This window comes from Cyanobium sp. Morenito 9A2 (assembly GCF_024345575.1).
Lineage (GTDB): Bacteria > Cyanobacteriota > Cyanobacteriia > PCC-6307 > Cyanobiaceae > ATX-6F1.
In genome coordinates, this window is sequence record NZ_JAGQBJ010000001.1 from 601,841 (window position 1) to 646,672 (window position 44,832).

A 44,832-nucleotide genomic window follows, 5' to 3' on the forward strand; every position below is an offset into this window, starting at 1 on the left:
TGAAGCTGCGACCGTCTTCGAGGGTGATCGTGAACGAAGCCATGGCGACGCAGGCGAGCGGCTGACCACGTTCTAGCCCTGTGAAGCGGCAGCGGTTCACCCCATTGGATCTACTTAAGGTGAAAGAACCTCGGGACCAGGCCGTGAGCGATGCCGAGACCGAAGCCAGCACCGAGACTTTCGCGGAACTGGAGCCTTGCCTGCGCGACCGCAACGGCCAGGCTTCGGCCCTGATTGAACTGCTCAACCGCGCCCAGGAGCTCTACGGCCACCTGAGCAAACCACTGTTGGCTCACCTGGCGTCAGAACTGGTCTTGCCCCTGAGCAGCGTCTACGGCACCGCTAGTTTTTACCACCTGTTTCGCTTCCAGGCGCCGGCCGCCCATCAGCTGGTGGTCTGCACGGGTACCGCCTGCCATGTGAAGGGCGCCGATCGCCTGCTGGCCGTGCTGGAAGGCGATGGTGGGGCGGGGTTGGAGCTGAGCCGCGTGCGCTGTCTGGGCACCTGCGGCGGCGCCCCCCTGGTGGTGGTGGACGGTGTCGTCTGGACCCACCAGAACGCGGCCTCCCTCCAGCAGGGACTGGGGGGGCTGCCGCGATGAGCGGGCCTGGGGCGACGGCCGTCCCAGCGCAGGCGCGGCTCTGCTCGGCGGCGGGCTGCCGCGCCTGCGGCAGCGAAGCGATCCGCTCGCACCTGGAGACGTCCCTGGCCGAACGGGGCCTGGCCGGGCGGCTGCGCCTGCGCCGGGTGGGCTGCCTGGGGCCCTGCGGTGCCGGTCCCTTGCTGGCCCTTGATCCCGGTGGTGCGCGGCAGGGAAGTGTGATCTTTGGCGGCGTGACGCGCGCTGATGCCGACAGCCTGGTCGAGGCCCTCGCGGCGGTCCGCCTGGACAGCTGGGAGCCGCAGGCCGCCCAACGATTCGATCAGCTCCATCCCTTCTTCCGGCTTCAGCGGCGCATCGTCCTGGAGAACTGTGGCCGGATCGACCCCGAATCCATCGATGAGGCGATCGCGGCGGGCGCCTACGTGCAACTCAAGCGGGCCGTTGCCAGCTCAAGTCCCGAGGCCGTGATCGAGCGGATCCGCCGCAGCGGCCTGCGCGGACGCGGAGGCGCCGGCTACCCCACCGGCCTGAAGTGGCAGAGCGTGGCCGGGAGGCCAGGCCCCGAGAAAGTGGTGGTCTGCAACGCCGACGAGGGGGACCCCGGCGCCTTCATGGACCGCACCGTGCTGGAAGGCGATCCCCACCGGGTGCTGGAGGGGATGGCGATCGCCGCCTACGCCGTCGGCGCCCGTCTGGGCTTCATCTACATCCGCGCCGAGTACGAGCTGGCGATCGCCCACCTGCGCCGGGCGATCGAGCAGGCCAGCGGGCGCGATCTGCTCGGCGATGTCGCCATCGAGCTGCGGGTGGGCGCCGGGGCTTACGTGTGCGGCGAGGAGACGGCGCTGCTCCATTCGATCGAGGGCGGCCGGGGCACGCCGCGGCCACGCCCCCCCTACCCAGCGGAGCATGGCCTCTGGGGCCGCCCCACCTTGATCAACAACGTCGAGACCTTCGCCAACGTGGTGCCGATCCTGCGGGAAGGCGCCGACTGGTTCGCCGCCATCGGCACCCCCACCAGCGCCGGCACCAAGGTGTTCTCGCTCACCGGCCACGTGCGCCTGGCCGGGGTGCTGGAGGTGCCCATGGGCACCCCCCTGGCGACGGTGGTCGAGCAGATGGGCGGCGGCGCCCCCGGCGGCGTTCCCATCAAGGCCGTCCAGACCGGCGGCCCGTCGGGCGGCTGCGTACCGGCGAAGCATCTGGACACGCCGGTGGACTACGAATCGCTCAAGGAACTGGGCACGATCATGGGCTCCGGCGGCATGGTGGTGCTCGATGCGACCACCGACATGGTGGACCTGGCGGCCTTCTTCATGGGCTTCTGCCGGGAGGAATCCTGCGGCAAGTGCGTGCCCTGCCGCGCCGGCACGGTGCAGCTGCACGATCTGCTGCGCAAACACCTGGAGCGGCGCGCCACCGCCGCTGATCTCGAGCAGCTCGAATCGCTCTGCCACATGGTCGCCGACACCAGCCTCTGCGGCCTGGGCCAGAGCGCCCCGAGGCCGGTGCTCAGCGCCCTGCGCCATTTCCGCGGCGACTTCCTCGCCCTGCTGCAGCCCAAGGCGAGCGCTGTCCCATGACGGTGATCACGCTCACGATCGATGGCCGCAGCGTCGCCACGGCCAGCGGCGCCACCCTGCTGGAGGCGGCCCGCGCCGGGGGCAGCGCCATCCCCACCCTCTGCCACCTGGAGGGGCTGAGCCCGGTGGCCGCCTGCCGCCTCTGCCTGGTGGAGATCGACGGCGATTCGCGGTTGCAGCCCGCCTGCGTCACGGCCGCGGCCGAAGGCATGGTGGTCCGCACCACCAGCCCCCGCCTGGCGGAGCTGCGCCGCACCGTGATCGAACTGCTGTTCACCGAGGGCAACCACGTCTGCGCCATCTGCGTGGCCAACGGCCACTGCGAACTGCAGGATCTGGCCGTGGCCGTGGGCATGGACCACTCCCGCCTGCCCTACCGCTTCCCATCGCGATCGGTGGATCTCTCCCACCCGCTGTTCGGCCTCGATCACAACCGCTGCATCCTCTGCACCCGTTGCGTGCGCGTCTGCGCTGAGGTGGAGGGGGCCCACGTCTGGGATGTGGGCTGGCGCGGCGAGCACTGCCGGATCATCTCCGGCCTCGATCAGCCCTGGGGGGCGGTGGACGCCTGCACCGACTGCGGCAAGTGCGTGCAGGTCTGCCCCACCGGTGCCCTGTTCCACAAGGGCGACGGGACTGAGGAAAAGGAGGGGCACCCCGAACAGCTCCAGGTCCTGGTGCGCGCTCGCCAGCAGGGGGGGGCGCCATGAGCCGCCTCAACGTCGCCACCGTCTGGCTGGCCGGTTGCTCCGGCTGCCACATGTCGTTCCTCGATCTCGACGAATGGCTGCTGGAGTTCGCCGAGCTGGCGAACGTCGTCTACAGCCCCGTGGCCTCCGACACCAAGGTCTACCCTGAGGGCGTCGACATCGCGTTGGTGGAAGGGGGCGTCGCCAACCGCGACAACCTTGAGCTGATCCTGAAGGTGCGCGCGCGCACGCGCATCCTGGTGTCGTTCGGCGACTGCGCCATCACCGCCAACATCCCCGGCATGCGCAACATGCTCGGGGGCAGCGAACCGGTGCTGCGCCGGGCCTACCTGGAGCTGGCCGATGGCAGCGGCGCCCTGCCCCAGGCCCCGGGCCTGGTGCCTGAGCTGCTGGAGCAGGTGCTGCCCGTGCATCAAGTGGTGCCAGTGGATGTCTACCTGCCCGGCTGCCCCCCCTCGGCCGATCGCATCCGCGCCTGCCTGGAGCCCCTGCTCCATGGCGAGTGGCCTGTGATGGAAGGGGCGGAACTGATCCGCTTCGGCTGATGGAGATCCCCAACCCCGAGACCAACCAGCCGCGCACGGTCCTGATCGATCCGGTCACGCGCATCGAAGGCCACGCCAAGATCTCGATTCACCTGGATGCCGATGGCCAGGTGGAGACGGCCCGTTTCCACGTGGTGGAGTACCGCGGCTTCGAGACGTTCTGCGAGGGACGGCCGTTCACCGAGATGGCGGCGATCACCGCGCGCATCTGCGGCATCTGCCCGGTGAGCCATCTGCTGGCGGCCGCCAAAACCGGCGACAAGCTCCTGGCGGTGACGATCCCGCCGGCGGCCGAGAAGCTGCGGCGGCTGATGAACCTGGCCCAGATCTGCCAGTCCCATGCCCTCTCGTTCTTTCACCTCAGCAGCCCCGATTTCCTGCTCGGCTGGGACTCCGATCCCGCCAAGCGCAATGTCTTCGGGCTGATCGCCGCCGACCCCGAACTGGCCCGCTCCGGCATCCGCCTGCGCCAGTTCGGCCAGGCCCTGATCGAAGCCCTCGGGGGCCGCAAGATCCATGCCGCCTGGGCGGTGCCCGGCGGGGTGCGCGCGCCCCTGGCCGAGGGGCTCAAGGAGCGCGTCCTGGGCCAGTTGCCGGAGATGTTCGCCATCGCCGAAAGGGCCCTCGCCCTCTTCAAGCAACTGATGGACACGAAGCTCGGCGAAGAGCGGGAGGTGTTCGGCTCCTTCCCGTCGCTATTCATGGGCCTGGTGGGCAGCGATGGGCGCTGGGAGCACTACGGCGGCGGCCTGCGGATCATCAACGCCGAGGGCAGCGTGCTCGTCGATGGCCTGAGCGAAGACGCCTACGCCAGCGTGATCGCCGAGGCGGTGGAGCCCTGGAGCTACCTGAAGTTCCCCTACTACAAGCCCCTGGGCCCCGAGGCCGGCAGTTACCGGGTGGGCCCCCTGGCCCGCCTCAACCTCTGCGAGCGCATCGGCACCCCCCGGGCCGACCGGGAGCTGATCGAATTGCGCCAGCGGGGCGGCCGGGTGGTGAGCGGCTCGCTGTACTACCACCTGGCCCGCCTGATCGAGATCGTCGCCTGCCTGGAAGGGATCGAAGCCCTGCTGAACGACCCCGGCATCGAGGGGCGCCACGTGCGCGCCCGGGCCAGCGTCAATGCCCTCGAGGCCGTGGGGGTGAGCGAGGCGCCCCGGGGCACGCTCTTCCACCACTACCGGGTGGATGCCAACGGCCTGATCGAGAAGGTGAACCTGATCATCGCCACGGGCCAGAACAACCGTGCCATGAACCGCACGGTCACCCAGATCGCCCGCCATTACCTCGATGGCGCCCATCTCAGTGAGGCCCTGCTCAACCGCGTCGAGGCGGGCATCCGCTGTTACGACCCCTGCCTCTCCTGCTCCACCCACGCCGCCGGCTCCATGCCCCTGCAGGTGCGGCTCTATGGCGCCGATGGAGCGCTCGTGGAGGAGCGGATCCGTGGTTGAGCTGGTGATTGGCATCGGCAACAGGCTGCGCAGCGACGACGGGGTGGGCCCGCGCCTGGCCGAGGAGGTGGAGGCCTGGGGGCTCTCGGGCGTCGAGTCGATGGCCGTGCCACAGCTCACCCCCGAGCTGGCCCCGCGCCTGGCCGCCTGCGCGCGGGTGCTGTTCATCGACGCCTGGTTGGTCGATGGGGTTGATGCCTCTGCGGCCGCCGCCCCGCTCCTGGAGTCCCTGGAAGCCCTGGAGCTCTCCGCGGCTCCGCCGTCCCGTTTCAGTCACCACAGCACCCCCCAGGCCCTGTTGCAGCTGGCCGAGGGCCTCTACGGCCAGCGGCCAGAGGCCTGGTGGCTACGGGTCCCCGCCCACGGCCTGGAGCTCGGGGAGCAGCTGTCGCCGGCCACCGCCGCCCAGCTGGTGCCGGCCCGCCGGGCGTTGCGCTGCTGGCTCGATCGCGATGCATGAACTGGCGCTGATGGAGGAGGTGCGCCGCCTGGCGGAAGAGCAGGCGGCGGCCCAGGGGGCGCTGCGCATCCACCAGCTGCACCTGCGCATCGGCAGCCTCTCTGGGGTGGACCCCGACGCACTGGCCTTCGCCTTCGAGGTGGTGATGCAGGGGGGGGCGGCCCAGGGCGCAACGTTGCGTCTCGAAGTGATCCCCACGGTGTGCTTCTGCGGCCAGTGTGAACGGGAGTTCACGCCGGTGGATGTGATCTACGCCTGCCCCAGCTGCGGCGCTTTGAGCCAGCGGATCCTCAGCGGCCGTGAGCTGGAGCTCACCTCCCTGGAGGTGTCCTGAGATGTGCCGCGACTGTTCCTGCGGCGAACTGCCCACACCCGCCCCCACCGAAGCCAAAGTCTCAGCCCCAGCCCCGCCCCGACGCACCCTCGTGCTGGAGGCGGGGCTGCTGGCCAAAAACGACCACCAGGCGGCCCACAACCGAGCGCGCTTCGCGGATCTGGGGCTCACGGTGGTGAACGTGCTCTCGGCGCCGGGCTCCGGCAAGACCGCCCTGCTGGAGCAGGTGAGCCAGCGCTGGACGGGCGGGCCCGTGGGCGTGATCGTGGGCGATCTGGCCACCGACAACGACGCCCGGCGCTTGCGCCGGGCCGGCGCCGAGGCCGTGCAGATCACCACCGGCCAGGGCTGCCACCTTGAGGCCACGATGGTGGCGCGGGCCCTGGAGCAGCTGGATCCGGCGGCCCTGGATCTGCTGCTGATCGAGAACGTGGGCAATCTGGTCTGCCCCACCGCCTTCGACCTGGGCGAGGGCCTGCGGCTGGCGCTCACGGCCGTGGGCGAGGGCGAGGACAAGCCGCTCAAGTACCCGGGCCTGTTCAAGTCAGCCGATGCCATCGTGATCAACAAGATCGACCTGGCGGAGGCCGTGGGCTTCCATCGCGAGGAGGCCCTCGCCAACCTCTCCCAGGTGGCGCCCCAGGCGCGGATCTTCGAAGTTTCCGCCCGCACCGGCGAGGGGCTGGAGCCGTTGCTGGCCTGGTTGGCGGCCAAGGGCCAGTGACAGCTCCCATTGGCTGGACATGAGCCGGCGCCGGCTGCGGTTGGAGATCAGCGGGCTGGTGCAGGGGGTGGGCTTTCGGCCCCACTGCCACCGCCTCGCCACGGCGCTGGAGCTGGGGGGCTGGGTGAGCAACGGCCCCGGCGGCGTGACGGTGGAAGTGGAGGGGGAGCGCGAGGCTCTGGAGCGGTTCCTGGCCCAGCTGCAACGGGCCCCGCCAGCCCACAGCCGCCTGGAGGCGGTGCAGCGCCGCTGGCAGGAGCCCATCGAGGAGACGGTCTTCTCGATCCGCCCCAGCGCCCCCGCCATGGGCAGCGGCAACCCGGTGCCCCCGGATCGGGCCCCCTGCCAGGACTGTCTGGCGGAACTGTCTGATCCCACCAACCGGCGCCATGGCGATCCGTTCATCAGCTGCTGCAGCTGCGGGCCGCGCTCCAGCCTGCTGCTCGGCCTGCCGTTCGAGCGGGAGCGCACCACCCTGGCGGGCTTTCCCCCCTGCGCCGCCTGCCGCGCCGAGTACACAGACCCCACCAGCCGCCGCTTCCACGCCCAGACCATCGGCTGCCCGGCCTGCGGGCCACAGCTGAGTTGGCGGGGAGGTGCCCCCTTGCCCCCCGATCTGGAGGGCGCTGGCCCCCTGGCCCAGGCGGTGGCGGCCTTGCGCTCCGGCCGGATTGTCGCCCTCAAGGGCCTCGGGGGCTACCAGCTGCTGGTGGAGGCCGGCAACGAGGCGGCGGTGCAGGAGCTTCGGCGGCGCAAGGGCCGGCCCACCAAGCCCCTGGCTCTGCTGGTGGCGGATCTCAAGGGCGCCCGCGCCCTGGCGGCGATCAATCCCGCCGTGGAAGCCCTGCTCAGCTCGGCGGCGGCGCCGATCGTGCTGCTGCGGCGCCCGCCATCAACCAGCCAGCTGGCCCCATTGGTCGCTCCATCCGTGGCCCCCGGCCTGGACAGCCTCGGGGTGATGCTGCCGGCCACGCCCCTGCACCACCTGCTCGCCAGAGCCTGCGGTGCCCCCTTGGTGGCCACCAGCGGCAACCGTTCCGGCGAACCGCTCTGCTTCGACGACGACGACGCCCTCGAACGGCTCGCTCCCCTCGCCGATGGCTTCCTGGTTCACAACCGGCCGATCGCCCTGCCCTTCGATGACAGCGTCGTGCAGGTGGTGGCAGGGCGACCGCTGGTGCTGCGCCTGGCCCGGGGACTGGCCCCCCTGGCGATCGATCTCTCTGCGCTGCTGGACGAAGACGTTGATCTGCATGGGGCCCTGGCCCTGGGGGCGCAGCTCAAGAGCAGCCTCGCCCTCGGCCTCGGTCGCCTGGCGCTGCTCACCCCCCACCTGGGGGAGCTGGAGAGCGAGGCGGGGGAGAGGCGGCTGCGCTGGAGCCTGGGGCGCTGGACGGAACTGCATGGCGTCCAACCCTCCCGGCTGGCCTGCGATCAGCACCGGGGCTACGTCTCCAGCCAGCTCGCCCGGGAGCTGGCCGAGGCGGACGCCGAGGCTGGCAGACATCTGCCACTGCTGGCGGTGCAGCACCACCACGCCCACCTGCTGGCCGTCATGGCCGAGCACGGCCTGGCTCCTCCACGGCTGGGGGTCGCCTGGGATGGGGCCGGCCAGGGAGCCGACGGCAGCCTCTGGGGCGGGGAGCTGCTGCGGGTGACAAGGGATGGCTTCGAGCATCTGGCCCGGCTGCGGCCCTTCCCCCTGCCCGGGGGCGAACGGGCCCTGAGGGAACCGCGCCGCGCCGCCCTCGGGCTGCTGCTGGCGGCCTACGGCCCAGCGGGCCTGGAGCGGCTGGGGCCCAGCGGGCCCTGGGGCTTCAGCACCGAAGAACTGAACGTGCTCGCCCGGGCCATGGGCCAGGGGCTCAACAGTCCGCGCTGCAGCAGCATCGGGCGCCTGTTCGATGCCCTCTCGGCCCTGCTGGGGCTCTGCCCGATCAACCGCCATGAAGGCGAAGCGGCGATGGCCCTGGAGGCGGCCGCCTGGCGCTGGCACGACGTCCAACCAGACCAGGACAGCGGCTTCGCGCTGCGGGCCGGCGCCCCGGGTGAACCACTGGAGATCGACTGGCGACCGCTGCTCGCTGGCCTGCTGGGGGAGCGCGATCGGGGCACGTCCGCCGAGGCCCTGGCCCACCGCTTCCACATCGCCCTGGCGAGCTTGCTGGTGGAGCTGGCTCAGCGGCTGGGGGCCAGGGAGCTGCTGCTGGCGGGCGGTTGCTTCCAGAACCGGCTGCTGCTGGAGTTGGCCAGCACCGCCCTGGAGCGGGCGGGCATCGCCCCGATCCGGCCCGAGCGGCTCCCCTGCAACGACGGTGCCCTGGCGGTGGGTCAGCTGCTGGCGCTCGCGTTGCAACGGGGCGCAACAGTTCCTGCGCAGGCGCCTGGCGTGCCTAGAAAGGAACCAGCCCCTTCCGGGGCCCTTGATGGCCGTGGGGAGGCGCCCGATGTGTCTGGCGGTGCCCGGTGAACTGATCGGGATCGAGGAGCACGACGATCCGCTTTGGCGGGTGGGGCAGGTGAGTTTCGCTGGCGTGCTGCGGGAGGTGAGCCTGGCCTGCGTGCCGGAGGCCCGCCTGGGGGATTTGGTGCTGGTGCATGTGGGCTTCGCCCTGGGGATCTGGCAACCAGGCGACGACGACGCCTCGGGTTTTGTGCTGCCGACAGAGCCACCAGCGGAGCTGCCATGACCACCACCGCCCTCGCCACCACCGCCCTTGCCACCATCGACGCCAACGAGGCGGTGGCGCGGGTCGCTTACCGGCTCAGCGAGGTGATGGCGATCTACCCGATCACCCCGGCCACGCCGATGGGCGAATCGGCCGATGCCTGGGCGGCGGCGGGCCGCCCCAACCTCTGGGGCACCGTACCGGTGGTGGAGGAGATGCAGAGCGAGGCCGGAGCCGCCGGGGTGGTCCACGGGGCCCTGCAGAGCGGCGCCCTCACCACCACCTTCACGGCCTCCCAGGGGTTGCTGTTGATGATCCCCAACCTCTACAAGATCGCCGGGGAACTCACCGCCGCCGTGATCCATGTGGCCTCAAGGGCCCTGGCCACCTCCGCCCTCTCGATCTTCGGTGACCACAGCGATGTGATGGCGACCCGCGGCACGGGCTGTGCCCTGATCTCTTCGGCCTCGGTGCAGGAGGCGGGCGACTTCGCCGCCATCGCCACCGCCGCCACCTTGCAGTGCCGCCTGCCGTTCCTGCATTGGTTCGATGGCTTCCGCACCTCCCATGAGATCCAGCGGGTGGCCTTGCTGGACGATGGCGACCTGCGCCAGCTGATCCCCCAGCCCCTGGTGGAGGCCCACCGCGCCCGCGGCCTCTCGCCCGATCGACCCGTGCTGCGGGGCACCAGCCAGAACCCCGATCTGGCCTTCCAGGCCCGCGAAGCGGTCAACCCCACCACCGAGGCGGCTCCGGCGGCGGTGCAGGCCGCCATGGACCACTTCGCGGCACTCACCGGGCGGGCCTACCGCCTGTTCGACTACCACGGCGCCGCCGATGCCGAACGGGTGCTGGTGCTGATGGGCTCGGGCTGTGAAACCGCCCAGGAAACCGTCGATGCGCTGATGGCCCGGGGGGAGCGGGTGGGGGTGCTGAAGGTGCGCCTGTTCCGCCCCTGGAGCAGCGAGGCGCTGGTGGCGGCGTTGCCCAACAGCGTGCGCGCCCTGGCGGTGCTGGACCGCTGCAAGGAACCCGGCAGCGGCGGTGAACCCCTCTACCTCGATGTGCTCAATGCCCTGCACGAGGCCTGGCCCGGCGAGCGGCCGACGCTGGTGGGCGGCCGCTACGGCCTGGCCTCGAAGGAATTCACCCCCGCCATGGTCAAGGCGGTGCTCGACCACCTCAAGCAAGACGCTCCGCTCAACCACTTCACGGTCGGCATCGACGATGACCTCACCCATCACTCCCTGCCGGTCGACGGTCGCTTCGACACCGAAGCCGACACGGTGTTCCGCGCCATCGTCTACGGCCTGGGCTCCGATGGCACCGTGGGCGCCAACAAGAACGCGATCAAGATCATCGGAGATGCCACCGGCTTGGAGGTTCAGGGCTACTTCGTCTACGACTCCAAGAAATCAGGCTCGGTCACGGTCTCGCACCTGCGCTTCGGGCCTCAGCCGATCCACTCCACATACCTGATCCGCCGCGCCCAGCTGATCGCCTGCCACCACTGGGATTTCCTCGACTCCTTCGAGCTGCTCGACGCGGCCCTGCCCGGGGGCACCCTTCTGCTCAACAGCCCCTGGGGGGCCGAGGGCACCTGGGAGCGACTCCCCGAGCGCGTGCAGCGACAAATCATCGCCAAGGATCTCGCGGTGCAGGCGATCGACGCCAGCCGCCTGGCGCGGGAGCTGGGACTCGGACCGGCGATCAACACCCTGATGCAGACCTGCTTCTTTGCCCTCGCCGGGGTGATGCCGCTGGAGCAGGGGCTGGAGGCGATCCGCGCTGCCATCCGCCACAGCTACGGCCGCAAGGGGGAGCGGATCGTGGCGGCCAACCTGGCGGCCGTCGACGCGGCCCTACGCGAACTCAAGCCCGTGCCCCGGGGGCCGATCCAGGCGGCCGATCGCCCCCCGGTTGGGCCGCTGGCGGGGGCAGCGTCCTGGGTGCGGGAGCTGATCCAGCCCCAGCTGGAACGCCAGGGCGACCGTCTGAGCGTCAGCGCCCTGCCGGCCGATGGCAGCTTCCCCTGCGGCACCGCCCGCTGGGAGAAACGCAACATCGCTGAATCGATCCCGGTCTGGGATCCCGAGGTCTGTGTGCAGTGCGCCAAGTGTGTGCTCGTCTGCCCCCATGCGGTGATCCGCGCCAAGGCCTACGACCCCGCTCTGCTGGCCGCGGCGCCGGCCAGCTTCCGCAGCACCAATGCCCGTGATCACCATCTGGCCGGCCAGGCCTTCAGCCTGCAGGTGGCCGCCGAAGACTGCACGGGCTGTGGGCTCTGTGTGGAGGTCTGCCCGGCCCGCAACCGCACTGAGCCGCGCCTCAAGGCGATCAACATGGCCCCCCAAAGGCCCCTGCGCGAGCAGGAGCGCTCCAACTGGGACTTCTTCCTGCAACTGCCGGAGGCCGACCGCCAGGCGCTGGACCTGCGCCACATCAACCAGCAGCAGCTGCAGCAACCGCTGTTCGAGTTCTCCGGCGCCTGCGCCGGCTGCGGCGAGACCCCCTACATCAAGCTGGCCACCCAGCTGTTCGGCGACCGCATGGTGGTGGCCAACGCCACCGGTTGCTCCTCGATCTATGGCGGCAGCCTGCCCACCACCCCCTGGAGCGCCAACGGCGAGGGCCGTGGCCCCGCCTGGTCGAACTCGCTGTTTGAAGACAACGCCGAATTCGGCCTCGGTTTCCGCCTCGGCTTCGACCAGCGCAAGGCCACCGCCGAGCGGCTGCTGAGGGAGCTGTCCGCCCCCGGCGGCAACGGCGAGGCGAGCGCGCCTCCGCCCGCCGTGCCGCCCGCCTTGGCCGAGGGGTTGCTGACGGCCGACCAGAGCGATGAGGCCGGGATCTTCGAGCAGCGCCAGCGGGTGGAGGCCCTCAAGCGGCAGCTGAACGCCCATTCACAGGCGGACACCGACCCCCGACTCGCCACCCTGTTGAACCTGGCGGACGATCTGGTCAAGCGCAGCGTCTGGATGATCGGCGGTGATGGCTGGGCCTACGACATCGGCTTTGGCGGGCTCGATCACGTCTTCGCCAGCGACCACGACGTCAACATCCTGGTGCTCGACACCGAGGTCTACTCCAACACCGGCGGCCAGATGTCGAAGGCGACGCCGATGGGAGCCGTGGCCAAGTTCGCCAGCGGCGGCAAGCCCGCCGCCAAGAAGGATCTGGGCCTGATCGCGATGACCTACGGCAACGTCTACGTGGCCAGCGTCGCCATGGGCGCCAAGGATGAGCACACCCTGCGCGCCTTTCTGGAAGCGGAGTCGTACCCCGGCCCCTCCCTGATCCTGGCCTACTCCCACTGCATCGCCCACGGCATCGACATGGCCAAGGGGCTCCAGCAGCAGCGTCTGGCGGTGGACTCTGGCCGCTGGCTGCTCTACCGCCACGACCCGCGCCGCCTCGAACGCGGAGAATCGCCCCTTGTGGTGGATTCCCGTGCCCCCACCGTGCCCCTGGCCGAGGCCATGGCCACGGAGAACCGCTTCCGGATGCTGGGTATGAGCCAGCCAGAACGCAGTCGTGAGCTCACCCGCGCGGCCCAGGAGAACGTGGCTCGGCGCTGGGATCTCTACCAGCGCCTGGCGGAGCAGGAGCCATGAGCCGCATCGATTTGCGCACCTCCTGGCTCGGGCTGCCCCTGGCCTCCCCCCTGGTGGTCGGGGCCTGCGCGCCCCTGAGCGCCGATCCCGAGCGACTCCCGCTGCTGGCCGAGCATGGCGCCGCCGCCGTGGTGCTCCATTCGCTGTTCCTTGAGCAGGTCGAGCGCGACTGGCTGGAGTGGGAGCACCACCAGCAGCACGGCTCCCAGAGCCATCCGGAATCCCTCAGCTACCAGCCCAGCGTCGATCCGGCCCACCTGGGCCTGGACGGCTACCTGCAGGAGATTGAAACGGCCCGGCGTCGGGTCGACATCCCGATCCTCGCCAGCCTCAACGGTCTGCGGCCGGGCCATTGGGCCGAGGCGGCCAGGGCCATCGAGCAGGCCGGCGCCAGCGCTCTGGAACTCAACCTCTACAGCGTGCCCACCGACCCAAGGCTGCCGGGCGCTGAGATCGAAGCGCAGCATGTGGCGATCGTGCACGCCGTCGGCGCCGCGGTGGCCCTGCCGCTGGCGATCAAACCCAGCTCCAGCTACACCAACCTGGCCCACATGGCCGCCCAGTTCCAGGCGGCGGGGGCCCGGGGATTGGTGCTGTTCAACCGTTTTTACCAACCCGACATCGACATCGAAACCCTGGAGATCCGCCCCAACCCGCTGCTGAGCACGGCCGCCGACCTGCGGGCGCCCCTGCGCTGGATCGCCCTGCTGGAGGGCCGCCTCGAGCTGGAGCTGGCCGCCAGCGGTGGCGTCGAGAGCGGCACCGATGTGGTGCGGCTGTTGATGGTGGGGGCACGGATCACCCAGGTGGTCAGCTCCCTGCTGCGCCACGGCCCGGGCCACCTGCGCCAACTGGAGAACGAACTGCGCGCCTGGCTCGAGGCGCACGGCCACAGCTCCCTGAAGGAGTTGCGCGGCTGCATGAGCCAGCGGCGCAGCCCCGACCCGGAGGAGTTCGAGCGGGCCCAGTACATGCGCGCCCTGGGCAGCTATGCCCAGCAGGGGCCCTGGTGAGCCAACGACTCGATCCGCCCCAGGTGGCCCAGGTTCAGGCGTTGCTGGCGTCGATCCGCGCCCGCCTCACCCGGCCCTGGACCCTGATGGAGGTCTGCGGCGGTCAGACCCACGCGATCCTGCGCCATGGCCTCGACCAGCTGCTGCCCCCGGAGCTGGAGCTGATCCACGGCCCGGGCTGCCCGGTCTGCGTCACCGACGCCGCCGTGATCGATCGGGCCCAGGCCCTGGCCGCCACCCCCGGCGTGCTTCTGTGCACCTACGGCGACATGCTGCGGGTGCCGGGCTCCAGCGGCATCGATCTGCTCACGGTGCGCTCAGGCGGCGGCCGGGTGCGGATCGTCTACGCCCCCCTCGACGTGCTGGCCATCGCCCGCGCCCACCCCGAGCTCACGGTGGTGTTTCTGGCGGTGGGCTTCGAAACCACCGCGCCCGCCACCGCCCTGCTGGCCCACCGCGCCTGGAGCGAGGGGCTCACCAACCTGAAGCTGCTGGTGTCCTTGGTGCGGGTGCCGCCGGCCCTGGAGGCGATCCTGGCCGAGCCCGAGGCGCGGGTGCAGGGGTTCCTCGCCGCCGGCCACGTGGCGGCGGTGATGGGCCTGGCCGAATACGAGCCGATCGCCCAGCGCCACCGGGTGCCGATCGTGGTCACCGGCTTCGGGGCACTCGAGCTGCTCGAAGGGGTGCTGCGCTGCGTGAGCCAACTGGAGCAGGGCGAGCACCGTGTGGAGAACGCCTACCTCCAGGGAGCCCCTGACAGTGGCAACGGCGCCGCCCAGGCGCTGATCGAACGGGTGTTCGCCCCCTGCGACCGCCTCTGGCGGGGCCTCGGGGTGCTCAGATTGAGCGGCCTGTGCCTGCGCGCCCCCTACGTCGCCCTGGCTGCCGATGGGCCGCACCAAAGCGCCGCGAGCACCGAAGCGACACCGTTAGCGCCGGAGGAGCCCGTCTGTCTCAGCGGCCGGGTGCTGCAGGGGCTGGCCAGGCCCACGGATTGCCCCAGCTTCGGCACGCATTGCAGCCCCGATCGGCCCCTGGGGGCGCCGATGGTGTCGTCGGAGGGGGCCTGTGCCGCCTACCACCGCTACCGCCCCTGAGCCATGACCTCAGGCTGCCCGTTGCCAACAGAACCCTCCGGCACCATCCAGCTGGGCCACGGTGGCGGCGGCCGCCTCTGCCGCCAGCTGCTCGAAACCCTGATCCTGCCCATCCTGGGCACGCCCGCAGGGGGCGCCCAGGATGCGGCGCTGCTGCCGGCCCAGGCAGGCCCGCTGGCCTTCACCACCGACAGCTATGTGGTGCGGCCGCTGGAGTTCCCCGGGGGCGACATCGGTTCCCTGGCGGTGTACGGCACCGTGAATGATCTGGCAATGGTGGGGGCCCAGCCCCTGGCCCTCAGTCTCGGTCTGATCCTGGAGGAGGGCCTGCCCCTGGCCACCCTGGAAAGGGTGCTCCGATCGGTGCGGGCGGCGGCCGAGCGCTGCGGCGTGGCGGTGGTCACCGGGGACACCAAGGTGGTGGAACGGGGCAAGGCCGACGGGATGTTCCTCAACACCGCCGGCATCGGCCGCCTCGCGCACAACCTGGCGATCGGCCCGGCGGCGATCCGCCCCGGCGACGCCCTGCTGGTGAGCGGCGACCTGGGCCGCCACGGGGTGGCGATCCTGGCCGCCCGCCATGAGCTGGGCTTCAGCAGCCCCCTGCCCAGTGACCTGGCACCCCTGCACGAAGACGTGCAGGCCCTGCTGGCCGCGGGCCTGGACCTCCACGGCCTGCGGGACCTCACCCGCGGCGGCCTGGCGGCGGCCCTTGATGAACTGGCGGCGGCGGCCGGCCTCGACATGCTGGTGCTGGAGGAAGCCGTGCCGGTGGCCGCCGCCGTGCGCGGCGCCTGCGACCTGCTGGGGCTTGAACCCCTGGCCATGGCCAACGAGGGTCGCTTCCTGGTGACGCTGCCGGACTCCCAGGCGGAGGCCGCCCTCGCCCTGCTCAGGCGGCTGCAGCCGACCGCCAAGCGAATTGGCCAGGTGGAGGGTCCAGGACGGGGCCAGGTGCGACTGGAAAACGCCCTGGGGGTAAGGCGCCGGCTGGATCCTGGCCGGGGCGAGCAACTGCCGCGCATCTGCTGACCCCTGCTCCGGGTGGGGAACAAACCATGGGCGGCCGCCGATGGGAGGCGCAGGCCAGATCTCTAGGAACCGCCGAACATCTGCTCATCCCCCTGGTAGGGGTTGAACTCGTCCCAACCGGGACTGGCGTCATCGAAAAGTCCGAAGCGGGCCGCCTCGTCGTTCAAGAGGGTGTTTCCCTCTGGTCGTGTGTCACAGGTGATGCCGCCGCCGGCCGCTGGCTGGCAGTCCTGGAAGCGCACATCAGCGCGTGTCCCCAGCGGGGTGACCAGGACGACGCTCAGGGCCAGGACAATTGAGCCCTGCGCCCGAAAGGGGTGAAACCCTGAACCCATGGCTGACGTCACCCCTTTGGGGGGATGATGGCAGAACTTCTCCCTAGCGCCGCGATGTACACAGACTGGACCGCCGTGATCCTGCTGCTGTTGACTGCGGCACCGTTGGCGGTGGTGGTGGGCACCGCGGTCTTCTTCATCGCGAAGAAACCGAAACAACCGCTGCGTTGACGAAGGTGGGTTCGGCCGTGTGTTGGGGCTTGATCCGGCCCCCATGGGCCTGTTGCTCAAGCAAACGGCTGAGGGCGGGATGGCTGTCGTAGACCGGCAGCACCCCCAGTCCCAGGCAATCAAGGCAGGTGCGAAAGCGGTGGTGGTTGATACGCAGCACACCGTTTCCGCCGCACACCTTGCAAACGGGACGCTTGCCTGGGGAGAACGGGTCGCTCATCAGATCGAAATGGTTCTTTGTCTCAGTCTGACGGGAACTGAGGCCCCTGATCCCGAAACCTTTGTTAAGCCTTGGGGGGATCAGGGGCCGGCCGGCCCTCCTCAGGCGCTGCGCTGGCGCAACACCCACTCGAAGCGCTCCAGGCTCAGGGACTGCGCCAGCTCCTCGGCCGTAAGCGCCGCGGGCCCAGGCACCAACCCCAGGCTGAGCGCCAGTCGGCCGATCACCTCGGGAGCGCTCAGCCCCTCGTTCCTCCAGGCCTCCAAGCCCTCGGCTCCATCCCGCTTGGCCAGGCGCTCCCCGGAAGCCTGCCGCCACAGGGGCACGTGGGCATAGGAGGGAGCCGTTCCCCCCAGCACGTCGATCACCGCCACCTGCGGACCCGTGGCGGCCCACAGATCCGCCCCCCGCACCACGCTGGTGATGCCGAGGGCGAGCTCGTCCACCGCCGTCACCAGGTGGTAGGCCAGCACCCCATCGGCGCGGCGCAGCACCGGATCGCCCACCTGCTGGGCTGCCTGCAGCAAACCAGGGGCCGCGATCCGCTCCTGCCACTGGATGGGCCCATCCGGCAGCCGCAGGCGCCAGCTGGGCAGACGCCCCGCCTCCAGGCCCCAATGGGGCGGTCGGCCCCGGCAGGTGCCCGGATAGACCGGTGCCTCGCCATGGGGCGCTGAGGGGTCGGCCAGCATCCGTCGGCTGCAGCGGCAGGGGTAGAGCAGACCAGCGCGCCGCAGGGCCGAGAGCACCGTGGCGTAGAGGCCCTGGCGTTCGCTCTGGCGGATCAGGGGACCATCCCATCCCAGCCCCAGCCACTCCAGATCCTTGAGCACGGACCTTTGCGCGCCGGGGCGGTTGCGGGGACGATCGAGATCGTCGATCCGCAGGAACCACTGGCCCCCGTGCAGCCGAGCATCTAGCCAGCTGATCAGGGCCGTGCGCAGGTTGCCCCGGTGCATCGCCCCGGTGGGAGAGGGGGCAAAGCGACCGCGGTAGACCCACCGATCCTGGACCGCGGCCGGGACCGGGATGGCAGCGGGGCGCAGCACACCCTCGAGATGGGCCGGCAGGGTTCCGGGATGATCAGCAAAAAGGCGGCCCCTCGGACCGCCCAGCTCAAGCGCCAAAGAACGGTTTCACTTCTTCTTCTTGGTTTTCTTCGATTCGGTCTGCACCCGGTCCTTGAACAACTTGCCGGCGGTGAAGGCAGGCACATGCTTGGCAGGAATGGCGATCTTCTCGCCGGTCTTCGGGTTGAGGCCCTGGCGGGCGGAACGCTCGCGGGCTTCAAAGGAACCGAAACCAAGAATGGACACCTTCTCTCCTCCCACCACCGAATCAATGATGGTTTCGATGGCGGCATCGACCACCAGAGAGACGTCGGTCTTGGTGAGTTCGGTGCGGAGGGCAACGAGGTTGACGAGATCAGCTTTGTTGGTCATCGGAAACGGAATCCTCCGGGTCAGCGGGAGCCGTGCGGGTCGGAGAGTCCCTTGCGGCCATGGGTGTGAGCGCGCCAATCGTATGGGCCTTCGCGAGCTGAGGCAACCGGAAAAGCAATCTCAGACAACGCTTTCGGCCCTTTCAGCGACCCGTGACGCGCCATTGGGTGCCCCAGGGCACAGATTCAGGGTTCCCCCTTGGACCCTTCGCCACCGGTCAGGGAGGCGGCAGCGGCGGCTGCAACGGCGGGCCGATCGACCAGGTCCTCAAGGAGCCGCCGGCCTCCTGTGATCAGCTTTTCGCCCCGCAGGGCCCCCAGGGCGGCCCCGCTGGCGATCCAATCGGGGGCCCCGGGGGGGAGCCACTGGCGCAGGCGCGCCAGGCTGCGCCACTGCCGCGGCCAATGGAAGGTGCGGGCCGAGCGCAGGGGCGCCCCGCGGTTCACGCCGGTGGGCACCAGGAGTCGACCGCAGAACAACCCCCCCGCCTCCACCGCCAGCACGACGCTGGCCCCCGGGGTGGGCCCCGGCGTCCAGAGCAGCCGCAGCCCACCCCGGGGCTCGGCCTCCTCGGCGAAGGTTTCCAGCCGCTCCACCCCCGGCAGCAGGTAGGCCTCCTGCTCCTGTACCAGCACTGGCCAGCCCAGGGCTTCCTGGAAGCGCCGGCAACGGCCATGGCCCTCACGGCTGGTGAGCAGGATCTGCCCCGCTGGGCGCTCGCGCAGGAAGGCCAGATTGGCTTCGCTCCAGCCCGGGCAGTCGATCAGCACACCGCCGTCCGGCAGGGCAAGCCACCAGGCGGTGCCCCCCTGGCTGTCCCGGTTCGGGGCGAAAACCCAGAGATCGTCCCGCACCGGCTGGGGGGGACGCCCGGCTTCGCTGGGGCTGGCGAAGGCCATGGAGTTATCGCAGCGGATCACCGGCCTAGCTTGTGGCAGCCACCCGCGCGGCCCCTTGGCGTCAATCCAACTGGGACACCCCTGGCCCCTCGGGTCGAGTCTCACTGCCGCTGGTGTGAACTTTTCGGTGGTCGCCCCCAGGGCCACCCGGGTGGAATTGCTGCTCTTCGATGGTGGAGACGCCCTGGAGCCCTCCCGGGTGATCGCCCTGGACGGGCGCCACCGCTCTGGCGACCACTGGCACGTGGAGGTGCCGGGGATCGGCGTGGGGACGCGCTACGGCTACCGGGTTTTCGGGCCCTTGCTGCCCGGCCAGCATTGCTTCGATCCCTCCAAAGTGCTGCTCGATCCCTGCGCCCGGGCGATCGACGGCTGGCAGGTCTACCGGCGCGCCGATGCCGCCGGCCTCGCCCCCAACACCGCCAGCTGCCTCAAGGGGGTGGTGACCGAGCGCGATCGCTTCGATTTCGTGGCCGCTCCACGGCCCCGCCACAGCTGGCAGCGCACGGTGATCTACGAGCTGCACGTGGGCGGTTTCACCAGGGGAGCCGGTTGCCCCGTGAGCCGCGCCCTGCAGGGCACCTTCCTGGGTCTGATCGAAGTGCTGGGCGAACTCAAGGCCCTGGGGGTCACCGCCCTGGAGCTTCTGCCGGTCATGGCCTTCGACCCCCACGATGCGCCCCCCGGCCGACTGAACCACTGGGGCTACAGCCCCTTGAGTTGGCTGGCGCCCCACCATGCCTATGTGGCCGGCGGCGACCCGCTCACGGCCCGCGACCAGGTGCGGAGGCTGGTGAACGCCTGCCACCAGCTGGGCCTCGAGGTGCTGGTCGATGTGGTCTACAACCACACCACCGAAGGCAGCCCCGTGGGGCCAACGCTCAGTTGGCGCGGCTTCGACGATCGCCTCTACTACCACCAGACCCCCCTGGGGGAGTACATGGATGTGAGTGGTTGCGGCAACACCGTGGCGGCCAACCGTCCCCTGGTGCGGCGGCTGATCCTCGAATCGATGCGTTGCTGGGCCCTGGAGCTGGGGGTGGATGGGTTTCGCTTCGACCTCGGCATCGCCCTGTCCCGAGGGGAGGGTCTCGCCCCCCTGGACGCGCCGCCCCTGTTTGAGGAGATCGAGGCCGATCCGGAACTGAGTGAGCTCAAGCTCGTGAGCGAGCCCTGGGACTGTGGCGGCCTCTACCGGCTGAGCGATTTCCCGGCCCGGCGGGTGGCCGCCTGGAACGGACGCTTCCGCGATGACCTGCGCAGCTTCTGGAAAGGCGATGAAAAGACCAGCTGGTCGATGGCCCAGCGGCTCAACGGCAGCCCGGATCTGTTTGGCGGACAGCCGGCGGAGGCCGGCCGCTGCATCACTTTCGTCACTGCCCATGACGGCTTCACCCTGGCGGATCTGGTCAGCTACGACCGCAAGCACAACCTCGCCAACGGCGAGGACGACCGGGACGGCGATAACCACAACAACAGCTGGAACCACGGGGTGGAAGGCCCCAGCAACGACCGTGCGGTGATGGCCCTGCGGGAGCGGCAGCTGCGCAACCTGCTGGCCTCCCTGCTGTTGGCGCCAGGGGTGCCGATGCTTCTGATGGGCGATGAGGTGCGCCGCAGTCAGGGGGGCAACAACAACGCCTGGTGCCAGAACAACCCGATCGGCTGGATGCACTGGCAGACCAATGGCGAGGACCAGGCCCTGCGTCAGTTCTGCCGTCGGCTTCTGCGGCTTCGCGAGCGGCTGGCGCCGCTGCTGAACCCGGCCCACGGGCCCCTTGAGAGGCGGCCGGTGCAGCGCCACTGGCACGGGGTGGAACTGAATGCCCCCGACTGGGCCAGCTGGTCCCATTCCCTGGCCTGGAGCCTGGAGACAGCCCACCAGGGGGCGCTGCTCTGGTGCGGCATGAACGCCTACTTCAAGGCGATGCACTTCGATCTGCCCCCTAGCCGCGGCGGCTGGTTGCGCGTGATCGACACCGCCCTGCCCGCCGGCCAGGATCTGCCCGAGCGGCCCGAACCCTGGATCCCGCCCGGGGCACCGCTGGAGAGCCGCAGCCTGATGCTGCTGGTGGCGGCGCCACTGCTGGAGGGGTTCAGGCTCTGAGGCAGGTGGGCCCCAACCCGCCCAGGCCAGCAGCTTCCAGTCCATCGACGTCCCGCTCCCCACAGGGCGTCGCCAGGATGGGGGGAACGCGCCCTCCCCATGCTGCTGCCTTCCCCCTTCGTCCCCCTCGCCGCCGCAGCCCTCATGGCGAAGATCGCCGGGTTGCAGGCCACGGTGCTGCTGCTGCTCACCCTGCTGCTCAAGGCCAGGATTCAGATCAAGGCGGCGTCGGCCTTGGGGTTGACCCTGTTGGCGCTGCAGACTCTGGTTTTCCTCGTCGCCGGCGGCACCCTCGCTCTGGGGTCCCTCGCCGCTGGGGGCGTGGCCCTCAGCCGCCGACCCGCCCCGACCCGCTGACGCCGTGATCGCGACCCTGCCCCCCTGGCGGCCGTTGCTGCGCGCGGCCCGGGAACAGGAAGGTTGCTCGCCCGCTGCCCGCTGGCTGCAATTGGCCAGCGTTGCCTGCGATCGGACGCCGCGGGTGCGCACCCTGGTCTTCCGGGGCTGGGCCGAGGGCGCCGCCCTCGACCTGCTTACCGATGGCCGCAGCGCCAATGCTGCCGAACTCCAGCCGCCGCCCGCCATTGAGCTCTGCTGGTTGCTGCCCAGGGCCCGCGCTCAGTTCTCCTTGCGCGGAACTGTCTTGACGTTGGGCGATGGCGTCGCACGGCAGGAACGGCAGCGGCACTGGGACGGCCTCTCCCCCGCGGCTTGAGCCCTCTGGGGCTGGCCTGAACCCGGTGCGCCCCTGGATCCTGCAGCCGCTTTCCCCGAGGAGCTGGAGTGGGGCACCACAGCCTGCCCCATTCCAGCTGCTGCACATCGGGATCGAGCAGGTGGAGCTGCTGGAGCTCAGCGCCCATCCGCACAGGCGCCGCTGCTGGCAGAACCGGGGGGGGCGGAGCGGCTGAACCCCTGAGCGGGCTTGCGGACCCCTGGCGCGCGGCGTTGCCCAACGAGGCTCATTCCCTCCCGCCAGCGCCGATGGGACAGGGATACCCGCAGTCGCCCAATGAACGCTGCTGCGCTGCTGCCCATGGCGGCCCGATCGACCATCTCCTTGAGCCAGTGACCTGCTGGGGCAGGGGGCCTCAACGACGACCAGGCTCCGATGCCGAGGAGATCCTTGCTCGACACCCCGGTCGCGCTGACGGAGGTGGTCGCCCCGCCACCGTGAGCCTCGGCCATCGCTAACGCGGCGTCCATCTGATCCTGCCCCCGCTCGCCCTGCCCCTGACGTGACTCCCTTTGCTGCTCCAGTCCGTGTGAGAGCTGACGGGGTGATCTGGCCGCCTTCCATTGCTGGATGACGTCCAGGGGGACGTACGCCCCTGGAGATCAGCGTGCGGTCTGTAGGCGTTGAACTCGATTCGGTGCTGCTCTGCCAACACCCTTACCTCAGACAAAGATGAAACGTGCTCAATCGTCAGGAATTCATCCCTGAGTCTGCCGTTGAATGACTCTACGAATGGGTTCTCCCAGGGTGAGCTCGGCGGTATGCATGTCGTATCCGAACCACTGCCCGTGCATCACTCCCATAGCGCATGGGCAATGAACTCAGGGCCATTGTCCATCCTCAGATGGGTGGGTACTGGATTATGCCTTGGCAACTCCATGATCCTATCGATCACATCCACAGACTTGTAGTGCCGGCCCACCCGAATGGCCAGGCAGACACGGCTCATGTCATCCACCATGTTCGGGATCTTGAACGTCTGGCCATTCATTGTCTGGTCGAACTGGAGGTCGATTGCCCACACATGGTGCGGGTACTCGGCTCTCATCAACCCCCTGGAACTGTCTGTGGGCCCTGAGCGCTTTCGCTTGCGTGGCAGGGGGCGCTGGAGCCCCTTCTCGGGCCAGATCCGTTCCACCCGCTTGTGATTGACCCTCCAGCCGTCGAGCCGCAGCCGCCGGTAAGCCAGCCGCCGGCCCGAGCGGCCATGGCACCGGGCCAGCTCACGAATCCGCAGGCACCTCGCGGCGAATTGTGGCAGCGATCCTGCCGAACCGCGACGGCTCTGCGGCGACGCTCCGGGCTTAGACGTTTCCCTCGGCAAGCTCCTGCTGCTGGGCAGAAGCCTTCGTCTAGAGCCTGGTGATCTCCTGTTCCAGCTCCTTGAGGCGCTTGGCCTCTGTCGCCTTCATCCCCCCGTACAGCTGCTGCCAGCCGTGGTTAGTGGGTGCGGAGACCTCCAGGGCCCGGCAGATGTCCGCGACGGTCTGGCCCTGATTGAGCAGCTGCTCAGCAGTGCACAGCTTGCGGATGATCTGCTCGGGGTTGTGGCGCTTGCGTTTCGGGGGCTTCTCCTGGCCACCTCTGCGCGGTAGGGAAGCTCTCATAGGGCCTGGTTCAGTGTTTGGGGTCGACGTCACGATCTCTCCAGGGGTTACACCGCCGAACGGCCGGCCCCTACGAACACATCCGCCCCGGTCGGGCCAGCGCCCTTCCCCGGCACCGGCCAAAACGCGGAGCCGAACAGCTCTGTCCTCACCGGCATTGGGAACGCCATCGGCAGTCCGCTGAACGACTGGATTCGCGCCGGCTCCGGCTCGATCATTGAGGGCGCTGCGGGAACCGACGACCACCCTGTCGAGGCGGAGGACGGCGTCACCCTCAGCTACCAGGGTACGAGCGTTGGTGTGTCCCCGTCGATCTTCGTCGATGGCGCGATCAGCAGCGGCGGCGACGCCGAAGGCGATGTCGTGGGGATCCTCACGATCCCAGGTGGAGCTCCTTTCTTCCCGTTGTCGTTCGCATCCACAAACTCCGGTGGCCTGGTGGGATCGGCGCAGTGCGACTCGCTCGGTGGAGACATCTCCGCCAGCGGCTTGTTCAGCGATCCCTTCATCTTCACCGGCAACGGCGGCGATGACGTGTTTCAGATCACCGGAGTCGCTGGCGGAGGAGCCGTCATGATCACTGACTTTGACAACGACAGTGGGAGCGAGGATCAGATTGACCTCCGACCACTCGGCGCAACTGCTTCCGATCTCGACTCCCTCGTAGAGGCCGTCGTGGTGAACAATGCCAATGGCTCACCCATTCTCAGCGTCCAAATTCAATCAACTGTCCCCTCTCTTTCGCTGGCAGATTTCCTCTCTGCGCCTCTGTCTCCGGTGTCGTCAAACTGATTGGGGGGCGATGTTCTGGCAGATGGCTCCGGTTCGGACCGACTGATCGGCAGCACCAGCCAGGACGTTCTGTGTGGCAATCGTGGCCGTGCCGTGCTCATCGGTCACGCTGGAGGGGATTGGCTGGATCGCGGTGCGGGGCGGCGAAGGGGATGACAGGGCTTCTGGTGGGGTGGGCTCGGACCGGTTGTATGGAAAGGGGGGCAGGGATGTTCTGCGCTGTGACAACGGAGACGACACGCTGGATGGCGGTGCCGGGGCCGACAAGATGCGCGGTGGGCGGGTGCCGACACCTTCCTGTTGCGCTTTGGCGAAATTCAAGGTGACCGGATTGCGGATTTCAGTCGCCTGAAGGGCGACCGGTTGGTGCTCGCCGGCAGCATCCCGCTGTCAGTCGTCGGGCTGGGCGGGGGCATCTTCTCCATCTCCGATGGCGTGACCCCCGAGACAATCACAGTGTTCAATGTGGTCCAATCGGATTTCGGCATGGTTTGAATGCGGCTGCGGCGTGGCTGCCACTGACGGAATGCAGATAACCACGGCCACCTGTTCGACAGCGGAAATCACTTCCTCAAGATCGAGAGCATTGTTGCCTCGATCAGAAGCTCGTGCCACTGAGGCGGCATCACGTTGTGCTGCGGCGGAGAGTGGATCCCTCGTGGGTTGCATGGAGCTCCTGGGTTGAGCAGCAAACTCCGCACTCCGGCATGGATGTTCCGGACATGCCGTGCCGTTGCAGATCGTTGAGATGGCCAGGTTGGATCAGCACTTGCCACTGGAGCCGTCAGCTGCACAAGAAATTGAAGTGGCTCAGGCAACGATTAGGATATTTGGTCATTCACAAGGCATGAATCATGCCTAGATAGCTGAATGTGTTGGCTGTTGAGTGACCTGTTGATCCGGTATGTTTATGTGGAACTCCCTGCCTTTTCAAGTCAAGGGATGATGGTCAACAAGATGCTGCGTTGCGGTGCGAGCGTTGCCGAGTGGATCCCGTGTGGTCATCAGCACTGGTTTTGGACCTGCTCCTCGCCTGCCAGCTGAAGGATAGGCAGATTCGCAGATGTGATTCTTGCCACGTCCAGAAGGATGCCACGAATCACCAAGTCGCTGGCACGAGCTGTGATGGCGCATAGCCCTCAAGCCCAAACATCTGATTGACAGCTTTGTGATGATGGCGGCCATGATACGGGTCTCGACGATTGGCGCCTCGCGCTTCATTCTGGCGGGAATCATCGAGAGGAAGGTAGACGAGGCTTTCATGGGCAGTGGTCGTATTGCTCTTCTTCGTGCCGGCTGTACGGTATTTCTGCACTCTGTGATCCAGGACCATGTGGCCGGTCGGATAGCTTCTGCAAAGGTGAGATGTTCGCGGTTGATGATCACGCGTGTCTCGTGCAGAGCCACTGGACGATGACCACCAGCCGCCCCGGGGCCATGGCCGCAGGTGTGGCGATCAGCAGGCCTGTGTGAAGCCCGTTGCGCATCGATCACATCCAGCCTGCTCCACGGGCGCCCTTCAATCTGCCCCGATTCCAGTGAATGCAATCGATTTGGCCCCGAGGACGGTGGATGGAGAAGCCGACGTCCTTCCGTGCCTGGCGACCTGAGCAGAGCACCCTGTTACAACCATCGTCGGGTGATGGGTTTTCGGATGATCACCAGGTGTTTTTCTGCTGGATCTGGTGGATGGGCTCGAGTTCGCCGCAATTCTGATCCCCGCTCAGGCCATGGGACCATCTGCCGAGAGGGGCTTTGACCGGCGGATGAGGATGGAGTTTTCCGCCATGTGATTGACCTGCCTGCTGCTCAACGCCGGCTGCGGGGGTCACGCATTCTCTTCCAGGTCGAGCGGGCCTGCCACGAGGACCTGACCTCCCGGTCGCTCACGGGTAACCGGTCGGTTGACCACAGCCGCTGCTGCTTCGTAGAACCATGCGTATTCAGCGAATGCCGCCGCCGCAACTTCACAGCCCTCAGAGGGCTGTTCATGCAGACCCTGCGGCATGGCCAGAAGGACGAGATGGTGGGTCTCGGCCATGGGCCCCGTGCGAGGGCGCAAGCCTCAGGCTTCATCGAAGGAGCAGGCGATCGCGGAGCCGGTGAGCGGGCCGAGCAGAGAAGCCCGGGGCCTACGCCGCTGCCTGTTGCGGGGCCTGAAGACGCTGATCGGAGAGGCGCACCTGATCGCGGCCAACCATCCGCATGCTCAGAGTGTTCAGGTTCAGCGGATCACACCATCCGGCACTGGTGGCGGCAGTGGGGTGAGCGGCAGGGACAGCGGGGGCCAGAAGAACTGAGCCACCGCCATTCAGCTGAGGGAAGCGTAGGGTTGGATCAGGAGCGGCAGGCTGCTGAGCCAAGGGCCACTGACGCCTGGCCGACCAGGGACGGGCCCCTGTTGGGGGGGCTTGGCTTCGTGGGTGGCGGGCTGATAGCGGAGGCAGGCTGGGGAGCGTCTGGAAGGGACGCGCCTGTTTCAGGTGCCTGCCCCCGACCGCGTCGCGGCGATCATCACGGAGGCGCCCGTCGTTGGCCCCTGGATTGCCGCCAGCGGCCAACCCATCGCGTCCAGGGATTGACCAGGCCTGGGACCCTGCCCAGAGGTAGCCGACCGTGTCGACGTGGGTGTCATCACTGGCCGCAAGGGAACCCACCGGAGTTCAGGGGCACAACCGACCTTCGCGATGCTGACGATCGGACATCCGTCCTTCTGAACGAGCACCATGAAGCTGAACGAGAGGGCGACCAGGAACCCTTGTCCTGGGCCCGCGTCAAAGGGGTCCGCGTCCCCAACCCCCCTGGGCCCAACGGCTCGTCACTGAGCTCCGACAGGTACGCCTACAGGCTGTGCTGGTTGGGTTGCCTCCGGCGTCACCTGGCGGCCCAAGAACAGGAAGGCGATCCCCTTTGCATGGTGGGAGATTGCAACATTGCCCTCGAAGACCGCGACCTCCATGACCCGAAGCGGCTCACAGGCGGAATCATGCTCAGCGAGGTCGAGCGCTCAGCCCGCTCAGGCGACCGTTCAGGGCGCCTGAGCGACGTGTTCCGGATGTTCGAAGCTGGCAGCTACCAAGCTGGTGGGACTACCGCAGCGGCGCCTGGGATCCGGACCGGGGCTGGCGCATCGATCACATCTATCTCTCGGAGGACTTGCAGGTGTGGGCCACGGGCTGCGAGATCCACAAGGCCCTCCGCGCCAACGAGAAGCCCAGCGACCATGCCCCGATTGTGGTGCGTCTGCAGATGCCGGAGGAGGAGGAACACGAGGAGAGTGCCGACGAAGGCTTCTGAGCGCCACAGGCCATAAGGTGCACTCTCATCCACGCCAAAGATCGGTGACAGGGACAACGAAACGCGCCTGGATTGACCGCACGGCGTTGGCAGCCCTGGCGGGGATGGCCGTCCTGGGCACCGCCTTGCCGGCCCGCGCCCAGGCCAACTGCACGTTCCTCAAGCCCCTGGGTGGCAGCGGTGATCCGGTGGTCTCCAAGCAGGTGGGCCCCGGCCGTCTGCTGGGCCGCACCAACTGGAACACCGATTTCGTCGTTGATCGGCCCTTCAGCAGCTACCGCTTCTTCTTCACGGCCACCTCGACGGACAAGGCCACCTATCCCGTGCAGGGTTTCATGATCTTCACCGACCGGGACAGCCTGAGGCTGTTCAACGTCAACCTGACACCCCCGCAGGGCACCGGGCGGATGTTCGGGCCCTTTCCCTCGATCCCCGGCCGGCGCACGAGCCTGATGAACTTCAAGATCGGCGCCAGCTCCCAACCCGGGGCCCTCGGCTTCAGCTACCGGATCTCCGTGCAGGGATGCCCATGAGGGCCAGGCGTTGACCTAGGAAGCGCCGCGCAGGCTCAGGGTTTTGCGCCAGCGCAGGTAAGGCACCGACAGCAGCACCGTCAACAGCAGGTAGGACAGGATCGCGAGCTTGAGGCCTGCCATCCCACTGGCGTAGGTGCTGGCCAGCAGCAGGGCCAGTCCAGGGTTGCGCATGGAGGTCACCAGGGCGGTGGTGGTGCGCTCCTCCGGGTCGTTGCCGGCGAGCAGGTGGCCGATCGCCAGGGAAGCCACCACCATCACCGCCATGAACCCCAGGGCCAGCGCACTGCGGGACAGGAAGGGAACCAGCTGGTGGCCGGTCTTGACCAGCACCGCCACGATCAGCAGCAGCAGGAGACCATTGGCCAGCTTGTCGAACAACCCTTCCCAGCGCTGGGCCCAGCCTGGCCACCAGCGGCGCAGCAGCATGCCGCAGGCCAGGGGCAGGAGCTGGGCCTTGCCGATCTGCAGGGCCACTTCCTTCGGACCGATGTCCCATCCGGAGATTCCGTAGGTCTGGGTGAAGACGTCAGCCAGCAGCGGGATCGACAGGATCGCCAGCACCGCCGCCGACACCTGCAGCTGGGACGCCAGTTGACGGCTGCCCGTGGCCTTTCCGGCCTTGCGCAGGGCGAGGGGAGCGCTGGGGCAGACCGCCATCAGGGCGATGGCGAACCGCGCCGATGGCGTCAGGGCCGCGCTGAGCGGCAGCTTCAGCAGCAGCAGCGCCAGCAGGGGCACCAGCACGCAGGTGCCCAGCAACACCCGGGCGAACAGGGCAGGGCGCTCGCGCACCAGGTTCAACCTGTCGCCGGCCAGGCTCAGCCCCAGCGCGAACATGATCGCGAACAGGGTGGCGCTCACCAGCAGGGCAGCAGCTTGGGCCATGGCGGGAAAGGAGAAAGGGGGAAGCGAAAAGGGAGCAGCGAAAAGGGAGCAGTCAGTTCTTGAACGCGCCGATCGCCAGCATCAGCAGGGCGAACACGCCGATCACCGTCAGGGCCACGGCCGTGGCCGTGGCGAGGGAGCGCTCCTGGCAGTAGGTGAAGTCGTCGCGCAGGAGGCGCCTGAGATCGCGGTGGTGCTGGCGGGTGGCGGCCCCCATCGCCAGGATGCCCGTGATCACAAAGCCCATGGCCACCAGGCGCACGCTCCATTCGGCGTGGCCCCCACGGAGTCCACCACCACTGCTTCTGATGGCGCCGACGATCTTGTCAAGGCCGAAGCCGAAGCTGATCAGCGAGAGACAGGTGCGGATCCAGGCCATCAAGGTGCGCTCCGCCGCCGCCCGGTTGCGCTCCTTGGCCAGTTCGTTGGTGAGGTTGGCGGTCATGGCAGGGGCGGCAGGGCTGTTTCGGGATGGGAGCGTTCCTCCAGGCGTTGCTGCTGCTCCATCTCCCTGGCCAGGAAGATGTTCAGGAAGGTTCGGATCGCCGCCACCACCGCCAGCCGGATCAGATTGGAATCACTGGGGGCGGTGGTGGTGGCGACGATGTCGGCCCCCAGCTGGAACTCCAGCGCCAGCGAGAGCCAGGAGCCGAACCGCAGCCGCACCCGGGCAAAGGGGAAGTCCGCGCCCCGGCTTCGGCGCCGTTGGCTGAACGCGAGCCGCAGGGTCTGCACCAGCCCCACCAGCACGCAGACCACCGAGAGGGTTTCCAGGCTGAACTGCAGAGCCCCCACGGCCTGCGCCAACACCAGCTCCACAGCTTCGTTCCACGCCATGAATCAGGGGTCCCCCGCTTGGTTGGGCCGACAGAGGATGTAGGCCACCCAGCCCGGCAGCACCAGGGAGGCCACCAGCACCGTGAGCGAGGTGCTCAGGCGGCTGGAGAGGGTGCGGGCCGGATCGAGACCCGCCTGGAGGAACTTGAGCGTCACGAACAGGGCGAAGACGCCGGTGGTCAGGGCGCTGGCGGCCTTGATCAGATCGCTGGGCGGACGCAGGGAGGGCCGGTGCAGGCTTCCCCCCAGGAGGGCTCCAGACACACTCCCCGCTAGGGCCAGGCTGCCCACGATCAGGGCCCGCTGGGGGGCCAGCTCCGAGAACCCCTCCTGGGCGACCAGATCGGCGGCCACGGTGCCGGCGCCCACCAGGGACCCCACCAGGGCGCCCAACAGGGCCGACCAAAGGGGGAGCGCCGGCCGCTGGACGCTGGCGAAGGTGGCCAGGGCGATGGTGAGTGAGCAGGCGAAGGCCGACCCCATCGGCGAGAGCGCTTCGGTGACCTTGAAGGCCACGGTGGCGCTGGCTGCCGCGCACAGCATCGGCAGGAGCTTCATGGACGCACGAGGCAGCGGAAGCCCAGGTGGCAGGTGGAGGTGTCGATGCCCTGGGCCAGGCGCGCCGCCGGCCGGTAGCGGCGGCAGTAGCTGGGGGCGCACAGGAAGGAGCCCCCCTTCATCACCTTGCGGGGAATCGCCCCGTGCTGGGAGGCACGGTCGATGCTCGCTTCTCGGGCCTCCGAGCCAGAGGCGCAACAGCCCTCCGCCCCGGCGGCCCTGGCGCCATGGTCCAGGTACCAGCTGTCGGTCCACTCCCAGACATTGCCGATGGTGTCGAACAGGCCGTAGCCGTTCGCTGGAAAGGCGCCCACGGGTGAGCTGCCGGCGTAGCCGTCCAGCAGGCTGTTGTGGTGCGGGAAATCTCCCTGGAAGGTGTTCGCCAGTGGGCGCCCGCCGGGGTGAAGTTCGTCACCCCAGGCGAATTCGACCCCTTCACGGCCTCCCCAGGCGGCCCGTTCCCACTCCGCTTCACTCGGCAGGCTTTTGCCGATCCAGATGGCGTAGGCCGCCGCGTCGGCATGGGCCACGTGCACCACGGGATGCTGCTCCCGCTCCCGGATCGAGCTGCCGGGGCCTTCCGGGTGGCGCCAGTTCGCGCCGGCCACGTACTGCCACCAGCGGTAGGGATCGCCGGTGCCGATCGGCCCGGGCGGCGGCACGAACACGATTGAGGAAGGAGCCAGCAACTCCGGCAGAGCGCCGGGGTAATCGGCCGGATCGGCGGGCTGCTCGGCCAGGGTGATGTGGCCCGTGGCCTTCACAAACCTCAGGAACTGGGCGTTGGTGACCAGATGGCGATCGATCCAGAAGCCCTCCACAGCCACCCGGTGGGCCGGGGCCTCCTCCGGGTAGTGGTGGTCGGAGCCCATCACAAAGGATCCCGCTGGTATCCAGGCCATGTCCCGGGCCGGGGGGCGACCCGGTCTGGGGCGGCTGGTGCCGGGGGCCACGGTCATCGGGAGCTCAGCTCGCGCCGCCGGCAGAGATCATCTTCTCGAGCACATCGCCGACGGTGAAGCTGGCGGCCTTCTGGCGGGGTGGGTAGTCCTTGAATGAGGCCAGGAAGTCGGCCACGAAGGCCTGGGCCGGCACCAGCATGAAGGCGTGGTCGAGCATCCAGTCCCAGTAGGTGTTGGAGGTGATGTCGGCCCGCTCGTAGGGATCGGTGAGCAGGTTGAAGATCTTCGGTAGCCGCAGGACGGTGAAGGGCTCGGCCCACACCTGCAGCGAGCCGGCCACGCGCTGCTCCATGAACACGAACTTCCAGTTGTCGAAGCGCAGGCCGGTGAGGTCCCCGTCGTCGGAGAAGTAGAAGAACTCCACCCGCGGGCTCTTATCAGTTTTGCCCGTCCAGTAATCGAGCATGTTGTAGCCATCGAGGTGGATGTGGAAGGTCTTGCTTCCCACCTGATGGCCGTCGAGCAGCTTCTGCTTGATCTCGGGCTCGCCGGCGGCGGCCAGCAGGGTGGGCAGCCAGTCGAGATGGCTGACGACACCAGTGAACAGGGTGCCGGGTTCGATCTGGCCCGGCCAGCGCACCATGGCAGGCACCCGGTAGGCCCCCTCCCAGTTTGAGTTCTTCTCGTTGCGGAAAGGCGTCATGCCGGCATCGGGCCAGCTGTTCATGTGCGGGCCGTTGTCGGTGCTATACATCACGATCGTGTCGCCCGCGATGCCCAGCTCATCCACCAGATCCAGCATCTGGCCGATGCAGTTGTCGTGATAGATCATCACGTCGTGGTATTCCGATTGCCAACGCCCTGACTGGCCCACATCCTGGGGCCGCGCGTGGGTGCGGAAGTGCATGTGGGTGGTGTTGAACCACACGAAGAAGGGCTCGCCCGAGGCCACCGCATCGCGGATGAAGCGCTTGGCCTCGGCCATGAACTCCTCGTCGGCGGTTTCCATCCGCTTCTTGGTGAGCGGGCCGGTGTTCTCGATCCGCTGGGTGCCGTCGCCGTTGGCCCAGCAGTGCAGCACGCCGCGGGGGGCGAAGCGCTTGCGGAAATTCGGAAACTCCGGATCATCCTCCTTGGGATAATCCCGCAGTTCGGGTTCTTCCTCGGCGTTGAGGTGATAGAGGTTGCCGAAGAACTCATCGAAGCCGTGCATCGTCGGCAGATGCTCGTCGCGGTCGCCGAAGTGGTTCTTGCCGAACTGGCCAGTGCGGTAGCCCAGGGGCTGGAGCAGCTCGGCGATGGTGGGATCCTCGGCCTGGAAGCCCACCGCGGCGCCCGGCAGGCCCACCTTGCTGAGGCCGGTGCGGAACACGCTCTGACCGGTGATGAAGGCGGCCCGGCCGGCGGTGCAGCTCTGCTCGGCGTAGTAGTGGATGAAGCGACCGCCCTCCTTGGCGACCCGATCGATGTTGGGGGTCTGGTACCCCATCAGGCCGTCGCTGTAGCAGCTCAGGTTGCTCTGGCCGATGTCGTCGCCCCAGAGGATGAGGATGTTGGGTTGGCCGTTGGGCATGGGAAGGGTCGGGCGAAGGGATCGCGATGGAGCCCACTGATGGGCTGGCTTCGACGGGCTGGCTTGGAACGACGGCCCCTCTGCGGCAATGCCTTGGTGGGGCGCGGCACCATGCCCCAATCTTGATGTGCGTGGGAGACTTTGGCCACTCAAATCGTGCATTTCTTCCGGTGCGCTCACGCCTTCCGTTCGGCTGCATCGAGCAGATGGCCGAACGCCTGGGGGAAGCCGGACTGCCGATGCAGTTCACCCAGCTGGCGACCGGCGCCCTCAGTGGCGATCTCGTCTTGGGGGCCATCGGGCCCGTTCAGGTTCTGCGGGTCCGGGCCCGGGGGGCGTTGCACGCCTCTGGAGCCAAGCCGGCCGGTCGTCAGCTGATCTGCCTGGATCTCACGCCCGGCCGTCGCGATGACCTGCTCTGCTCCCATGGCCAGTGGTTGCCGTGCGACTCCCTGTTCGGCCTGCGACCCCACGCTGAGATTCACCTCAGCACCGCCGCCGGCTGCGACCTGGCGATCCTGAGCCTCGATGAGAGTCGCTTCCATCGCTGGGCTGAGGCCCTGGGTTCTCCCGGCCTTGATCGGGGGTTGTTCGAGGCCAACTGGGCCCGGATCGAGTCCCGCCGCTTCGACGGACTGCGCACCAGCCTGCGGCGCCTGGTTAACCTGGCCGAACGACATCCCCAGACCCTGTGCCAGGGCCCCTGGTCCCGCCTGGCGGCGGAGGACCTCGTGCCCCTGATCATCGAGGCCCTGGCCCATGGCTCCGACCACCACGGCGGACTGATGCGTCCGCCGGCCCGGATCGATCTGGTCAAGCTGGTTCAGCGCTGGATGGACGAGCATCCCCGCGAACCGATCACCCTCGATGCCCTCTGCCGGCAGGTGCATGCCAGCCGTCGCACCCTCATCCAGGGCTTTCGCGAGCACCTCGGCATGGGGCCGATGGCCTACCTCAAGCTGCTCCGGCTGCACGGAATCAGGCGCCAGTTGCTGGCCGCCGATCCCAGCGAGATCCTGATCTCGGCGCTGGCCCTGGAGTGGGGTTTCCTGAACCACGGCCACTTTTCCCGTGATTACCGCCGCCTCTTCGGGGAACGGCCCAGCGCCACCCTCAGCGGGGGCAGGGGTTCGCGCTGAGGGGATACACCCGGGTCCAGTCGTTGCGCATGCTCACCACCGTCCAGCCCCGCTGCGGCGCGGCGGCCAGGGCCCGATCCAGGCGACCAAAAGGGGATTTCCGGTCGTAGGCGAACTCCCGTTCGCTGTCGTCATGGTGAAGGATCAGCCCCAGGCGAGCCCCCGGGCCTGCGGTGGTCCACTCGAGCATCTCGAAGTCGCCATCGGAGTTGCCGAAGGCGGCGATGGGCCGCCGGCCCAGGGCGGTGTGGATGCCCACCGGTTTCCCGGGCCCATCGTCGATGAAGGCCACCTCGGGGCGCCGCAGCAGCACGGGCACCCCCCCCTGGACGGCATAGGTGGTGCGCAAGGTGGAGCCGATTACCTGCTCCGGTGGCACGCCGTAGAGCTCCGCGGCGACCACCCGCAGAAAATCAGTGCCGCCGCCGGTGACGATCACGGTGCGGAACCCCCGGGAGCGCAGGAGCTCCATCAGTTCAGCCATCGGCGCGAAGGTGAGGCTTGTGAACAGCCGGTGCAGGCTGGGGTGGCAGGCGCTGCGGAACCAGTCGCGCACGATCCGGGCGAAGGTCTCGGTGTCCATGCCGCCGTGGGTGAGGGCCACCAGGTCGAGCACCCCCCGGGTGCCCTGGGCCATCACCGCCCTGGCATCGCCGGCCGCCGCCGCGGCGATCAAGGGGTTGCCCGCCAGCTCGGGCTGCTGGGCCACAAGGGTTCGGGCCCGATCGAGGGCGAAGGCGAGCTGCACGTACATCGGCTGCTCGCTCCAGAGGGTGCCGTCGTTGTCGAACACCGCCAGGCGCTCCGGCACGGGCACGTAGTCGGGGCTGCCCTTGGTGCTCACGGCCGCCACGAAGGCCAGCAACCGCTGCTTCACCGGACCCTCCCGCCAGGAGGGCAGGGGGTCGCCCGCTGCCTGGGGTGAGGCGGCGGCAATGGGCCGTCCCATGGCGACCAGAGAAAGGACCGCCAGGAACGACGCCGTGATCCCCAGGGTGCCGCGCAGGCGAAGAAACAAGCTACCCAAGGGCGAAGCGATACTCAGAGATCTGGAGAAGATAGGTTCCGTGCATCCCGTCGACGCGCCTGCGTGAGCCACTCCCGTCGCTTTGGTTGGGGGCGAAGGCTGCCCCAACTCCTGGCTGCGCTGCTGGCGATGGCCCTGGCCGTGGCCGTTGTGGTGCCGACAGCGCTCGCGGGCGCCGCCCCCAAGGATCCGACCGCAGCGGTGGCACCGCCGGCGGGTTTCGTCGAGCTCGAAGGCCGGCGGGTGCTGGAGATCAGGATCGCCCCCGGCGCCCAGAGTCCTGCGGGGATGGCGCGGCGGGGTAGCCGCCGACTGGCGGCCCTGGCCTCCGACTACAGCGTCGATCCTGATCAGTTCGTGGTCCGCGAGGATCCCCCCTACACCAGCGTCGGACTGTTGCGGGATGGGGTGTTTGAGCCCCAGATCGCGGTCGACGACCGCAACGCGGCCCGCTTCGGCATCAGCCGCCAGCAGTTGGCTGAGCGCTACCGCCAGCAGATCCAGGCGGCGATCCGCCGCTATCGGAACAGTCACCGTCTCTCGGACTGGATCCGGGGCACGGCCCTGGCCCTGCTCGCCCTGGGCTTCTACATCCTCTGGTTAAGGGGCCAGATGGCTCTGAACAGGAGGATCAAGCGCTGGATCGCCGATCCGGCGAACCGTCGTCTCCAGGGGCTGCAGGTGGGCGGCAATCAATGGCTCACCGCCGACCAGCTCCGTGGCGTGCTTGATCCCCTGCGCCGGGTCGTCCATGGCGCTGTGCTGCTGCTGGTCAGCTACCTCTCGATCCCCCTGTTCCTGGGGCTCTTCCCTCCCACCCTGGCCCTCTCCGAGACCCTGAGCGGCCAGATCCGGGGCCTGGTGGTGGGCGGTTTCCAGGCGTTGGTCAAGGCGATCCCCGACCTGATCTCCGTGGCGGTGATCCTGGGGCTCAGTGTTCTGTTGATGCGGGCGAGCAATGCCTGGTTCAAGGCGGTGGAACACGGGAACCTGCGCCTCAGCTGGTTCTATCCCGAGTGGGCGCGTCCCACGGCCCGGCTGGTGGGCATCGGGATCCTGTTGATGGGGGTGGTGCTGGCCTACCCCTACATCCCTGGGGCCAACAGCAAGGCCTTCCAGGGGGCGGGCCTGTTCGTGGGCGTGCTGGCGGCCCTCGGCTCCAGCGCCGTGGCCGCCAACCTGATCGGTGGGCTGATGTTGACCTACACCCGGGCCTACCAGGAGGGGGACCGGGTCAGCATCAACAGCACCATCGGCATCGTCCACGACTGCGCCCTGCTGGTCACCCGCCTGCGCACACCCCACAACGAGGTGGTGAGCATTCCCAACGCCACCGTGTTGGGGGCCTCGATCATCAATTACAGCCTGGCGCGCCGGGAGATCAACGAGCCGGTGCTCATCTCCACCACGGTCACCATCGGCTACGACGTGCCCTGGCGCCAGGTGCACCGGCTGATGCTCGACGCGGCGGCCGCCACTGCCGGGATCAGCCAGGAGCTGCCGCCGTTCGTGCTGCAGACCTCCCTCAATGATTTCCACATCAGCTACGAACTCAACGCCTATGTGGCCGATGTGGACACCTACCGCCGCACGCTCTCCGACCTGCTGGGTGCCATCCAGGACCAGTTCTCCAGGGCTGGGGTCGAGATCCTCTCCCCCGGCTACCACGCGATTCGCAACGGCAACGGCAGCACCGTGCCCCCCTGGCCTGCGAAACCGTTCGACGAATCGTCCCCTGGCTGAGCGCAGCAGGCGAGGGGCCATCTGCGGCTCTCTCGGCCTTCAGCATCGGGCGTTCCGGCGCAACGCTCTCGATCCCAGCCCCTTGAAGCCGGATGTCAAGATGACACGCGCCAGTGTGCGGTCCAGGGTCACCCAGCGGATGATCTCGCTGGAGGTGAATACCCGAGGGCCGATGGGATTGTCCAGATGCCCGATCACCAACGGGATGAACATCAGCGGGGCGGCGATCGCGCCGAGAAAAGCGAAAACGTCACCCCATTGTCCATGGGGGTGATGAGCACCAGGCCCGCCCGCCACAGGGGGGTATCGCCGGCTGGAGACAGGTCTCCCTCACACCGTGGGAACGACGGGAAGCGAAGGGAGTGGCTCCAGGTCCAGTGGCCGGCCCTGCTGCGACGAACCTCCCGGCAGCGACCGTGTCTTGCCGGCAGAGTCACAGCTTCTGCGCCGCTGAGTGAGGTCAGCGCTCAATCGATCCACCACAGCGAGTTGGTCTCTGGGGCGGTTGCTGTGCTGGAACCAACCCAGGACCCCCGCTCGCCGCTGGTCCGTCGCTGGCCCTGAGCTCAGCCGGTTCGGTCTGTGGCCGCTCCCAGCCCACCGCCTGCGGCTCAGCGGCAAGGCTCAACAAGAGACGGGCGAACTGGGCGGGGCGGGTGTCACGTTCCGTAGCGACGGCGAGCATCCCGTTGAACGGCAAGCCGACCAGAGAAGCAATGGACGTGAACAAGCCGCCCAGGGTGAAGTTGGGGGGGACGTCGCTGTTGGTGCGTCCCTTGCGGACGTCAGACAGGACAACGCCTCAGACGAGCAAACACCTGATCGGCTCCACTGGATTCAACGCCTGTGGTCCACGGCAATGATGACATTGCCTCTTTTTCGTCCAGTGTCGACGTAGCTGTGAGCCTCGGCGATCTGTTCAAGCCGATAGCAGCGATCAATAACCGGTTTGAAGTCTCCCGCCTCAGCCAGTTCTGCGAGGAAGCGCAAATCTTCTGAACGCTCCTCTGCTGGACCGGCTATGACTTTCTTGGAGCTCGTGATCGAGACCCACGGGATGGCAAGCATTTCCGGCAGGCCTGCCAATACCAGCAACAGGCGCCCTTTCTCTTTCAGCGAGTTTTTGCAGCGTGAGAAGGGTGCAGTCCCGACGGTGTCAACAATCAGATCATAGGTTTCACCGTTCCGTGTAAAATCCTCCTGGGTGTAGTCGATGACATGCCTGGCCCCCAGCGACTTGACCAAGTCCATGTTCGTGGCGCTGCATACTCCTGTAACGTCTGCCCCGAAATGCCTAGCGAGTTGCACAGCCGCGCTGCCTACACTGCCGGAAGCACCATTGATCAGGAGCTTTTCCCCGCGCTGAAGCTTGCTTCTTCTGAAGAAATCCAATGCTGTCGTTCCGCCAAACGACAGTGCAGCGGCTTCATCGAAGGACAGGCCGGTTGGTATCAACGCTATGGCGCCATCTTCTGGCATGCATTTGAACTCAGCGTGAGCCGCCATGCCGAACCCGCTGATGGCAAAAACCGGATCACCAACCTTGAATTTTGTGACGCCTGTGCCAATCGATTCGATCTCGCCAGCGAGTTCTGATCCCAGAATGGGCTGCCTTGGTTTCGTGATGCCAAAGATCAAACGCGAAATGAGACCGAATCCGCGAGGAAGATTGAGACCGCGCAATCGGCAATCCGCTGAAGTAATCGTTGTTGCGTGTATTTTTATGAGGACTTCGTTCTTCCTCGGAACGGGCTTAAGGACCTCCTTTGATTGAAGAACATCTGGCGAGCCATATTCTTGATACACCATTGCCTTCATGCGTTGTCACCTTCAAGGGTTAGGTCGGTGTGCAGTCGCACGTGCTGTCAGACATCGGCCTGATCGGCAGATCGCAGCCCAGTTTACGCTTCAGGCATCTTTGGCCGCGACAGCTGAAACTTGATCTTGCAATGTTGTTGGGTAGATCATAGAGAGGCTTGCAATCCAGTCCTTGACGGCTTGATATCATAGTGGACATTGGCCAAGGTTTCAGTCGAGTCACCGGGATCAGCCGTTCGTTCGTCCAGGATCTTCAGGTCATGATGGCAATTTTTAATGCCGATTTCTTGAAGACCAATTTCCTATAGAAATGATGGGATCTTCCTTGAAACAGTAGATTATCTCCTCATATTTCCTGTGTCACTCGCTTGACTCCTGCAAAGACAGGTAACTCAGAGTCACTCCTTGCAGCGTGATGACAAAGCTCACCAGCTTCCTTGATTCGCTCCTGCCGATGATCAAGCGCTATGGCTTGAGAAAGGGAACGGGCAGAGCAGGACGTTGGCGAGGAAGAACTTTTCACAATTTATCTCAACTGCAACATCAAGCATTATTGGACAGTAAGTTTAGTTCATTCAGTCACTGTGCATGCCTCGTCGTGGACTGGTACAGGGGCCTTGCTTACTGGTCGGTTCAACAAGAGGTTCATCGGCCTTGAGCAGCGCTGAGCGCTGTAACGCTGGCCATCACCTGCCCGCAGAGAGCCTCAGCAGAAGCATCTCCTTGGGCCTTAGTGATTTCAAGGGGGCGGGTCAGGTGGATGACCGTGTTAGAGAGTGGCAGCACTGTCAGGAACAAGCAAAGTAAGCAGCCTTGATGTAACCATTGCTAGAACCTGAGAAGATGCGCGCTCAATCAGTTTCGCTTTCCTCGCACGCCAGTCAAGGCTCTTGAGCTGATCTGCAAGACACCGATCACATCGCTACCCACTGGCAAGGCCACCTCAAAGGGATAGCCCTTTACACGAGACGTCACTGGACAGAACAAGGCCTAGCCAACCTTTGCGTTGTAGGCCTTCGGTGAAATCGCCAAGGCAGGTCGCCTCCCAGCCTGCTCACTGCCTGTCTGCGGTGTGAATTCAAGCCACACCAAATCCCCGCGATCAGGCACATACGCAGGAGACACTAGAAGATCTCCGCTCCGACAGCCGATCCCGTATCAACATACGAATGGAGATTGCTGCCTGAGATCCCAGCCAACAGATCATCAAGACTGAGGCGAGTTGGAAGCGCCGGCTTCACCACCAGCTCACCGTCCTTGGCGCTCAAGCTCACTTCAGTACCAGCACCAAGACCACTCTGCTCAGCCAGACCACGCGGGATCCGCACACCGAGGCTGTTTCCCCATTTTTGACCCGCGTCTGCATGGCAACCAAACGGCTATACGCAGAATATACCGGCTTTGGGCCGCAGCTGCTTCGCCCCCATCTCTCTAACGCTCAAGATCAGCGGCGGGCAAATGTCATATCAACTCACTAGGAATTTCTGGCCCCGGCCGCTAGATTTTGATGTTAGCCATCATCGCGTTTAATCCGGAGCATTTCGCGTGCGCCTCGCTGGAACTCATAGCTCACCCGTTCAATCGACACTAGGTGGCCAGCTGCACGCAGCATCTCGACACTCCCTTCAAGATGGGGCGAAATCGCACCGCCCAATGCAAGCACTGGAAACACCCTGACTTCCTTGGCAACTCGGCAAAGCTCAAGCAGCGAGGCATGGTGAAAAGTCTCGTCCAGCTGCTGACTATACAAGAAGAGAAGATGCGAGCAGAGCCCTAAGTCGAAAGCGCCATCATGAAAGGGAAGTGCTGGCAATTCAGAGTTCAAGTAACGACCCTCAACCAAGCCAGCTGGATAGTCATCCAAGAAAGCTCGCATTGCGGCCATGCGGACCTTGCCGAGTTCCTCGACCGATGTGATTTCTTTCCAAATGAACTCAGTCTGGTTCTTCCTAGTCTGATCAATCACTTGCTCATATGTCGCGGCAATACGAGCCTCGATATCAGCCTTGTCAAATGAATAGAGTGGATCGCTGGAAACAACCTTTGCACCCTTTCTGGTGGATTCTGCATTGAAGCTTGCTGGTCCATCTCCACAGCCAAGGATTCGGCCTGTCATGTCGGACCTTCCCAGCGCGAACATGGCAATATATTCGGCGAATGAACGACCCCAGGGGACGACTTGATCTAATGCGAACATGATTTCTTCTATGAATGGCTAACGCTCAAGATCAGCGGCGGGCAGAATCCCAAAGGATTCATCAAGAGCTTTAACTCCCGCCCGCTGGATCTTGATGTTATGCATCATTGTCTCCGAGAATGCCTGCGGCCTTGAAAAGTTGAAGAGTGCGACCTAGCTCGGAGTTGGCTACGGTGTTTGAGAGGGCTGGAAGAACCGCCTCGACCATCTCGTTCAATGACAACAACTTGATCTCAGCTCCGAGCGTTTCACGAAACTTGGAGTTGTTCTCCCATGGGCTTCGATCGTCATTCACTTTAGTCACGGCAGTAACGTAGACAAAGGTTGATTCGTTCGTCAGGTCACTGATGCACTTGCGGAATGCTCGCGCCCACTTTGGCACTACCAATTCACGATATCGTCTCCAAGCCTCTCGACCTGACACGATCTTGTTCTTCTCAATTGCATTCACTTCCCATTCCGGCCAGAATCCTTCTTGGAGCGACTTGCAACTCACTGCAATGACTTTATCTACCCCTGCCCGCTTTGGGCAATAGCCTAGAACATCAATATCACTATGAACTGAATCCTGCTTGGAATCGAAGTCGGGATCGCTGGGATCGGGCCGGAACTTTATATTAGTCAGAGTAAAGTACCCCAAAGCCTCTAAATAGTCAGAGGCGAGTTGCTCCAGGATGTCCTCTTTCATTCGTAGTTACCTGATGTCACTGTATGCATAACTAGTCATTAGACGGTTCCGAGAACCAAGCCAACTGGGGCTGCCGCTTCCGATAACCACACGACGATGACCCCCTAGATCTCGGGAAAAGCACTGTGGCGCAGTGCTTCATGTGCATTATCGACCCAGTGAAGGAGTGGTTCGCGGGTCCGATAACGAACTGTCCCTGACGATACACAAGGCCTGGCTGCACAGGTAGACAGCCCAGGGTGATTCGGCAGCCGAAGGGTTGAAGTTCTGGCTCGCCGTCCCGTCGATCACCTTGGATTGATCGCGGTATCCGGCCGAGCTGGTGGCCGGGATCTGACCGGATCGAGCGCAACCGCAGCAGCTTAATAGCCGAAGCAGTCCGCCACGAGCTTCAGCACCGCCGCAGGGCCATGGCCCCGTGTGAGTGGCTGCGGGGTTCTCCAGCGGCAGGCCTTGAGCCTTCCAGGCCCGGAGGCCGCCGCGCAGGTTGGCCACCTGCGTGAGCCTGTTCTCCTGCAGCTGTTGCGTGGCCAAAGCTGAGCTGCTGCCGGAGTGGCAGAGCACCACTGTGGGCCTTTCCAACGAAAAAAGACAGTTTACTAAGTTCCTAGGCAACGCTGGACGCGGCTGGCCAGTCTGAAACCCCTTACCTGCACTGGCGTGTGGCCGCCCGAAGCAAGAAGCTGACGCTGGCTGAGGTGAGGGCGTTGATTCAGGCGCTCCTGGGCAAGCCGGAGTTGGGCGAAGCCGATCTGCTGGCCTTCGCGCAGACGGTCAACGGGAGCGTATTCAAGGATCCGCCGCCACCGAAGGCCAAGCCCCCCACCCTCACCGAGCTCAAGCACAAGGTGCTGGCCCACTTCCACTGCAAGACCGTCACCCAGCTGCGCAAGGACAAGAACTTCCAGCTCTCGATGACGGGGGAAGAGGTGGCCCTGAAAACCAAAGAGGACTGGCTGGTGCTCTATCGGCGCTTCATCGGCGTCCCAGCCAACGAGCGGAACCTGGAGGACGGCCCCACCGTGATCAACGGCATCGACGTGCTGCAGCATTTCCGGCCTTGGGTTGTATTCGGCCTTGACCCGAAGATTGCCACCGCCGATCAGGTGCGCGAGGCGTTCCGGCGGCTGATCCAACAGCACCACCCCGACCACGGCGGGGATCCCCGCGTGGCGGAACGCCTGCAGACGATGAAGGACTCGATCCTTGCCCTGATGCCCTGAGACGATGCGCGACCTTCTGACAGCCCAGGAAACGGCAAGGATTCTCGGCAAACGGATCGATAGCCTCTACAACATCGTCGACGCGTTCGATGCCAAGGCTGACGACGAATGGGAGCTGGTGGAGGGCGAGCACTTCGAGTACGCCGGCCAAGCGGTGGCCGGTGCCAATGGGCGACGAGCCCGGCGCTTCAGTGAGGAGGGCGTGGAGGCCCTGGCCCGCTACATCGAAGCCACCGAGAAAACGGGCTTGCTTGGCAAGATCCGCGAGCGGCTGTTCAACCTCAAGCAGAAGCGCAAGCAGCTGCTGGTGTCAAGGCGGATCACCCAGGAGTTCATCGAGGCCGGCGGCACCCTGGAGATTCGGGGCGATCTGGCCTTCGTGAGCCGCAAAACCACGGTGGGGATACTGCAGACCAACTACAAGGGCCTGTACAACTCCTGGGAGCGGCTGCGCACCGCTGGCACCGAAGAAGGAGAAGAAGCCCTCGAGCTCAACAAGGACTTCCTGGAGAGCGAGGAGCGGCAGGTGCTGATCAGCCAGCGGGGCATCGCCCGGGTGGCCCGCGACATGCGGGTCAACAGCCGCATCACCAAGACACGGCAGGCCTGGATCGAAGCCGTGGGCGATGTGGTGGAGACCTGCTTCAACTCCGAAATCCGCTACCTGACCGAAGGCGTCGACCGGGCGATCAAACGCGCCAAGTCGGCCGCCGGCCATCGCTGCGAGATCACCGGCAAGAAGGCGGCGGTGCACAAGAAGATCGACCTGGACGGGCACCATCTGTTCGATCGCCGCAGCCGCCCGGACCTGGCGGACCTGCCGGAGAACATCCTGGTGATGGTGCCCGAGCTGCACCGGGAATTCCATGGCTGGAAGAGTGGACCCTGCACCCCTAAGGATGTGCTGGTTTTCGTGGAAACCGCGCGTGGAGATCTGTTTGATCCGGTGAACTCGCGCGATATGAAGCGGCTACGGGCATTGACCCACCGACTGCAGCGGTTCCAGAGTGAGCGGGAGGGGCAGAAGGTGAGGTATCACAGGAGCTAACGTTCCGCTTCACCCGCCGCTAGTCAACTTTCGGTCTCAACAAACCAACTCAATACGGTCGGCGTGCAAGCGGGCTGTTATGCCGCTTTTCGCCCGAACGTATAGAAAATGGTGATATCGTTCCAAACTCCTTGCTTTGTTTGGAGTATCTCTAGTTCAGCGTCAAATTCAACTCTCGCTTGAGTGAGTTGCTCAGATGAAAGTTGCAACAAGGGATTAGGATGTTGCCCAGGAGCAGGAACCGAACCATTTCCCGACCACATCCCTTTTGAACTCTCTAAACTGATGTAGCCGCCATCTTGTTCTGTATTAATATCAATTCCGACAAATCCCGCTTGCTTCAACAAATTATGACACTTCTCAACAGTTCCGGTTGGTTTGCTGAATAACAGTGAATTATCATACTTCTCAAGTACCCTTTGTGCCACAACCCCACCTACAAACGCGGTATCTGCAAAAGCATGGAAACCAAGTAATCCTCCGGGTTTAAGAAGTTGATACCAATGTTGTAGCGCACCCGAAAGGTCAGACATCCAAATCAAGGCAGATGAACAGAAGATGCAGTCAAAAGAGTTTTCTGGAAAGTTTAGAGCTTCGGCATCTGCTAGCTGAAGCTCAACGTTACCCAGGCCGAGAGTTTCAACTTTCTGTTTAGCCCGTTCAATCATGCCTGTTGAAATGTCGATCCCAATGACCAGACCTTTAGTGCCGACAATTTGAGCCGCTTCGATCGCAACCATGCCTGTCCCAGTTGCAATATCCAAAACTTGTTGCCCATGATCAAGATGTGCGTGTTCAACCAGGCGATGAGCAATGCGAGGATGCCAAGCCCCATCGTCATAGTTAGAACTCCGACGGCTATACAGATCCGCAACCTGCTGCTTATAGTCATTCAGTTCCAGTTGGCTATTCACTGAGCTTTCTCCCCAAATTCACAGTTTTGCTTGATGCTGAATGCTAACAGATATGCTTAGAACAGTTTCCCACAGATAACTCGGCGGCATAACGCTCCAGATCAGAAGCGGGCAAGAGAGCAAAGGATGCACAGGCAATCTACGCTCCCGTCTTCTGTATCTGGATGTTAATCCGCGCCATCATGCCTGCACATTGCGGATCAACCCTGAATGCCATGCAACAAAACCCGCGACGTTGATGGCCACTGTGACCCAGAAGATAGCCACGAAGTTTGACTTGGAACACTTGTGGCGCAGT

Annotated in this window: 52 protein-coding genes and 2 pseudogenes (1 of these 54 running past the window's edge); 29 read left to right on the forward strand and 25 right to left on the reverse strand. The window is 66.3% G+C overall.

Features of this window, described 5'->3' with window-relative positions; genetic code table 11:
* On the reverse strand, positions 1–43 hold the start of the coding sequence (locus tag KBY88_RS03195) for a 2Fe-2S iron-sulfur cluster-binding protein (RefSeq protein ID WP_254938422.1). It extends 239 nt beyond the left edge of the window; the window shows 43 of its 282 coding nt (coding positions 1–43); it begins with the start codon at positions 41–43; its stop codon lies beyond the left edge, outside the window.
* Between the two features lie 100 nt (positions 44–143).
* On the opposite strand from KBY88_RS03195, the gene KBY88_RS03200 reads away from it, so the two are divergent.
* From KBY88_RS03200 to hypE, 14 genes are read left to right on the forward strand one after another with little or no spacing between them, the layout of a single operon-like run.
* Positions 144–602 carry an NAD(P)H-dependent oxidoreductase subunit E gene (locus KBY88_RS03200; RefSeq protein WP_254938423.1) on the forward strand — a complete coding sequence of 153 codons (459 nt, stop codon included), beginning with the start codon at positions 144–146 and terminating at the stop codon, positions 600–602.
* Positions 599–2,188 (forward strand): NuoF family protein, encoded by a 1,590-nt coding sequence (locus KBY88_RS03205; protein WP_254938424.1) that lies wholly within the window; start codon positions 599–601, stop codon positions 2,186–2,188. The genes KBY88_RS03200 and KBY88_RS03205 overlap by 4 nt, the downstream gene beginning before the upstream one ends.
* Positions 2,185–2,898 carry a bidirectional hydrogenase complex protein HoxU gene (gene hoxU, locus KBY88_RS03210; protein WP_254938425.1) on the forward strand — a complete coding sequence of 238 codons (714 nt, stop codon included), beginning with the start codon at positions 2,185–2,187 and terminating at the stop codon, positions 2,896–2,898. The genes KBY88_RS03205 and hoxU overlap by 4 nt, the downstream gene beginning before the upstream one ends.
* Positions 2,895–3,443 (forward strand): NADH-quinone oxidoreductase subunit B family protein, encoded by a 549-nt coding sequence (locus tag KBY88_RS03215; protein ID WP_254938426.1) that lies wholly within the window; start codon positions 2,895–2,897, stop codon positions 3,441–3,443. Before hoxU ends, KBY88_RS03215 begins: the two co-directional genes overlap by 4 nt.
* Positions 3,443–4,897: a Ni/Fe hydrogenase subunit alpha gene (locus KBY88_RS03220; protein WP_254938427.1), complete on the forward strand. Its 1,455-nt coding sequence runs from the start codon at positions 3,443–3,445 to the stop codon at positions 4,895–4,897. The genes KBY88_RS03215 and KBY88_RS03220 overlap by 1 nt, the downstream gene beginning before the upstream one ends.
* A complete protein-coding gene (locus tag KBY88_RS03225; RefSeq protein ID WP_254938428.1) occupies positions 4,890–5,357 on the forward strand; it encodes a hydrogenase maturation protease in 468 nt (155 codons plus the stop codon). Before KBY88_RS03220 ends, KBY88_RS03225 begins: the two co-directional genes overlap by 8 nt.
* Positions 5,358–5,367: 10 nt before the next feature.
* Positions 5,368–5,691: a hydrogenase maturation nickel metallochaperone HypA gene (gene hypA, locus KBY88_RS03230; RefSeq protein WP_396102417.1), complete on the forward strand. Its 324-nt coding sequence runs from the start codon at positions 5,368–5,370 to the stop codon at positions 5,689–5,691.
* A gap of 1 nt (position 5,692) precedes the next feature.
* Positions 5,693–6,415 carry a hydrogenase nickel incorporation protein HypB gene (hypB, locus tag KBY88_RS03235; protein WP_254938430.1) on the forward strand — a complete coding sequence of 241 codons (723 nt, stop codon included), beginning with the start codon at positions 5,693–5,695 and terminating at the stop codon, positions 6,413–6,415.
* A 19-nt stretch (positions 6,416–6,434) separates the two neighbouring features.
* Positions 6,435–8,885, forward strand: a complete 2,451-nt coding sequence (hypF, locus tag KBY88_RS03240) for a carbamoyltransferase HypF (protein WP_254938431.1) — start codon at positions 6,435–6,437, stop codon at positions 8,883–8,885.
* On the forward strand, positions 8,863–9,105 hold the full coding sequence (locus tag KBY88_RS03245) for a HypC/HybG/HupF family hydrogenase formation chaperone (RefSeq protein WP_254938432.1): 243 nt from the start codon (positions 8,863–8,865) through the stop codon (positions 9,103–9,105). The genes hypF and KBY88_RS03245 overlap by 23 nt, the downstream gene beginning before the upstream one ends.
* On the forward strand, positions 9,102–12,698 hold the full coding sequence (nifJ, locus tag KBY88_RS03250) for a pyruvate:ferredoxin (flavodoxin) oxidoreductase (RefSeq protein WP_254938433.1): 3,597 nt from the start codon (positions 9,102–9,104) through the stop codon (positions 12,696–12,698). The genes KBY88_RS03245 and nifJ overlap by 4 nt, the downstream gene beginning before the upstream one ends.
* Entirely contained in the window at positions 12,695–13,711 is a 1,017-nt protein-coding gene (locus tag KBY88_RS03255) for a dihydroorotate dehydrogenase-like protein (protein ID WP_254938434.1), read from the forward strand. The genes nifJ and KBY88_RS03255 overlap by 4 nt, the downstream gene beginning before the upstream one ends.
* The gene (hypD, locus tag KBY88_RS03260) at positions 13,708–14,808 is read left to right on the forward strand and encodes a hydrogenase formation protein HypD (protein WP_254938435.1); all 1,101 of its coding nucleotides are present in this window, start codon (positions 13,708–13,710) and stop codon (positions 14,806–14,808) included. The genes KBY88_RS03255 and hypD overlap by 4 nt, the downstream gene beginning before the upstream one ends.
* A gap of 3 nt (positions 14,809–14,811) precedes the next feature.
* A complete protein-coding gene (gene hypE, locus KBY88_RS03265; protein WP_254938436.1) occupies positions 14,812–15,840 on the forward strand; it encodes a hydrogenase expression/formation protein HypE in 1,029 nt (342 codons plus the stop codon).
* 62 nt (positions 15,841–15,902) lie between these two features.
* On the opposite strand, the gene KBY88_RS03270 is transcribed toward hypE, so the two are convergent.
* Positions 15,903–16,175, reverse strand: coding sequence for a hypothetical protein (locus tag KBY88_RS03270; protein WP_254938437.1), 273 nt, complete (start codon positions 16,173–16,175; stop codon positions 15,903–15,905).
* A 27-nt stretch (positions 16,176–16,202) separates the two neighbouring features.
* Between KBY88_RS03270 and KBY88_RS03275 the strand changes: the two genes are divergently transcribed.
* Complete coding sequence (locus tag KBY88_RS03275; RefSeq protein ID WP_254938521.1) at positions 16,203–16,346, forward strand: hypothetical protein; 144 nt, start codon at positions 16,203–16,205, stop codon at positions 16,344–16,346.
* Here the strand turns inward: KBY88_RS03275 and KBY88_RS03280 are convergent.
* The 4 genes from KBY88_RS03280 to KBY88_RS03295 all read right to left on the reverse strand — a co-directional run bounded on the left by KBY88_RS03280 (position 16,312) and on the right by KBY88_RS03295 (position 18,907).
* A complete protein-coding gene (locus tag KBY88_RS03280; RefSeq protein WP_254938438.1) occupies positions 16,312–16,566 on the reverse strand; it encodes a hypothetical protein in 255 nt (84 codons plus the stop codon). The two genes, KBY88_RS03275 and KBY88_RS03280, sit on opposite strands and share 35 nt — an antisense overlap.
* Before the next feature lie 101 nt (positions 16,567–16,667).
* On the reverse strand, positions 16,668–17,693 hold the full coding sequence (gene gluQRS / locus KBY88_RS03285; RefSeq protein WP_396102422.1) for a tRNA glutamyl-Q(34) synthetase GluQRS: 1,026 nt from the start codon (positions 17,691–17,693) through the stop codon (positions 16,668–16,670).
* A 9-nt stretch (positions 17,694–17,702) separates the two neighbouring features.
* Positions 17,703–18,008 carry an HU family DNA-binding protein gene (locus KBY88_RS03290; RefSeq protein WP_254938516.1) on the reverse strand — a complete coding sequence of 102 codons (306 nt, stop codon included), beginning with the start codon at positions 18,006–18,008 and terminating at the stop codon, positions 17,703–17,705.
* A gap of 185 nt (positions 18,009–18,193) precedes the next feature.
* The gene (locus KBY88_RS03295; RefSeq protein ID WP_254938439.1) at positions 18,194–18,907 is read right to left on the reverse strand and encodes an MBL fold metallo-hydrolase; all 714 of its coding nucleotides are present in this window, start codon (positions 18,905–18,907) and stop codon (positions 18,194–18,196) included.
* Positions 18,908–18,962: 55 nt separating this feature from the next.
* On the opposite strand from KBY88_RS03295, the gene KBY88_RS03300 reads away from it, so the two are divergent.
* The 4 genes from KBY88_RS03300 (at position 18,963) to KBY88_RS16125 (ending at position 21,925) form a co-directional block, all read left to right on the forward strand.
* Positions 18,963–21,014: a glycogen debranching protein gene (locus KBY88_RS03300; protein ID WP_254938440.1), complete on the forward strand. Its 2,052-nt coding sequence runs from the start codon at positions 18,963–18,965 to the stop codon at positions 21,012–21,014.
* Between the two features lie 99 nt (positions 21,015–21,113).
* Positions 21,114–21,371 (forward strand): hypothetical protein, encoded by a 258-nt coding sequence (locus tag KBY88_RS03305; RefSeq protein WP_254938441.1) that lies wholly within the window; start codon positions 21,114–21,116, stop codon positions 21,369–21,371.
* 4 nt (positions 21,372–21,375) lie between these two features.
* Positions 21,376–21,729, forward strand: coding sequence for a hypothetical protein (locus tag KBY88_RS16120; RefSeq protein WP_315858088.1), 354 nt, complete (start codon positions 21,376–21,378; stop codon positions 21,727–21,729).
* Between the two features lie 25 nt (positions 21,730–21,754).
* Positions 21,755–21,925: a hypothetical protein gene (locus KBY88_RS16125; RefSeq protein WP_315858089.1), complete on the forward strand. Its 171-nt coding sequence runs from the start codon at positions 21,755–21,757 to the stop codon at positions 21,923–21,925.
* A 279-nt stretch (positions 21,926–22,204) separates the two neighbouring features.
* Here the strand turns inward: KBY88_RS16125 and KBY88_RS16215 are convergent, their stop codons facing one another.
* The 3 genes from KBY88_RS16215 to KBY88_RS03320 form a co-directional block, all read right to left on the reverse strand.
* Positions 22,205–22,513 carry an integrase core domain-containing protein gene (locus KBY88_RS16215; RefSeq protein ID WP_396102454.1) on the reverse strand — a complete coding sequence of 103 codons (309 nt, stop codon included), beginning with the start codon at positions 22,511–22,513 and terminating at the stop codon, positions 22,205–22,207.
* Positions 22,514–22,543: 30 nt separating this feature from the next.
* Entirely contained in the window at positions 22,544–22,798 is a 255-nt protein-coding gene (locus KBY88_RS03315) for an integrase catalytic domain-containing protein (RefSeq protein WP_254938442.1), read from the reverse strand.
* Between the two features lie 304 nt (positions 22,799–23,102).
* The gene (locus tag KBY88_RS03320) at positions 23,103–23,357 is read right to left on the reverse strand and encodes a transposase (RefSeq protein WP_254938443.1); all 255 of its coding nucleotides are present in this window, start codon (positions 23,355–23,357) and stop codon (positions 23,103–23,105) included.
* Positions 23,358–23,657: 300 nt separating this feature from the next.
* Here KBY88_RS03320 and KBY88_RS03325 point away from each other — a divergent pair, with 300 nt between their 5' ends.
* Genes KBY88_RS03325 through KBY88_RS03330 form a run of 4 tightly spaced genes read left to right on the forward strand, consistent with a single transcriptional unit; the run spans position 23,658 to position 24,644 of the window.
* On the forward strand, positions 23,658–24,149 hold the full coding sequence (locus tag KBY88_RS03325; RefSeq protein ID WP_254938444.1) for a hypothetical protein: 492 nt from the start codon (positions 23,658–23,660) through the stop codon (positions 24,147–24,149).
* Positions 24,150–24,305: a hypothetical protein gene (locus KBY88_RS16220; RefSeq protein ID WP_396102427.1), complete on the forward strand. Its 156-nt coding sequence runs from the start codon at positions 24,150–24,152 to the stop codon at positions 24,303–24,305. It begins immediately after the preceding gene.
* Positions 24,283–24,501, forward strand: coding sequence for a hypothetical protein (locus KBY88_RS16225; protein WP_396102429.1), 219 nt, complete (start codon positions 24,283–24,285; stop codon positions 24,499–24,501). Before KBY88_RS16220 ends, KBY88_RS16225 begins: the two co-directional genes overlap by 23 nt.
* Positions 24,450–24,644 carry a hypothetical protein gene (locus tag KBY88_RS03330; RefSeq protein WP_254938445.1) on the forward strand — a complete coding sequence of 65 codons (195 nt, stop codon included), beginning with the start codon at positions 24,450–24,452 and terminating at the stop codon, positions 24,642–24,644. The genes KBY88_RS16225 and KBY88_RS03330 overlap by 52 nt, the downstream gene beginning before the upstream one ends.
* A 1,333-nt stretch (positions 24,645–25,977) precedes the next feature.
* Here KBY88_RS03330 and KBY88_RS03335 read toward each other — a convergent pair.
* The gene (locus KBY88_RS03335; protein WP_254938446.1) at positions 25,978–26,190 is read right to left on the reverse strand and encodes a hypothetical protein; all 213 of its coding nucleotides are present in this window, start codon (positions 26,188–26,190) and stop codon (positions 25,978–25,980) included.
* Between the two features lie 1,025 nt (positions 26,191–27,215).
* On the opposite strand from KBY88_RS03335, the pseudogene KBY88_RS16130 reads away from it, so the two are divergent.
* Together KBY88_RS16130 and KBY88_RS03345 are read left to right on the forward strand one after the other, a co-directional pair.
* Positions 27,216–27,446, forward strand: a pseudogene (locus KBY88_RS16130) (endonuclease/exonuclease/phosphatase family protein); the annotation flags it as partial.
* Positions 27,447–27,550: 104 nt separating this feature from the next.
* Positions 27,551–27,979 (forward strand): hypothetical protein, encoded by a 429-nt coding sequence (locus KBY88_RS03345; protein ID WP_254938517.1) that lies wholly within the window; start codon positions 27,551–27,553, stop codon positions 27,977–27,979.
* Positions 27,980–27,994: 15 nt separating this feature from the next.
* On the opposite strand, the gene KBY88_RS03350 is transcribed toward KBY88_RS03345, so the two are convergent.
* Genes KBY88_RS03350 through KBY88_RS03375 form a run of 6 tightly spaced genes read right to left on the reverse strand, consistent with a single transcriptional unit; the run spans position 27,995 to position 32,737 of the window.
* Entirely contained in the window at positions 27,995–28,867 is an 873-nt protein-coding gene (locus tag KBY88_RS03350; protein WP_254938448.1) for a bile acid:sodium symporter family protein, read from the reverse strand.
* Between the two features lie 52 nt (positions 28,868–28,919).
* Positions 28,920–29,312 (reverse strand): YidH family protein, encoded by a 393-nt coding sequence (locus tag KBY88_RS03355; protein ID WP_254938449.1) that lies wholly within the window; start codon positions 29,310–29,312, stop codon positions 28,920–28,922.
* Positions 29,309–29,704, reverse strand: a complete 396-nt coding sequence (locus tag KBY88_RS03360) for a DUF1622 domain-containing protein (protein WP_254938450.1) — start codon at positions 29,702–29,704, stop codon at positions 29,309–29,311. Before KBY88_RS03360 ends, KBY88_RS03355 begins: the two co-directional genes overlap by 4 nt.
* 3 nt (positions 29,705–29,707) lie before the next feature.
* Positions 29,708–30,262 carry a hypothetical protein gene (locus tag KBY88_RS03365; protein ID WP_254938451.1) on the reverse strand — a complete coding sequence of 185 codons (555 nt, stop codon included), beginning with the start codon at positions 30,260–30,262 and terminating at the stop codon, positions 29,708–29,710.
* Positions 30,259–31,221, reverse strand: coding sequence for a formylglycine-generating enzyme family protein (locus tag KBY88_RS03370; RefSeq protein WP_254938452.1), 963 nt, complete (start codon positions 31,219–31,221; stop codon positions 30,259–30,261). The genes KBY88_RS03365 and KBY88_RS03370 overlap by 4 nt, the downstream gene beginning before the upstream one ends.
* A 7-nt stretch (positions 31,222–31,228) precedes the next feature.
* Positions 31,229–32,737 (reverse strand): arylsulfatase, encoded by a 1,509-nt coding sequence (locus KBY88_RS03375; RefSeq protein WP_254938453.1) that lies wholly within the window; start codon positions 32,735–32,737, stop codon positions 31,229–31,231.
* 170 nt (positions 32,738–32,907) lie between these two features.
* Between KBY88_RS03375 and KBY88_RS03380 the strand changes: the two genes are divergently transcribed.
* On the forward strand, positions 32,908–33,876 hold the full coding sequence (locus tag KBY88_RS03380) for a helix-turn-helix domain-containing protein (RefSeq protein WP_254938454.1): 969 nt from the start codon (positions 32,908–32,910) through the stop codon (positions 33,874–33,876).
* Here KBY88_RS03380 and KBY88_RS03385 read toward each other — a convergent pair.
* A complete protein-coding gene (locus KBY88_RS03385; protein ID WP_254938455.1) occupies positions 33,851–34,894 on the reverse strand; it encodes an HAD family hydrolase in 1,044 nt (347 codons plus the stop codon). The genes KBY88_RS03380 and KBY88_RS03385 overlap by 26 nt on opposite strands.
* 72 nt (positions 34,895–34,966) lie before the next feature.
* Here KBY88_RS03385 and KBY88_RS03390 point away from each other — a divergent pair, with 72 nt between their 5' ends.
* Entirely contained in the window at positions 34,967–36,646 is a 1,680-nt protein-coding gene (locus KBY88_RS03390) for a mechanosensitive ion channel family protein (RefSeq protein ID WP_254938456.1), read from the forward strand.
* A 39-nt stretch (positions 36,647–36,685) separates the two neighbouring features.
* Here the strand turns inward: KBY88_RS03390 and KBY88_RS03395 are convergent, their stop codons facing one another.
* The 7 genes and pseudogenes from KBY88_RS03395 to KBY88_RS16135 all read right to left on the reverse strand — a co-directional run bounded on the left by KBY88_RS03395 (position 36,686) and on the right by KBY88_RS16135 (position 41,964).
* On the reverse strand, positions 36,686–36,859 hold the full coding sequence (locus KBY88_RS03395) for a hypothetical protein (protein ID WP_254938457.1): 174 nt from the start codon (positions 36,857–36,859) through the stop codon (positions 36,686–36,688).
* Between the two features lie 624 nt (positions 36,860–37,483).
* The gene (locus KBY88_RS03400; protein ID WP_254938458.1) at positions 37,484–38,464 is read right to left on the reverse strand and encodes an NAD(P)-dependent alcohol dehydrogenase; all 981 of its coding nucleotides are present in this window, start codon (positions 38,462–38,464) and stop codon (positions 37,484–37,486) included.
* 990 nt (positions 38,465–39,454) lie between these two features.
* On the reverse strand, positions 39,455–39,589 hold the full coding sequence (locus KBY88_RS03405; protein WP_315858091.1) for a type II toxin-antitoxin system PemK/MazF family toxin: 135 nt from the start codon (positions 39,587–39,589) through the stop codon (positions 39,455–39,457).
* Positions 39,589–39,804 (reverse strand): annotated as a pseudogene (locus tag KBY88_RS03410) (AbrB/MazE/SpoVT family DNA-binding domain-containing protein); the annotation flags it as partial. The gene KBY88_RS03405 and the pseudogene KBY88_RS03410, both read right to left, overlap by 1 nt.
* Positions 39,805–39,974: 170 nt before the next feature.
* Positions 39,975–40,661: an SAM-dependent methyltransferase gene (locus KBY88_RS03415; protein WP_254938459.1), complete on the reverse strand. Its 687-nt coding sequence runs from the start codon at positions 40,659–40,661 to the stop codon at positions 39,975–39,977.
* 97 nt (positions 40,662–40,758) lie between these two features.
* Positions 40,759–41,349: a hypothetical protein gene (locus tag KBY88_RS03420; protein WP_254938460.1), complete on the reverse strand. Its 591-nt coding sequence runs from the start codon at positions 41,347–41,349 to the stop codon at positions 40,759–40,761.
* A gap of 147 nt (positions 41,350–41,496) precedes the next feature.
* Positions 41,497–41,964 (reverse strand): rhodanese-like domain-containing protein, encoded by a 468-nt coding sequence (locus KBY88_RS16135; protein ID WP_315858092.1) that lies wholly within the window; start codon positions 41,962–41,964, stop codon positions 41,497–41,499.
* A gap of 47 nt (positions 41,965–42,011) precedes the next feature.
* On the opposite strand from KBY88_RS16135, the gene KBY88_RS03430 reads away from it, so the two are divergent.
* Positions 42,012–42,572, forward strand: a complete 561-nt coding sequence (locus KBY88_RS03430) for a J domain-containing protein (protein ID WP_254938461.1) — start codon at positions 42,012–42,014, stop codon at positions 42,570–42,572.
* 4 nt (positions 42,573–42,576) lie between these two features.
* Positions 42,577–43,620, forward strand: coding sequence for a hypothetical protein (locus tag KBY88_RS03435; protein ID WP_254938462.1), 1,044 nt, complete (start codon positions 42,577–42,579; stop codon positions 43,618–43,620).
* A gap of 77 nt (positions 43,621–43,697) precedes the next feature.
* Here KBY88_RS03435 and KBY88_RS03440 read toward each other — a convergent pair whose 3' ends face one another.
* The gene (locus KBY88_RS03440) at positions 43,698–44,534 is read right to left on the reverse strand and encodes a class I SAM-dependent methyltransferase (protein WP_254938463.1); all 837 of its coding nucleotides are present in this window, start codon (positions 44,532–44,534) and stop codon (positions 43,698–43,700) included.
* Positions 44,535–44,832 lie beyond the last annotated feature (298 nt).

Coding starts and splice junctions, on each gene's coding strand:
- KBY88_RS03335 (WP_254938446.1), bottom strand. CDS start 26,190: ATGGCCGAGACCCACCATCTCGTCCTTCTGGCCATGCCGCAGGGTCTG.
- KBY88_RS03245 (WP_254938432.1), top strand. CDS start 8,863: ATGTGTCTGGCGGTGCCCGGTGAACTGATCGGGATCGAGGAGCACGAC.
- KBY88_RS03435 (WP_254938462.1), top strand. CDS start 42,577: ATGCGCGACCTTCTGACAGCCCAGGAAACGGCAAGGATTCTCGGCAAA.
- hypB (WP_254938430.1), top strand. CDS start 5,693: ATGTGCCGCGACTGTTCCTGCGGCGAACTGCCCACACCCGCCCCCACC.
- KBY88_RS03320 (WP_254938443.1), bottom strand. CDS start 23,357: ATGAGAGCTTCCCTACCGCGCAGAGGTGGCCAGGAGAAGCCCCCGAAA.
- KBY88_RS03400 (WP_254938458.1), bottom strand. CDS start 38,464: ATGAAGGCAATGGTGTATCAAGAATATGGCTCGCCAGATGTTCTTCAA.
- KBY88_RS03350 (WP_254938448.1), bottom strand. CDS start 28,867: ATGGCCCAAGCTGCTGCCCTGCTGGTGAGCGCCACCCTGTTCGCGATC.
- KBY88_RS03295 (WP_254938439.1), bottom strand. CDS start 18,907: ATGGCCTTCGCCAGCCCCAGCGAAGCCGGGCGTCCCCCCCAGCCGGTG.
- KBY88_RS03315 (WP_254938442.1), bottom strand. CDS start 22,798: ATGAGAGCCGAGTACCCGCACCATGTGTGGGCAATCGACCTCCAGTTC.
- KBY88_RS03215 (WP_254938426.1), top strand. CDS start 2,895: ATGAGCCGCCTCAACGTCGCCACCGTCTGGCTGGCCGGTTGCTCCGGC.
- KBY88_RS03345 (WP_254938517.1), top strand. CDS start 27,551: ATGGCCGTCCTGGGCACCGCCTTGCCGGCCCGCGCCCAGGCCAACTGC.
- KBY88_RS03355 (WP_254938449.1), bottom strand. CDS start 29,312: ATGACCGCCAACCTCACCAACGAACTGGCCAAGGAGCGCAACCGGGCG.
- KBY88_RS03280 (WP_254938438.1), bottom strand. CDS start 16,566: ATGAGCGACCCGTTCTCCCCAGGCAAGCGTCCCGTTTGCAAGGTGTGC.
- KBY88_RS03290 (WP_254938516.1), bottom strand. CDS start 18,008: ATGACCAACAAAGCTGATCTCGTCAACCTCGTTGCCCTCCGCACCGAA.
- KBY88_RS03370 (WP_254938452.1), bottom strand. CDS start 31,221: ATGACCGTGGCCCCCGGCACCAGCCGCCCCAGACCGGGTCGCCCCCCG.
- hypF (WP_254938431.1), top strand. CDS start 6,435: ATGAGCCGGCGCCGGCTGCGGTTGGAGATCAGCGGGCTGGTGCAGGGG.
- KBY88_RS03275 (WP_254938521.1), top strand. CDS start 16,203: ATGGCAGAACTTCTCCCTAGCGCCGCGATGTACACAGACTGGACCGCC.
- KBY88_RS03420 (WP_254938460.1), bottom strand. CDS start 41,349: ATGAAAGAGGACATCCTGGAGCAACTCGCCTCTGACTATTTAGAGGCT.
- nifJ (WP_254938433.1), top strand. CDS start 9,102: ATGACCACCACCGCCCTCGCCACCACCGCCCTTGCCACCATCGACGCC.
- hypA (WP_396102417.1), top strand. CDS start 5,368: ATGGAGGAGGTGCGCCGCCTGGCGGAAGAGCAGGCGGCGGCCCAGGGG.
- KBY88_RS03415 (WP_254938459.1), bottom strand. CDS start 40,661: ATGTTCGCATTAGATCAAGTCGTCCCCTGGGGTCGTTCATTCGCCGAA.
- KBY88_RS03375 (WP_254938453.1), bottom strand. CDS start 32,737: ATGCCCAACGGCCAACCCAACATCCTCATCCTCTGGGGCGACGACATC.
- KBY88_RS03395 (WP_254938457.1), bottom strand. CDS start 36,859: ATGTTCATCCCGTTGGTGATCGGGCATCTGGACAATCCCATCGGCCCT.
- KBY88_RS03365 (WP_254938451.1), bottom strand. CDS start 30,262: ATGAAGCTCCTGCCGATGCTGTGCGCGGCAGCCAGCGCCACCGTGGCC.
- KBY88_RS03305 (WP_254938441.1), top strand. CDS start 21,114: ATGCTGCTGCCTTCCCCCTTCGTCCCCCTCGCCGCCGCAGCCCTCATG.
- KBY88_RS03360 (WP_254938450.1), bottom strand. CDS start 29,704: ATGGCGTGGAACGAAGCTGTGGAGCTGGTGTTGGCGCAGGCCGTGGGG.
- KBY88_RS03220 (WP_254938427.1), top strand. CDS start 3,443: ATGGAGATCCCCAACCCCGAGACCAACCAGCCGCGCACGGTCCTGATC.
- hypE (WP_254938436.1), top strand. CDS start 14,812: ATGACCTCAGGCTGCCCGTTGCCAACAGAACCCTCCGGCACCATCCAG.
- KBY88_RS03255 (WP_254938434.1), top strand. CDS start 12,695: ATGAGCCGCATCGATTTGCGCACCTCCTGGCTCGGGCTGCCCCTGGCC.
- KBY88_RS03270 (WP_254938437.1), bottom strand. CDS start 16,175: ATGGGTTCAGGGTTTCACCCCTTTCGGGCGCAGGGCTCAATTGTCCTG.
- hoxU (WP_254938425.1), top strand. CDS start 2,185: ATGACGGTGATCACGCTCACGATCGATGGCCGCAGCGTCGCCACGGCC.
- KBY88_RS03205 (WP_254938424.1), top strand. CDS start 599: ATGAGCGGGCCTGGGGCGACGGCCGTCCCAGCGCAGGCGCGGCTCTGC.